Origin of the sequence: Kitasatospora sp. NPDC057692 (assembly GCF_042799475.1) — a bacterium.
GTDB lineage: Bacteria > Actinomycetota > Actinomycetes > Streptomycetales > Streptomycetaceae > Kitasatospora.
Window position 1 is genome coordinate 1 of record NZ_JBHVIV010000018.1, and the last position, 57671, is coordinate 57671.

Here is a 57671-nt window from a genome sequence, read left to right on the forward strand (position 1 = left end):
CCCCGGGAGGTCGAACACCTCCCGGGGACTTCTCCCGTGCGCACCACCCTGGCCTCAGGCCGCCGCCGCGAGGGCGTCGAGCGGGTGCTCGCGCAGCGTCCGGCGGGTGGCGCCCAGGTTGGCCGCGAAGGTCAGCACGATGACGACGGCCACCACGATGAGGTAGATGCCCGGGCCGATGTCCGGGACGGCCTTGTCCGCCGTGGCGATGCTGAACGGGATGATCGAGGCCAGCGCCGCGATCGTGCCCGCGATCAGCCCGGTGACCACGATGATCGCGCTCTCGAAGCCCACCGTGCGCACGACCTGCCCGGGGGTGGAGCCGACCAGCCGCTGCTGGCCGAACTCGCGCCGCCGGTAGACCGTCGCGGTGACCGCGAGGTTGATCAGCACGATCGCCGCGAAGACCGCGATCGTGGAGACGATCACGAAGTTGAGGGTCTCCACGTTCTTGTCGTCCTGGGAGCGCACCAGCCGGCCGGCGTCGACCGCGTCGTTCTGCAGGACCTGCATGTAGAGCGAGCCGGCCGCCATCCCGACGAACAGGATGATCGGCATCAGCACGCCCGCCATCCGGTTGGCACGCTCCCGGATGTTGGCCTGGGCCAGGTAGCCCGGAGTGCCGCCGAAGCCGCGGGCCAGGCTCCCGACCAGCGTGCTGGCCACCCGCAGCAGCCACGGGGAGAGCAGGGCCAGACCGATCGAGATGTGGATGCACGCCTCGCCGGCGATGGACATGGTGATGTAGCCGCGGTCCTTGAGCACGGTCGAGACCAGCACACCGGCGTCGATGCCGAGCAGCAGGAAGACGATGCCGAAGGCGATCCGCTTCTTGGTCATCTTCGCGGAGCCCGACACGCTGCTGACCAGCGCCTCACGGGTGCTGATCGTGGCGGCCCGGCGGCCGGTGACGTACGCGGCGATCGCGGCCGCCAGGAAGGTGATGCCGAGCCCGTTGCCCAGCGCCATCACGCCGAAGTGGTAGTCGATGCCGCGGGTCACCTGCTTGGTGGACACCAGCATGTTGACCACGGCCTTGCCGGCGAAGTAGCCGACCGGGAGCGCGGCCACGGCGGCCAGCAGGGTGACGACCGCGGTCTCGACCATGATCATCCGGGTGATCTGGGACGGGACCGCGCCCGCGGACTTGAGCAGGGCGATCTCGTTGCTCCGCTGGCGCACCGTGAGGTTGAGGGTGGCCGCGATCCCGAAGGCCACGATCAGCACACCCCAACCGTTGACCACGTAGCACATCGTGGTGAGGGTCTTCTTGTCCTGCGCCGAGACACCGTCGGCGACGCCGGTGTCGAACAGCGAGGAGAAGGCCATCAGGATGGCCGCGCCGAGGAACACGTTGAGGAAGGTCGCGGCGAAGCTGCCCTTGCGCAGTCGCAGCGAGCTCAGGGCGATGCGGAACATGGATCAGGACTCCGATCGGGCGTGACGGCGGGCGACTTCCTCACCCAGGCGGGCCATCTCCTCGGCGACGGCCGCCGGGGTCGGCCGGGCCATCTCGTCGACGATCCGGCCGTCGACCAGGAACAGCACCAGGTCGGCGTGCGAGGCGGCGATCGGGTCGTGGGTGACCATGATCACCGTCTGGCCGAACTCGCGGACCGCCTGGTCGAAGAGGTCGAGCACCTCGCCGGCCCGGTGGGTGTCGAGCGCGCCGGTCGGCTCGTCCGCGAAGATGATCTGCGGGTTGGTGACCAGGGCCCGGGCGATCGCCACGCGCTGCTGCTCACCACCGGACAGCTGGGCGGGGTGGTGGTCCAGCCGGTGGGTCAGGTCCACCCGGTCCACCACGGCGGCCATCCGCTGCCGGTCCACCCGCTTGCCCTCCAGCCGGAGCGGCAGCGTGATGTTCTGACGGACCGTCAGCGAGGGCAGCAGGTTGAACTGCTGGAAGACGAAGCCGATCCGGCCGCGGCGGAACCTGGTCAGGTCCGTCTCGTTGCCGAAGGCCATCGGCTGACCGGCGATGCTCACCTCGCCGCTGCTCGGCCGGTCCAGCCCCGAGGCGCAGTGCAGCAGGGTGCTCTTGCCGGACCCCGAGGGCCCCATGATCGCGGTGAACGTACCCGCGGCGATGGACAGGTTCACATTGTTGAGCGCGCTGACCGGGACGCCGGTCCTGTCGTAGACCTTGCTGACCGCAGTCAGTCGGAGTACGTCCCCCACGACCGGACGGCCCAGGGCGCCTACTCGGTTCATCATTCCTCATCTCGTCGGGCGCAATTCCTGACGCTTATGAGCATCGCGCGCGCACCGCCGGGAGTCAGGGGTGGAAACTCCCCGCCGATGGTAGGGCTAACACCCCACTCCTCTCCGGGACCCGCCCCAACTGCGCCGATACCGGCGGACGGTGGTCAACCACCCCTGGTGCGGGCTCACCCGATAGGGGTTGAAGGGCCCAGGTGAGGGTGCCAGATTCGAGGCATTATGACGACCAACGCACCGACCCAGAACAGGGCCCGCGACCTGGGTGCCTGGATCCGACGCTTCCAGCCCGCCGAGGACGCCGCCGTCCGGCTCGTGTGCCTGCCGCACGCCGGCGGGGCCGCGACCTACTACTTCCCCGTCGCCAGGGCGCTGGCTCCCGGGATCGACGTCCTGTCCGTGCAGTACCCCGGCCGCCAGGACCGCCGCAGCGAGCCGGTGATCGAGGACGTGCGCGCCCTCGCCGATCTGATCACCGCCGAACTGCGCCCGTGGTGCGACCGGCCGCTGGCCCTGTTCGGCCACAGCATGGGCGCCCTGGTCGGCTACGAGGTGGCCCGGCGGCTGCAGGCCGAGGGCATCGCGCCGCTCGGGCTGTTCGCCTCCGGCCGGCGCGCCCCGTCCACCGTACGGGACGAGGCCGTGCACCGGCGCGACGACCAGGGCATCATCAGCGCCCTCCGGGAGCTGAGCGGCACCGGCGACGAGGTGCTCGACGACGAGGACCTGCTCGGCATGGTCCTGACGGCGGTGCGCGGGGACTACAAGGCGGTGGAGACCTACCGCGCCGACGGCGGCCCGGTGCTCGACTGCCCCATCCAGGTGCTCACCGGCGACAGCGACGAGATGACCAGCCCCGAGGAGAACCTCGCCTGGGAGCGGCACACCACGGCCGAGTGCCGGGTCGAGGAGTTCCCCGGCGGACACTTCTACCTCTCCGAGCAGGCGCCGGCCGTGCTGGCGTCGGTCCGGGACCGGATGAGCGCCTGGGCGGCCGCACCGCGGCACCCCTGAGACCGCGCCGGGGGGAGCCAGGGGTCGGCGGCCCCGGTCCGTAGGGGCGCCGGATCATCGCAGGCGGGACCGTGCGCCGGTGCCCGGCGACGCCTTCGCCGGGCACCGCGCGACCGGGTTCTCAGGGGCCCGGCCCGGGGTCGGCTAGGGGTAGGGGGACGCCTTTCGGCGCTCCTAGTGTGAGGCACGTGCACCAGGTTCGCCGATACTTGATTGAAGGGTGAGGGCGACATGGAAAAGCCCGAAGACAAGCTGCTCCACGCCCTCCGGGTCTCGCTCAAGGAGACCGAGCGTCTGCGCGAGCAGAACCGCAAGCTGGCCGACGGCCCGCGGGAACCGATCGCGATCATCGGCATGGCCTGCCGCTTCCCCGGCGACGTGGCCACGCCCGAGCAGCTGTGGCGGCTGGTGGCCGACGGGGCCGACGCGGTCGGCCCGTTCCCGACCGACCGCGGCTGGGACCTGGACCGGTTCTTCGACCCGACGGGCGAGCGGCCCGGCACGAGCTATGTCACCGAGGGCGGCTTCCTGCACGACTCCCCCGACTTCGACGCCGGGTTCTTCGGCATCTCGCCGCGCGACGCGCTGCTGATCGACCCTCAGCAGCGGCTGCTGCTGGAAACCACCTGGGAGGCGTTCGAACGGGCCGGCATCCCGCCGCAGTCGGTCAAGGGCAGCCAGGTCGGCGTGTTCAACGGCGTGATGTACCACGACTATCCGGGCAGCTACGGCTCCTCCGGGGTGGTCTCGGGCCGGGTGTCCTACCACTTCGGCCTGGAGGGCCCGGCGGTGACCGTCGACACGGCCTGCTCGTCCTCCCTGGTCACCCTGCACATGGCCGCGCAGTCGCTGCGGCAGGGCGAGTGCTCGCTCGCCCTGGCCGGCGGCGTCAGCATCATGTCCACGCCCCGGATGTTCGCGGAGTTCAGCACCGGGCGCGGCATGGCCTCCGACGGCCGCTGCCACTCCTTCGCGCAGTCGGCGGACGGCATGGGGTGGTCCGAGGGCGCGGGCGTGCTGCTGCTGGAGCGGCTCTCCGACGCCCGGCGCAACGGCCACCCGGTGTGGGCGGTGGTGCGCGGCACCGCGGTGAACCAGGACGGCGCCTCCAACGGCATGACCGCCCCGAACGGCCCCGCCCAGCAGCGGGTGATCCGGGCGGCCCTGGCCAACGCCCGGCTCTCGGCGGACCAGGTGGACGCGCTGGAGGCGCACGGCACCGCCACCACCCTCGGCGACCCGATCGAGGCGCAGGCGCTGCTGGCGACCTACGGGCAGGACCGCCCGGAGGACCGCCCGCTGTGGCTCGGCTCGGTGAAGTCCAACCTCAGCCACACCCAGGCCGCGGCCGGGGTGGCCGGCGTCATCAAGATGGTGATGGCGCTGCGGCACGGCGTGCTGCCGCAGACCCTGCACGTGGACGAGCCGACCCGGCACGTGGACTGGACCGCCGGGAACGTCCGGCTGCTGACGGAGCGCCTGCCGTGGCCGGAGACCGGCCGGCCGCGGCGGGCCGCGGTCTCGGCGTTCGGGCTCAGCGGCACCAACGCGCACGTGATCCTGGAGCAGTGCGAGGACGCCGCGACCGGCGGCGACGAGGCACCGGCTCCTTCGGGTGTCGCGGCGTGGCCGGTGTCGGGGCGTGGCGCGGAGGCGTTGCGGGCGCAGGCGGGGCTGCTGCTGGAGCGGGTCGAGGCGGCCTCGGATGCCGAACTGGCCCTGGTCGGGCGGTCGTTGGCGATGGCGCGTACGCACTTCGAGCAGCGTGCGGTCGTGATCGGTACGGGCCGGGAGGAGCTGCTGGCGGGCCTGAGCGCGCTGGCACGGGGCACCGACGCCCCCGGCGTCGTCCACGGGACGCATACGGCCGGCCGGACGGCGTTCCTGTTCACCGGCCAGGGCTCGCAGCGCACGGGCATGGGCGAGGAGCTGTACCGCGCCTTCCCGGTGTTCGCCACCGCCCTGGACGAGGTCTGCGCCCTGCTGGACAAGGGACTTGAGCGCCCGCTCAAGGACGTCATGTGGTCCGGGACCGGCGAGAACCTGCTCGATCGGACCGGCTACGCGCAGTGCGCCCTGTTCGCCGTCGAGATCGCCCTGCTGCGCCTGTTCGCCTCCTGGGGCGTCACCCCCGACTCCGTGGCCGGGCACTCGATCGGCGAACTCGCCGCCGCCCACGCGGCCGGCGTCTGGTCCCTGGAGGACGCCTGCACCCTCGTCGCGGCCCGGGCCCGGCTGATGCAGGCCCTGCCCACCGGCGGCGCGATGACCGCCATCGTCGCCACCGAGGACGAGGTCCGCGCCGCCCTCCTGCCCGGCGTCGACATCGCCGCCGTCAACGGCCCCCGCGCCGTGGTGATCTCAGGCGAGTCGGAGGCCGTGGCCAAGGTCGCCGCAGGCTTCGAGCGCACCAAGGCCCTGACCGTCTCGCACGCCTTCCACTCCGCCCTCATGGAGCCGATGCTCCAGGAGTTCCGCGCCGTCGCCGCCACCCTCACCTACCACGAGCCCAACCTCCCCCTCGTCTCCACCCTCACCGGAAAGACCGCCGCCGAAGGCGAGTTGAGCGACCCCGAGTACTGGGTCCGCCAGGTCCGCGAAAGCGTCCGCTTCGCCGACGCCCTCACCACCCTCACCACCACCGGCGGCGCCACCCGCCTCGTCGAACTCGGCCCCGACGCCGTCCTCACCGCCATGGCCGGACAGTGCCTGGAGGAGCCCGAGGCCGTCCGGACCGTGGCGTCGCTGCGCCGGGGCCGGCCGGAGGAGCAGTCGGTCGTCTCGGTGCTGGCCGCGCTGCACGCCGACGGCACGCCCGTGGACTGGACCGGCTTCTACCCGGGCACCGGCAGCACCGACCTGCCCACCTACGCCTTCCAGCGCCAGCGCTTCTGGCTGGAGTCCAACTCCTCGGACGGCGACCCGTCCTCGCTCGGTCTGGAGGCCGTCGGCCACCCCCTGCTCGGCGCGGCCACCGTGCTCGCCGACTCCGAGGGGCTCGTGCTCTCCGGCCGTCTCTCCACCGCCACCCACCCGTGGCTGGCCGACCACCGGGTCGGCGGCCGGACGCTGCTGCCCGGCACGGCCTTCGTCGAGCTGGCGCTGCGGGCCGGCGACCGGGTCGGCTGCACCGCGGTGCGGGAACTGACCCTCCAGGCGCCGCTGGTGCTGCCCGAACAGGGCGGCGTCCGGATCCAGGTGAGCATCGGCAACCCGGACGCCGACGGCGCCCGGCCGGTGGCCGTCTTCTCGCAGCCCGACGGGCCGGACGTCGAGGAGCCCTGGACGCAGCACGCGGAGGGGCTGCTGGCCTCGACGGACGGCGGGTCGGCGTTCGACCTCACCGCCTGGCCGCCGCAGCAGGCGCAGGCCGTCGACCTGGACGGGATGTACGAGGACCTGGCCGCCGCGGGCGGTCTGGCCTACGGCCCGGTGTTCCAGGGGCTGCGCGCCGCCTGGCGCCGCGGCGACGAGGTGTTCGCCGAGGCGGCCCTGCCGGAGCAGGTCCGGCACCACGCGCCCGACTTCGGTCTGCACCCGGCGGTGTTCGACTCGGTGCTGCACGCGATCGGCCTGCTCGGGGCGGACGGCCCGGACGCGGCCGAGGGCGGCGCGGCCCTGCCGTACACCTGGTCCGACGTGGAGCTGTTCGCCGCGGGCGCGCCCACGGTCCGGGTGCGGATCACCCGCGCCGCCGGTGCGTCCGCCGACGGCGCCGAGACCGTCGCCCTGCAGATCGCGGACGCGGCCGGGCTGCCCGTCGCCTCGGTCGGATCGCTGACGCTGCGGACCCTCTCCGCGGCGGACGCCGACGGCCCGTCCCGGCGCGGCGGCGACCTGCTGTACCGGGCCGACTGGACCCGGCGCGGCATCCCGGCGCGGCCGGAGAGCGCCGCGGCGGAGGTGGCGCCGCTGGACGGGGCCGGGACGGCGGACCGGGTGCCCCCGATCCTCGTGCTGCCGGTCGACGGCGGCCCGGACGCGGACGCGGCCCGGACGGCGGTGCACCGGGTGCTGGCCTCCGTGCAGTCCTGGCTCGCGCAGGACCGGTTCGACTCCTCCCAGCTGGTGCTGGTGACCCGCGGCGCGGTGGCGCTGCCCGGCGAGGACCCGGCCGACCTGGCCGGCGCCGCGGTGCACGGCATGATCCGCTCCGCCCAGGCGGAGTACCCGGGCCGGCTGTTCCTGGTGGACGCCGAGGACGGGCGGGACGTGTCCGGGCTGCTGCCGGGGATCGTGGCGGCGGGCCTGGCCGAGAGCGCCGTGCGCGGCACGGACCTGTGGGTCCCGCGGCTGGTGCGGGCGGTGCCCGCCGCCGAGGGCGAGCGGCAGACCTGGGCCGTCGCGGCGGCGCACCACGGAAGCGTGCTGATCTCCGGCGGCACCGGCGCGCTCGGCAGCCTGCTGGCCCGGCACCTGGTCGAGCGGCACGGCATCCGCCGGCTGCTGCTGGTCAGCCGCAGCGGCGCCGACGCCCAGGGCGCGGCCCAGCTCGTCGCCGAGCTGGCCGAGCTGGGCGCGGAGGCGGAGGTCGCCGCCTGCGACCTCGCCGACCGCGAGGCCGTGCGGGCCCTGCTCGCCGAGCGGGACATCGCGGCCGTGGTGCACACGGCCGGCGTGCTGCGCGACGGGACCTTCGCCTCGCAGACCCCGGAGCGCTTCGACGCCGTGCTGGCCGCCAAGGCCGACGCGGCCTGGCACCTGCACGAGCTGACCGCGTCCCACGAACCGGCCGCGTTCGTGCTGTTCTCCTCGGCGGCCGGTGTGCTCGGCGCCCCCGGGCAGGCCAACTACGCGGCCGCCAACAGCTTCCTCGACGCCCTGGCCGCGCACCGCCGCGCCCAGGGGCTGCCCGGCCAGTCGCTCGCCTGGGGCCAGTGGGCCCTGGCCGAGAGCATGGGCGGCACCGGCAAGGGCGCCGCCGACGCGCTCTCCGCCGAGGAGGGGCTGGACCTGTTCGACACCGCCGCGGGCCTGGACGAGGCCGTGCTGGTCCCGATCCGGCTGGACCTCGCCGCCCTGCGCGCGGACCCCGACGCCTTCCCCGACCTGCTGCGCGGCCTGGTGCCCGCCGTCCGGCGACCGGCCGCGGACCGGCAGGCCGGCGCCGAGCCGCTGCGCGCCCGCCTCGCCGGGCTGCCCCGCGCCGAGCAGCTCACCGCCCTCACCGAGCTGGTGCGGGTGCACGTCGCGGCGGTGCTCGGCTACGCCGGTCCCGAACTGGTCGACGCCGACCGGGTGTTCAAGGACCTCGGCTTCGACTCGCTGACCTCGGTCGAGGTGCGCAACCGGCTGGCCGCCGCCTCCGGCGTCCGGCTCCGGGTGACCGTGGTCTTCGACCACCCGACCGCCCGCGAGCTGGCCGGGCACCTGCACGGCGAGATCTTCGGCGCGCTCACCGACGAGCCGGAGCAGCCGCTGCCGGGCGGCGCGGAGAGCGATCCGATCGCGATCGTCGGCATGGCCTGCCGCTACCCGGGCGGGGTCGAGTCGCCCGAGGACCTGTGGCGCCTGGTGACCGCCGGCGAGGACGCGGTCTCCGCCTTCCCGGCCGACCGCGCCTGGGACATGGACTACTGGAACGAGCTGGTGGCCGCGACCGGCAAGCAGCCGGAGGGCGGCTTCCTGCGCGACGCCACCGACTTCGACGCGCCCTTCTTCGGGATCAGCCCGAACGAGGCGCTGATGATGGACCCCCAGCAGCGCAAGTTCCTGGAGGTGTGCTGGGAGGCGCTGGAGAGCGCGGGACTGGACCCGGTCGCCCTCAAGGGCAGCCCGACCGGCGTCTTCGCCGGGGCGATGCAGAGCGACTACGACGCCGGCCCCGCCGGGCTGCTGCCCGACAACCTCTTCCACCGGGGCACCGGGACGCTCGGCAGCGTGGTCTCCGGCCGGGTCTCGTACCTGCTCGGCCTGGAGGGGCCCGCGGTCTCGATCGACACCGCCTGCTCCTCCTCCCTGGTGGCCCTGCACATGGCCGCCCAGGCGCTGCGCAACGGCGACTGCTCGCTCGCGCTGGCCGGCGGCGTCACCCTGCTGGCCTCCCCCGAGGCCTTCGCGCTGTCCGACATCCAGGGCGGCTCCTCGCCCGACGGCCGGTGCAAGGCCTACTCGGACGAGGCCGACGGCGTCGGCTGGTCCGAGGGCGTGGGCGTGCTGGTCCTCGAACGCCTCTCCGAGGCCCGGCGCCGCGGCCACGAGGTGCTCGCCGTGGTCCGCTCCACCGCCGTCAACCAGGACGGCACCTCCAACGGCCTGACCGCACCGAACGGCGTGGCCCAGGAGCGGATGATCCGCCGGGCGCTGGCCGTGGCCGGCCTGCGGCCCGCCGACGTGGACGCGGTCGAGGGCCACGGCACCGGCACCACCCTCGGCGACCCCATCGAGCTCGGCGCCCTGCTGGCCACCTACGGCCAGGACCGGCCGGCCGACCGGCCGCTGTGGCTCGGCTCGGTCAAGTCCAACATCGGGCACAGCCAGGCCGCCGCCGGCGTGGCCGGGGTGATCAAGATGGTGCTGGCGCTGCGCCACGGGCTGCTCCCCCGCTCGCGGTACGCCCAGGTGCCCACCAACAGCGTGGACTGGTCCGCGGGGCAGGTCCGACTGCTGGCCGAGAACGTCCCGTGGGAGCGGAACGGCCACCCGCGCCGGGCCGGCGTCTCGGCCTTCGGGTACAGCGGGACCAACGCGCACGTCATCGTCGAGCAGGCCCCGGCGGACGAGCCGGGCGGGCCGGGCGCGGAGGCGCCGGCGGCCCCGGCCGGTGCCCCGCCGGTGCTGCTGCTCTCGGCGCGCACCGACGAGGCCCTGCCGGCCCAGGCCGGGCGGCTGCACGCCCATCTGCTCGCCCACCCGGGGCTGGACCTGGCCGACGTCGGCCACCGCCTGGCCACCTCCCGCTCCGCCATGCCGTACCGGGCCGCCGTGGTCGGCGCGGACCGGGAGGAGGCGCTGGCCGGCCTGGCCGCGCTGGCCGAGGGCCGCGAGGTGCCCGGCGTGGTCCGGGGCGCGGCGCGCACGGGCCGCCGGACGGCCTTCCTCTTCCCCGGCCAGGGCATCCAGCGCGCCGGCATGGGCCGCGGGCTGTACACCGCGCTGCCCGCGTTCGCGCGGGCCTTCGACGAGGTCGCCGAGGCCTTCGGCCCCTACCTGGAGCGCGACCTGCGCGAGGTGGTGTTCGCCGAGCCCGGCTCGGCCGACGCCGCCCTGATCGACCGGACCGGCTACACCCTGGCCGCGGTCTTCGCGCTGGAGACGGCGCTCTTCCGGCTGCTCGAATCCTGGGGCCAGAAGCCCGACTTCGTCCTCGGGCACTCGGTGGGCGAGCTGGCGGCGGCGCACGCCGCCGGGGTGCTGGGGCTGGCGGACGCCGTCCGGCTGACCGCGCACCGCGGCCGGCTGATGGAGGGCCTGACCGGCGGCGCCGCGGTCGCGATCGAGGCCGCGCCCGAGGAGGTCGAGGCGCTGCTCGGCGACCGGGTCGGCATCGCCGTGGTCAACGGGCCGCGGTCGGTCGTGGTCTCCGGGGACGAGGCGCCGGTGCTGGAGCTGGCCGCGCACTGGAGCGGACTCGGCCGCCGCACCCGCCGGCTGACGATCAACCAGGCGGTGCACTCGCCGCAGATGGACCCGATCCTGGACGAGCTGCGCGAGATCGCGGCCGGCCTGTCCTACGGCGCCGCGCGCGTCCCGGTGGCCTCCACCGTCACCGGCCGGATCGCCGACGCGGGCGACCTCGGCACCCCGGAGTACTGGGTGGCGAACTGCCGGCGGACGGTCCGCTTCCTCGACGCCGTCCGCAGCCTGGAGGAGGCCGGGGTCACCCGGTTCGTCGAGCTCGGCTCCGACGGCACGCTCAGCGCCCTCGCCCAGGCCTGCCTGGCCGAGGGCGACAGCGGCGCGGTGATGGTCCCGCTGCTCGCCAAGGACCGGCCCGAGGAGCTCTCCGTGCACCGGGCCGCGGCCCGGCTGTACACCGAGGGGCTCGGGCTGGACGGCGCGCTGCTGTTCACCGGTCGCACCGCGCGGCGGGTGCCGCTGCCCACCTACGCGTTCCAGCGCCGCCGCTACTGGCCCGACGTGGACCCGAAGGCCCTGCGGGGCGGCGGCGACCTGGCCGCCACCGGCCTGGAGCCGGTCGCCCACCCGGTGGTCGGCGCCGCCGTCGGCTTCGCGGACTCCGACGGGGTCGCCCTGATGGGCCGGCTCTCGCTCGGCACCCACCCGTGGCTGGCCGACCACCGGGTCGGCGGGGCCGTGATGCTCCCCGGTGCGGCCCTCGTGGAGCTCGCGGTCCGGGCCGGGGACGAGGTCGGCTGCCGCCGGCTGGAGGACCTGACCCTGGAGCAGCCGCTGATCCTGGCGGAACGCGGCCGGGCCCAGGTCCAGCTCCAGGTCGTGGTCGGCGCCCCGGACGGCGCGGGCCGCCGACCGGTGGCCGTGCACTCCCGGGCCACCGCCCAGGACCCGTGGACCCGGCACGCCGCCGGCACCCTCGCCGCCGACGCCGGGGCCCGCCCGGCCCCGCTGGCCGAGTGGCCGCCGGCCGGCGCCGAGGCCCTGGACCTCGACGAGCTCTACCCCGGCCTGGCCGAGGCCGGTCTCGGCTACGGCCCGCTGTTCCGGGGGCTGCGCGCGGCCTGGTCGCTGGGCCAGGACGTGTACGCCGAGGTCTCCCTGGACGACTCCCCCGGCGCGCAGGTGCTCGGCTTCGGCCTGCACCCGGCCGTCCTGGACGCCGCCCTGCACGCGATCGCGCTGTCCGAGGGCGAGGTGACCCGCGGGCTGCCGTTCGCCTGGTCCGGCGTCGAGCTGTACGCGACCGGCGCGACCAAGGTGCGGGTGCGGGTGAGCCCGCTCGGCGGCGGCGCGGTGTCGATCACGCTGGCCGACCAGGCGGGTGCGCCGGTGGCCGCGGTCGAGTCGCTGCTGCTGCGCGGCGGGACCGACCTGGGCCGTCCGGCCGCGGCCGGACGCCACGAGTCGCTGTTCGGCGTCGACTGGCTGCCCGCCGCCCTCGCGGCCGACGGCGAGGCGCGGCCGGTGCGGACCGTCGACCAGCCGGTCCCCGGGACGGACGCGGACGCGGTCCACCGGGCGACCCGGGCGGTCCTCGACCTCCTGCACCGGGAGCTCGCCGACCAGGACGACACCGGCGCCGGCGCCGACAGCGGCCTCGCTCCCGAGCAGGGCCCGCTCGTCCTCGTGACCCGCGGCGCCGTGGCACTGCCCGGTGAGGACGTCACCGACCTGGCCGGCGCCGCCGTCTGGGGCCTGGTCCGCTCGGCCCAGTCCGAGCACCCCGGCCGCTTCGTCCTGGCCGACCTGGACGACGACCCCGCCTCGCACGCGCTGCTGGCGGCCCTGGTCGCCTCCGGCGAACCGCAGGCCGTCATCCGCGCGGGAGCGGCGTCCGTCCCCCGGCTGGTCCGGCCGCGCGCCCTGGCGGCGGACGGCGGGACCGCCGGGGCCGGCAGCGCCTTCGGCGGCGAGGGCACCACCCTGCTCACCGGCGCGACCGGAAGCATCGGCGCCCTGGTGGCCCGCCACCTCGTCACCACCCACGGTGTGCGCCGCCTGCTGCTGGTCAGCCGCGGCGGCGCCCTTCCGCGGGAGGCCGCCGACCTGGCCGCGCTCGGCGCCCACGTCGAGGCCGCGGCCTGCGACCTCGCCGACGCCGACGCCGTGACCGCGCTGCTCGCGGGCATCCCGGCCGAGCACCCGCTGACCGCCGTCGTGCACCTCGCCGGTGCGCTCGACGACGGCGCCGTCACGGCCCTGACCGGGGACCGGCTGGCCGCCGTGCTGCGCCCGAAGGTGGACGCCGCGCTCAACCTGCACCGGGCGACCCGGGACGCCGACCTGACCGCGTTCGTGCTCTTCTCCTCGGCCTCCGGGCTGTTCGGCAACCCGGGCCAGGCCAACTACGCCGCCGCCAACTCCTTCCTGGACGCCCTGGCCGCGCACCGCCGCGCCCACGGGCTGCCCGGCCAGTCGCTGGCCTGGGGCCTGTGGGCGGCGACGCTCTCGGGCGCGCAGCAGGCCCGGATGGCGCGGGCCGGCATGGGCGCGCTCTCCGCCGAGGAGGGCATGGACCTGCTCGACGTCGCCGCCGTGCGGCCGGAGCCCTTCCTGGTGCCGGCCAAGCTGCTGCTCTCGGCGGGGACGTCCCCGAACACGGAGACGCCGTACCTGCTGCGGGCGCTGGCCGCGCCGTCCCGGCGCTCGGCGGCCGCCGCCGCGGCCCCGGCGGACCCGGCCGATCTGCGCCGCCGCCTCGCGGCCATGCCCGCCGCGCGGCGGGCCGAGGCGGTCCGCGAACTGGTCCTGGAGAACGTCGCGCAGCTGCTCGGGTACTCCGGCGCCGGGTCCGTCGACCCCGACCGGCCGTTCCTGGAGCTGGGCTTCGACTCGCTCACCGCCGTGGACCTGCGCAACCGGCTCGCCACCAGCACCGGACTGCGCCTGCCCGCGACCGTCGTCTTCGACCTCCAGGACTCCGAGGCGCTGGCCGCGCACCTGCTGTCCGAACTCGCCGGTACCGACGCGCCCGGCGGCACCGGGCCGGACGGGGCGGCGGGCGGGACCGCGCAGGCCCCCACCGGCTCCGCCGACCCCGCCTCCGACGGACTGCGCCGGCTGTTCGTCGAGGCCGTCCAGGCCGGCAAGACCCGCGAGGGCCTGGCCGTGCTCGGTTCGGCGGCCAACCTGCGCGCCTCCTTCGGCTCGCTGGCCGACCTCGGCGCGGCACCCGCCGCCGTCCGGCTCAGCGAGGGCGCGGGCCTGCCCCGACTGCTCTGCCTCTCCACTCCGGTGGCCATGGGCGGCGCCTACCAGTACGCCCGGATCGCGGCCCGGCTGCGCGAGGCGGCCCAGGTCTCCGTGCTGCCGATGCCGGGCTTCCTGCCGGACGAGGCGCTCCCTGCGACGGCGGACGCCGTGGTCGAGGTCCTCGCCGCAGGCGTCCTGGAGGCCGCCGACGACACCCCCTACGCGCTGCTCGGCTACTCCTCCGCCGGCGTCTTCGCCTACGCGGTCGCGGCCCGGCTGGAGGCTCTCGGCCGGGGACCGGCGACCGTGCTCCTGCTGGACACCTACCCGGTGGGCGGCGCGGCCTCCGGCGACGGCACCGGCTCCGCCGAGGCGGCCAGGTCCCGGGCCGAGACCGTGGTCGACATGGCCGCCGGGATGCTCCGGCAGGAATCGGACCAGGAGTCCCTCGACCGCACCAAGCTGACCGCGATGGCGCGCTACATGGAACTGCTGCCCACCGTCCCGGTCGCCGGACTGGCCGCCTCCACCGTGCTGCTGCGCCCCGAGCGCCGCTTCACGATCGGGTCCGACGACCCGGCCGCCGCCACCGGGCCCGACACGGATGACGCCTGGCGCACCGACTGGAGCCTGGCCGACCAGGTGCGGACGGTGCCGGGCGACCACTTCAGCATCGTCGCGGACGACGCGCCGTCCACCGCCGAGGCGGTGTGCGCATGGCTCGCCGCAGAACTGGGGCAGGGGCGGTCCGAATAGGGGTGGGTCGGGCCAGCTACGCGTCGTTAGCGTTCGAAACGGAGACGGACAAGTGACGGACAACGCCGAGGGATTGGTGACCGGTACGCCCATGGCCAGCGAGGAGAAGCTGCTCAGTTACCTCAAGCGGGCCACCACCGACCTGAGGGAGGCGCGCCGGCAGCTGCGGGACAACGAACAGCGCGCCACCGAACCGATCGCCGTCGTCGGCATGGCCTGCCGGTACCCGGGCGGGGTCACCTCGCCGGAGGGGCTGTGGCGGCTGGTCGCCGAGGGCGTGGACGCGGTCGGCACCTTCCCCGGTGACCGCGGCTGGGACCCGGAGCGCTGCTACGACCCGACGGGGGAACGGCCCGGGACGAGCTACGTCAACCAGGGTGGATTCCTCGACGGCGCGGGCGAGTTCGACGCCGATTTCTTCGGTATCTCGCCACGCGAGGCGCTGACCACGGACCCCCAGCAGCGGCTGCTGCTGGAGGTGTCGTGGGAGGCGCTGGAGCGGGCCGGGATCCGTCCGGCCACCCTGCGCGGCTCCGCGACCGGGGTCTACGCCGGGGTGATGTACCACGACTACCCGGGCAGCACCTGCATCGGCAGCCTGATCTCCGGGCGGGTCTCCTACACCCTGGGCCTGGAGGGCCCGGCGGTGTCGGTGGACACGGCCTGTTCGTCCTCGCTGGTCGGCCTGCACCTCGCGGCGCAGGCGCTGCGCCGGGGCGAGTGCACGCTCGCCCTGGCCGGCGGCGTCGCCGTCATGGGGACGCCGGGAACGTTCATCGACTTCAGCGAGCAGCGCGGCCTGGCGCCCGACGGGCGCTGCAAGGCGTTCGCCGACGCGGCGGACGGCACGGCGTGGGCCGAGGGCGCCGGGATGCTCGTGCTGGAGCGGCTGTCGGACGCGGTGCGCAACGGGCACCGCGTCCTGGCCCTGGTGCGCGGCAGTGCGGTGAACCAGGACGGCGCGTCGAGCGGGTTCAGCGCGCCGAACGGTCCGGCGCAGCAGCGGGTGATCCGGGCTGCGCTGGCGGACGCGGGCCTGGAGACGGGCGACGTGGACGCGGTCGAGGCGCACGGGACCGGGACGACGCTGGGCGACCCGATCGAGGCGCAGGCGCTGCTGGCGACCTACGGGCGCGAGCGGGCCGAGGAGCGGCCGCTGTGGCTGGGGTCGGTGAAGTCCAACTTCGGGCACGCGCAGGCGGCGGCGGGTGTGGCCGGTGTCATCAAGATGGTGATGGCGCTGCGGCACGGGGTCCTTCCCCGGACGCTGCACGTGGACGCGCCGTCCTCGCACGTCGACTGGTCCAGGGGCGGCGTGCGGCTGCTGACCGACGAGGTGGTGTGGCCGGCCGGGGAACGCCCCCGCCGGGCCGGGGTGTCCGCGTTCGGGCTCAGCGGCACCAACGCGCACGTGATCGTCGAGGAGCCCGGCGAGTACGCCGCCTCCGGTGACGAGCCGCAGGAGCCGATCGGCGTGCCGGCGTGGCCGGTGTCGGCGCGCACGGCTGTGGCGTTGCGAGCGCAGGCAGCTCGGCTTCTTGAGCGCGTTGACAGCGCTTCGGATGCCGAACTGGCCCTGGTCGGGCGGTCGTTGGCGACGGCGCGTACGCACTTCGAGCAGCGTGCGGTCGTGATCGGTACGGGCCGGGAGGAGCTGCTGGCGGGCCTGAGCGCGCTGGCACGGGGCACCGACGCCCCCGGCGTCGTCCGCGGGACGCATACGGCCGGCCGGACGGCGTTCCTGTTCACCGGCCAGGGCTCGCAGCGCACGGGCATGGGCGAGGAGCTGTACCGCGCCTTCCCGGTGTTCGCCACCGCCCTGGACGAGGTCTGCGCCCTGCTGGACAAGGGACTTGAGCGCCCGCTCAAGGACGTCATGTGGTCCCCCTCGGAGGAGAACCTGCTCGATCGGACCGGCTACGCGCAGTGCGCCCTGTTCGCCGTCGAGATCGCCCTTCTGCGCCTGTTCGCGTCCTGGGGCGTCACCCCCGACTCCGTGGCCGGGCACTCCATCGGCGAACTCGCCGCCGCCCACGCGGCCGGCGTCTGGTCCCTGGAGGACGCCTGCACCCTCGTCGCGGCCCGGGCCCGACTGATGCAGGCCCTGCCCACCGGCGGCGCGATGACCGCCATCGTCGCCACCGAGGACGAGGTCCGCGCCGCCCTCCTGCCCGGCGTCGACATCGCCGCCGTCAACGGCCCCCGCGCCGTGGTGATCTCAGGCGAGTCGGAGGCCGTGGCCAAGGTCGCCGCACGCTTCGAGCGCACCAAGGCCCTGACCGTCTCCCACGCCTTCCACTCCGCCCTCATGGAGCCGATGCTCCAGGAGTTCCGCACCGTCGCCGCCACCCTCACCTACCACCAGCCCGACCTCCCCCTCGTCTCCACCCTCACCGGAAAGACCGCCGCCGAAGGCGAGTTGAGCGACCCCGAGTACTGGGTCCGCCAGGTCCGCGAAAGCGTCCGCTTCGCCGACGCCCTCACCACCCTCACCACCACCGGCGGCGCCACCCGCCTCGTCGAACTCGGCCCCGACGCCGTCCTCACCGCCATGGCCGCCCACAGCACCGACAACGGCCACACCCTCATCCCCACCCTGCGCAAGGGCCGCCCCGAACAACACACGGCCGTCACCGCCCTCGCCACCCTCCACACCCACGGCACCACCGTCGACTGGACCGCCTACTACCCCGGCACCGCCACCACCGACCTCCCCACCTACCCCTTCCAGCAGCAGCACTACTGGCTGGAGGCCAACTCCTCCGACAGCGACCCGTCCTCCCTCGGACTGGAGGCCGTCGACCACCCCCTGCTCGGCGCGGCCACCGTGCTCGCCGACTCCGAGGGGCTCGTGCTCTCCGGCCGCCTCTCCACGGCCGCGCAGCCCTGGATCGCCGATCACGTGGTCCTGGACACGGTGCTCTTCCCCGGAACCGGGTTCGTCGAACTGGCCCTGCGGGCCGGCCTGGAGACCGGCTGCCCGACCGTCCGCGAACTGACCCTCCAGGCCCCGCTCGCGGTGCCCGAGCAGGGTGCCACCGTCCAGGTGAGCGTCCAGGAGCCGGATGCGGACGGCCTGCGCCGGTTCACCGTCCACTCCCGTGGCCGCGGTGAGGACCGGGCGGGCGACAGCACCTGGACCCGGCACGCGACCGGGATCCTGGCCCCGGAGGCACCCGTCGAGCCCCTCGCCGACCTGGTGCAGTGGCCACCGGCCGGTGCCGTGCCGATCGAGTCGGCCGGCGGGTACGAGCGGCTGGCCGACGAGGGCTACCGGTACGGCCCGGCCTTCCGCGGCCTGCGGGCCGCCTGGCGCCGCGGCGAGGAGCTGTACGCCGAGGTCGCCCTCCCCGAGACCGAGGCCGCCCGCGCCGACGCCGCCCGCTACGGCCTGCACCCGGCGCTGCTCGACGCGGCCCTGCACGTCCAGTTGCTCGCCGACCTGCCCGACGACCCCTCCGCCGACCTGCCCCACGAGGGCGGGGCGGCGCCGGTGGTGCCCTTCGCGTGGACCGGTGTCACGCTCGGCACGCCCGGCGCGGCCTCGCTGCGGGTGCGGATCAGCCCGGCCGGTCCGGACACCGTGACCGTGACGGTCGCGGACGGCTCCGGTCTGCCGGTGGCCTCGGTCCAGGGACTGGTGGCCCGTCCGCTCGCCGTCGGGCCGTCCGCACACGGGATCGGCGACCTGCTGTACCGGCTCCGGTGGGAGGCCGCGCCGGCCCCGTCCGCCGAACCGGCCCCGGAGACCGCGGTCCTGCGCGTGTCCGCCCTGGCCGGGACCGACCTGCCCGGCCTGGTGCGCTCGGTCCTGGACGACGTGCTCGCCTCGGTGCGGGCGCACCTCGCCGACACCGCCGCGCCCACCGCCAGGCTGGCCGTGGTCACCTCCGGCGCGCTCGCGGTCGGCCCGGACGAGCACGGCGACCCGTGCGCGGCGCCCGTCTGGGGCCTGGTCCGGGCCGCCGAGGCCGAGAACCCGGGGCGCTTCGTCCTGATCGACACCGACCCCGGCACCGACCCCGGCACCGGCCCCGGAACCGACGCCGACCCGGCCGCCGAGGCCGAGCTGCTGGACCGGGCCCTGCGCAGCGGCGAGCCCGAACTCGCGATCCGCGCGGGCGCCCTGGTCGTCCCCCGGCTGCGCCGCGCCCCCGACCAGGAGGCCGGACCCGCCGACTGGGACCCGGACGGCACCGTCCTGATCACCGGCGGCACCGGCGGACTGGGCGCGCTGCTCGGCCGCCACCTGGTGGCCGAGCACGGGGTCCGCCGGCTGGTGCTGACCAGCCGCCGCGGCCCGGACGGCCCCGGCGCCGCCGAGCTGGCCGCCGAACTGACCGGACTGGGCGCGGACGTGGAGGTCCTCGCCTGCGACATCGCCGACCGGGCCGCCGTCGCCGCGCTCCTCGCGGGCATCCCGGCCGCGCACCCGCTGACCGCCGTCGTGCACGCCGCCGGTGTGGTCGACAACGGCCTGCTGGAGACCCTGACCCCCGAGCGCTTCGACACGGTGCTGCGGCCCAAGGCCGACGGTGCCTGGCACCTGCACGAGCTGACCGCCCACCTGGACCTCGCGGCCTTCGTGCTGTTCTCCTCGGCGGCGGGCCTGGTGCTCGGCGCGGGCCAGGCCAACTACGCCGCCGCCAACGCCTTCCTGGACGCCCTGGCCGCGCACCGCCGTGCCCACGGGCTGCCCGCGCTGTCCCTGGCGTGGGGCGCCTGGGCGGCGGACGGCGGCATGGCCGGCGAACTGGACGAGGCCGACCTGCGCCGACTGCGCCGACTGGGCCTGCCCCCGATCACCGCCGCCGAGGGCCTGGCGCTCTTCGACGCCGCGCTCGGCGGGACCGACCCGGTGCTCGCCCCGCTCCGCCTGGACGCGGCGGCGCTGCGGGCCCGCACCGACGCACCGTCCGCGGTGCTGCGCGCACTCGCCGGCCCGGGCCGCCGCGGCCGCCCGGCCGAGCCGGGGGCGGACAGCCTGCTGCCGCGCGTCCTGGCCGGGCTGCCCGAGGCGGAGCGCGAGGACTACCTGCTGGGCGTGGTCACCGGCCGGGTAGCCGCGGTCCTCGGGCACGCGTCCGACGCCGCGATCCGGCCCGACCGGGCCCTGTCCGAGCTCGGCTTCGACTCGCTCACCGCGGTCGAACTGCGCAACCAGCTCGGCACGCTCGCCGGCTGCGCCCTGCCGGCCACCCTGGTCTTCGACCATCCGACGCCCGCCGCTCTGGCCCGCCACCTGCGGGACCTGATCGATCCGGCGCCGGCCGACCCGGCCGCGCACGTGCACGCCGAACTCGACCGGCTGGAGGAGCTGCTGTCCGCGGCCGACCCGGCCGGACCGGACCGGACGGCGGTCGCCGGCCGGCTCGAAACCCTGCTGCGCCGCTGGCAGGGGCACGGCACAAGCACCGGCGGTCCCGAAGGCGGGACGCCGGCACGAAACCTGGCACAGGCCAGTGACGACGAGCTCTTCGACGTGCTCGACCAGGAGTTGGGGATCCAGTGAACGGGCCGGGTGCGAAGGGGCGGGGGATGGAAGACCGGAGCACGGTGAATCAGGACACGGGCACGGCGGACAAGCTGCGCGACTACCTCAAGCGCGCGACCGCCGATCTGCAGCAGACCAGGCGGCGGCTGCGCGAGGTCGAGGAGGCCGCGGTCGAGCCGATCGCGATCGTCGGCATGGCATGCCGCTACCCGGGCGGCGTCGACGGGCCGGAGGCGCTCTGGGAGCTGGTCTCCGAGGGCCGGGACGCGATCGGCGGGTTCCCCGCCGACCGGGGCTGGGACACCGAGTCGATCTACGACCCCGAGCCCGGGAAGCCGGGCAAGACCTATGTGCGGCAGGGCGGCTTCCTGCCCGGGGCCGGCGGCTTCGACGCCGGGTTCTTCGGCATCAGCCCCAACGAGGCCCGGCGCGCCGACCCGCAGCAGCGGATCCTGCTGGAGGTCTGCTGGGAGGCGGTCGAGCGGGCCGGCCTCGACCCGACGACGCTGCACGGCAGCAACACCGGCGTCTACGCGGGCCTGATGTACCACGACTACATCCAGGGCAGCCCCGGCGGCAGCCTGGTCTCCGGCCAGGTGGCGTACAGCCTCGGCCTGCAGGGCCCGGCCATCTCGCTGGACACCGCGTGCTCCTCCTCGCTGGTCGCGACCCACCTGGCCTGCCAGGCGCTGCGCCGCGACGAGGTGGACCTCGCGCTGGCCGGCGGAATCACCGTGATGGGCACCCCGGAGATGTTCGTCGACTTCAGCCGCCAGCGCGGCCTGGCGCCCGACGGGCGCTGCAAGGCCTTCTCCGCGGACGCCGACGGCACCTCCTGGTCCGAGGGCGCCGGCGTGCTGGTGCTCGAACGGCTCTCGGACGCGCGCCGCCACGGCCACCGGGTGCACGCGGTGATCCGCGGCTCGGCGATGAACCAGGACGGGGCCAGCAACGGCATCACCGCGCCCAACGGCCCCGCGCAGGTCCGGGTGCTGCGCGCGGCGCTGGCCGCGGCGGGCCTGACCCCCGCCGAGGTGGACGCGGTCGACGCCCACGGCACCGGCACCACGCTGGGCGACCCGATCGAGGCGCAGTCCCTGATCGAGGTCTACGGGCGGCGCACCGAGCCGCTGCGCCTCGGCTCGGTCAAGTCCAACCTCGGGCACCCGCAGGCCGCGGCCGGCGTCGCCGGGATCATCAAGATGGTGCTGGCGATGGAGCACGGCGTCCTCCCCCGGACCCTGCACCTGACCGAGCCGACCCCGCACGTGGACTGGTCGTCCGGCGCGGTGCGGCTGCTCGCCGAGAACGAGGACTGGCCCGAGCTCGGCCGGCCGCGCCGGGCCGCGGTCTCCTCCTTCGGGATCAGCGGGACCAATGCCCACGTCGTCCTGGAGCAGGCCGCCGAGCCGGAGCCCGGGGCCGACGAGGAGCCCGCCGCCGACCCCCGGGTCGTCCCCTTCGCGCTGGGCGCCAGGTCGCCGGAGGCGCTGGCGGCGGTGGCCGGGCGGCTGGCCGGCCACCTGCGGGCCCGTCCCGGGCTCGCGCTCGCCGACCTCGGCCGCTCGCTGGCCACCGGCCGGTCCGCGTTCGAGCACCGGGCCGTGCTGGTCGGCCGGGACCGGCCGCAGCTGCTGGCGGCGCTCGACGCGCTGGCCGACGGCCGTCCGCTGGCCGGGACCGTCACCGGGGTCGCCGGCCCCACCGGCCGGACGGCGTTCGTGTTCTCCGGCCGGGACTCCTTCGGGCCCGGCGCGGCGGCCGGACTGCTGGAGGGATCCGCGGTCTTCGCCGAGCAGGTGGCCGCCTGCGACCGGGAGCTCGCGCCGCTGCTCGGCTGGTCGGTCTCCGACGTGCTGCGCGGCGCCGAGGGCGCGCCCTCGGCGGACCGGCCGGAGGTGGCGCACCCGGTCCGCTGGACGGTGCAGGTGGCGCTGGCCACGCTCTGGCGGGCCCACGGCGTCGAGCCGGACGCGGTCGTCGGGCACGGCCCGGGCGAGGTCGCCGCGGCGACGGTCGCCGGGCTGCTGTCGCCGGCCGACGGCGCACGGGCCGCCGCCTCGCTGGGCCGCCCCGACGGACCGGGCCTGCCCGACCGCCCCGAGCCGGCCGGGGACGCCGACCCGGCCGCGCGCCGCCCGGCGGTGTACTCCACCGCGCTCGGCGGCCGGCTGGACCTGGACGCCACCGGGACCGGGCCGTGGCTCGCCGCGCTCGGCCAGGAGGCGGACCCGGCGCCGGTGCTCAAGGAGCTCGCCGAGCGCGGTCACCGCGCCTTCCTCGCCCTCGGTCCGGACCCCGAGCCCACCACCCTGGTGCGGGAGGCGCTCGCCGCCCTCGACCACGAGGCCGTGGTCGTCGCGGCACCCGGACCGGAGGGCGACCCGGTCGCCGCGCTGGAGCGGTTCGCGCTCGCGGCGGCCGAGCTGCACGTCGGCGGCTTCACCGCGGACTGGGCCGCGTTCTTCCCGCACGGCCGCACCGTCGACCTGCCCACCTACCCGTTCCAGCACACGTCCTACTGGACGGCGCCGGAGCCGTTCGGCGCGCCGGCCGCCCCGGCCCCGGAGGCCGCGGCGGGCTCGCTGCGCTACCGGGTGCGGTGGTCCCCGGTCGACGGGCTGCCGGAGCCCGCGCTGTCCGGCGTCTGGCTGGTCGCGGCCGAGGACCGCGCCCCGGCGGCGGACCGGGTCGCCGAGGCGCTCACCGCGCACGGCGCCGAGGTCGTCCGGCTGGCCGTGGACGCCGCCGCGGCGGACCGGGCCGAGCTGGGCGCGCGGATCACCGAACTCCTCGGCGAGGAGCGGCCCGCGGGCGTGCTCTCGCTGACGGCCCTGGGCGAACCGGAGGCCGCGGAGGTCCCCGCGCCGGGCGTCACCGCGACGATCCCGCTGCTCCAGGCCGTCCTCGACGCCGGGATCACCGCGCCGTTCTGGTGCGTGACCCGGTCCGGCGCGGCCGTCGAGGAGGGCGAGGACACCGACCCCTCGGCCGCCGCGCTGTGGGGCGCGGGCACCGTGCTCGCCCTCGACCTGCCGGCCGTCTGGGGCGGGCTGGTCGACCTTCCGGCGGATCCCGGACCGGAGGCGGCCGGTCTGCTGTGCGCCGTCCTCACCGGCCGGGCCGAGGAGGACCAGGTGGCCGTCCGCGGCGCCCGGGCCTACGCCCGGCGCCTGGTCCCCGCCCCGGTGGAGGCGGACGGGCCGGGGCCGGACGGGCCGGGCGCGGACGGCGGCTGGCGGCCGGGCGGCACGGTGCTGGTCACCGGCGGCACCGGTGCCATCGGCGCGGCCGTCGCCCGCCGGCTGGCCCGCTCCGGGGCCGACCACCTCGTACTGGCCGGCCGCCGGGGCCCCGGCGCCCCGGGCGCCGCCGAGCTGGCGGCCGAACTGACCGCGCTGGGCGCCACCGTGACCGTGGCGGCCTGCGACGTCACCGACGGCGCCGCGGTGGCCGAGCTGGTCGCCGGGCTCCCGGAGCTGACCGCCGTGGTGCACGCCGCCGGGCAGCTGCCCGCGGAGACCGCGCCCACCGACCTGACGCCGCAGGAGTTCGCCCGGGCCACCCGGGCCAAGATCGCCGGCGCCCACCACCTGGACCGGGCGCTCGGCGACCGCCCGCTGGAGGCCTTCGTGCTCTTCGGCTCCGGCGCGGCCGTCTGGGGCACCGCGGGCCGCGTCCCGTACGCGGCCGGGAACGCCTACCTCGACGGCCTGGCCCACCGGCGCCGGGCCCGCGGGGTGACGGCCACCTCGATCGCGTGGGGCACCTGGGCCGGCGGCGGCATGGTCGACGCCGAGGCGGACGACCACCTGCGGCACATCGGCCTGGCCTCCCTGGAGCCCGGGGCGGCGCTCGACGAACTGTGGCGGGCGCTGGGCCGGGACGAGAGCCACCTGGTGGTCGCCGACATCGACTGGGCCAGGTTCGCCCCGGTCTACACCGCGGCCCGGCCCCGGCCGCTGCTGCGCGAACTCCCGGACGCCGTCCGCGCCCTGACGGACGGGGACCCGGCCGACGGGCCGGCCGCGGCGGGCCCGGTCCTGGCCGACCGGCTGACCGGCCGGTCCGGGGCCGAGCGCGCCCGGATCGTACTGGGCGTGGTGCGCGAACAGGCGGCCGCCGTGCTCGGCCACGACGGGGCCGGCTCCGTCGAACCCGGCCGCACCTTCAAGGACCTGGGCTTCGACTCGGTGTCCGCGGTCGAGTTCCGCAACCGGCTCAGCGCCGCGGCGGGCGTGCGGCTGCCGGCCACCGTCGTCTTCGACCACGCCAACCCCAGGGCGCTGGCCGAGTTCGTCGAGGCCGAGCTGGCCGACCTGGCCCCCGGGGGTGCGGCGGCGGTGTCCGCCGAACTCGACCGGTTGGAGGCCCTGGTCGCCGGGCTCGCCCCGGAGGAGGCGGAGCGGGCCGGACTCGGCCCCCGGCTCCACGCACTGGCCGCCCGGCTGGGCGGCGCGGGCGGTCTGCCGGGCGGTTCGCCCGGCGGCTCCCAGGACGCCGGAGGCGCCGGCCCCGAGCTGGCCCTCGTGCTCGAATCCGCAAGCGCGGAAGACCTGTTCAACCTGCTGGACAAAGAGCTCGGATCGAGCGGAAACGGCGAGGGTTTCTGATGGCTGAGGAAGCAAAGCTGCTCGACTACCTCAAGCGGGCGACCGCCGAGTTGCACGAGACCCGCAGCCGGCTGCGCGAGGTCGAGGCGGCGGACCGGGAGCCGGTCGCGATCGTCGCGATGAGCTGCCGGTACCCCGGGGACGTGCGCTCCCCGGAGGACCTCTGGCAGCTGGTGTCGACCGGGACCGACGCGGTCGGCCCGTTCCCGGCCGACCGCGGCTGGGACGGCTCGCTGTACGACGCCGACCCGGACCACCCCGGCACCAGCTACGTCAACGAGGGCGGGTTCTTCCACGGCGCGCCCGAGTTCGACGCGGGCCTGTTCGGGATCTCCCCGCGCGAGGCGCTGACCATGGACCCGCAGCAGCGCCTGATGCTCGAACTGGCCTGGGAGGCCTTCGAGCGGGCCGGCCTGGCCCCCAGCGGGCTGTCCGGGCAGCGGGTCGGGGTGTTCCTCGGCAGCGGCAGCCAGGACTACTACGAGGACCTGGCGCCCGGCGCGGTGGCCGCGGTCATCGACGACTACCTGAGCACCGGCAACGCCGCCTCGGTGATCTCCGGCCGGGTGGCCTACGCGTTCGGCCTGGAGGGCCCCGCGCTCACCGTCGACACCGCGTGCTCCTCCTCGCTGGTCGCCCTGCACCTGGCCGTCCAGGCGCTGCGCCGCCGCGAGTGCACGATGGCGCTGGCCGGCGGGGTGATGGTGATGTCCGCCCCCGGCCCGTTCATCGCCTTCAGCAAGCAGCGCGGGCTGGCCCCGGACGGCCGCTGCAAGGCCTTCGCCGAGGGCGCCGACGGCACCGGCTGGGCCGAGGGCGCCGGTACCCTGCTGCTGGAGCGGCTCAGCGACGCCCGGCGCAACGGCCACCAGGTGCTCGCCGTGATCCGCGGCAGCGCGGTCAACTCGGACGGCGCGTCCAACGGCCTGACCGCCCCCAACGGCCCGTCCCAGCAGCGGGTGATCCGCCAGGCGCTGGCCGACTCGGGCCTGACGGCCGCCGAGGTCGACGCGGTCGAGGGCCACGGCACCGGCACCGTGCTCGGCGACCCGATCGAGATCCAGGCGCTGCTCGCCACCTACGGCAGGGAGCGCACCGACGGGCGCCCGCTGTGGCTCGGCTCGATCAAGTCCAACATCGGGCACGCCCAGGCCGCGGCCGGCGTCGGCGGCGTGATCAAGATGGTCGAGGCGATGCGCCACGGCGTGCTGCCGCAGACCCTGCACGCCGCGAAGCCCTCCGAGCGGGTCGACTGGTCCGCCGGGAACGTGCGGCTGCTGTCGGCCCGGCGGGCATGGCCGCAGACCGGTGCGCCGCGCCGGTCCGCGGTCTCCTCCTTCGGTGTGAGCGGGACCAACGCGCACATCGTCCTGGAGCTGCCCGAGCCCGCCCCGGTCGCCGCGCAGGACGCGGTGGAGCAGCCCGGCTGGCCGGTCGCGGCGCCCGTCCCGTGGCCGCTCGGCGGGCACGGCGAGGACGCCCTGCGGGCCCAGGCCGGACGGCTGCTGGCCCACCTGGACGCGCACCCCGGGGCCGACCCGGTCGACCTCGGCTTCTCCCTGGCCACCGGCCGGGCCCCGCTGGACCGCCGGGCCGTCGTGCTCGCCGGACCCGGGCCCGAGGGCCGGGCCGAGGCCCGCGCCGCGCTGGCCGCCCTGGCCGACGGCAGCGCCGTGGTGCACGGCGCCGCCGACCCGGGGCTGACCGCCTTCCTGTTCTCCGGTCAGGGCGCCCAGCACGCGGGCATGGGCAAGGGCCTGTACGAGACCTTCCCGGTGTTCGCGGCGGCCTTCGACGAGGTGTGCGCCGGGTTCGAGCTCGACCAGCCGCTGCGCACCGTGGCGTTCGGCAAGCCCCGGCTGCTGAACCAGACCCGGTACACCCAGCCCGCGCTGTTCGCGGTCGAGGTCGCCCTCTACCGCCTGGTCGAGTCCTGGGGCCTGACCCCGGACCTGCTGCTGGGCCACTCCGTCGGCGAGCTCGCCGCCGCGCACGTGGCCGGGGTGCTGTCGCTCGCCGACGCCTGCACCCTGGTCGCCGCCCGCGGCCGGCTGATGCAGGACCTCCCGGGCGGCGGCGCGATGGTCGCCGTCCAGGCCACCGAGGAGGAGGTCCGCGAACTGCTGACCGACGGCGTGAGCGTGGCCGCCGTCAACGGTCCGCGCTCGGTGGTGCTCTCCGGTGACGAGGAACCGACCCTGAAGATCGCCGCGCACTTCGGCGAGCAGGGCCGCAAGACCGTCCGCCTCAAGGTCTCGCACGCGTTCCACTCCGCCCGGATGGACCCGATGCTCGCCGAGTTCCGCGAGGTCGCCGCCGGGCTGACGTACCACGCGCCGGCCCTCACGCTGGTCTCCGGGCTCACCGGCCGGGTGGCCGGGGCCGAGGAGCTCGCCGACCCGGACTACTGGGTGCGGCAGGTGCGCGACACCGTGCGCTTCCACGACGGGGTGCGGCGGCTGGCGGCCGAGGGCGCGACCCGGTTCGCCGAGATCGGGCCGGACAGCGTGCTGCTCGCGCCCGCCCAGGAGACCCTGGCCGACGCGGCCGGCCCGGCCGCGCTGGTGCCCGTGCTGCGCAAGGACCGCGACGAGCCCGCCACCCTGCTGGCGGCCGTCGCCCGACTCCACGTCAGCGGCGCCGAGGTGGACTGGGCGGCGCTGTTCGCGGGCAGCGGCGCCCGGCGCACCGGGCTGCCGACGTACGCCTTCCAGCGCCGGCGCTACTGGCTGGACGCCCGCGGCGGCGCGGGCGGCTCGGCCACGGTGGCCGCGGCGGGCCTGGCCGCGGCCGGCTACGGCGGCGGGGAGCACCCGCTGCTGGGCGCCGCCGTCGTGCTCGCGGACACCGACGGCGCGGTGATGACCGGCCTGCTGTCGGTCGAGGCCCAGCCCTGGCTCGCCGACCACGTGCTCGGCGGCGTCGCGACCGTCCCCGGCACCGCGTTCGTCGAACTGGCCGTACGGGCCGGCGACCTGGTCGGCTGCGGCCGGGTCGAGGAGCTCACCCTCAGCAGCCCGCTGGTGGTCCCGGCCGGGACCGGCGTCCAGCTGCAGGTCGCGGTCGACGCGCCGGACGCCGCCGGGCACCGGGCGCTGACCGTGTACTCGCGGCCCGAGGAGTCCGACGGCTCCGGCCCGGGTCCGGACTGGACCGTGCACGCCACCGGCCTGCTCGCCCCGGCGGTCGGCGCCCTGCGGGCCGCGGCGACCGCCTGGCCGCCGAGCGCGGCGCAGCCGGTCGCGCTGGACGGGCTCTACGAGGCCTTCGCGGGCTCCGGGATCGACTACGGGCCCGCGTTCCGCGCGCTGAGCGCGGTGTGGCGGCAGGGCGAGGAGATCTTCGCCGAGGTCCGGCTGCCCGAGAGCGAGGCGCAGCGGGCCGGTGCGTTCGGCCTGCACCCGGCGGCCCTCGACGCGGCCACCCACGCGCTGCGCGCGGTCGGCGGGGCCGCGGACGCCGAGGACGGCGCGGACCAGGGCCGGATGCCGTTCTCCTGGTCCGGCGTCCAGCTGGCCGCCACCGGAGCCACGGTGCTGCGGGTCCGCTTCGTCCCGGCCGGTGCCGACGCGTTCGCCGTCGAGGTGACCGACCCTGCCGGCGGCCTGGTGGCCTCGATCGACTCGGTCGCCTTCCGCCCGCTGGTGCTGCCCTCGGCCACCGCCGCCGCGCCGCTGTACCGCCTGGAGTGGCGGCCGCTGCCGGCCGCGGCGGACCGGCCGGGCCCGGCGGACCGGCACGAGCTCTTCTCCAGCGCGGCCGGCGCCGACGCCGGGGCCGTGCACGCCGCCACCGCCGAGGCGCTGCGCGCCGTGCAGGAGCGGCTGTCCGACGACTCCGCCGACGCCCCGGTCCTGGTGGTGGTCACCCGCGGCGCGCTGTCCGTGGACGGCGAGGACGTCACCGACCCGGCCGGCGCCGCGGTCTGGGGCCTGGTCAGGTCGGCCCAGGCCGAGCACCCCGGCCGGTTCGTCCTGCTCGACGCCGACGCGGACGCGGACCTCGACGCCCTGCTGCCCGCGGTGCTGGCCTCGGGCGAGCCCCAGGTGGCGCTGCGCGCCGGTGCGGCCCGGGTGGCCCGGCTGGCCCGGGTGCCGCGGCCGGCCGACCCGGCGGTCGCGTCCTTCGACCCGGAGGGCACCGTCCTGGTGACCGGCGCCTCCGGTGCGCTCGGCGCCGTGCTGGCCCGCCACCTGGTGGCGGAGCACGGCGTGCGCCGGCTGCTGCTGCTGAGCCGCGGCGGCCCGGACGCGCTGGCCGGCCTGACCGCCGAGCTGACCGCGGCGGGCGCCGAGGTCGACGCGGTGGCCTGTGACGTGGCGGACCGCGAGGAGCTGGCCGCGGCGCTGGCGACCGTGCCCGCCGCGCACCCGCTGACCGCGGTGGTGCACGCCGCCGGCGTCCTCGACGACGGCGTGGTCACGGCCCTGACGCCGGAGCGGACCTCGGCGGTGCTGCGCCCCAAGGTGGACGGCACGATCAACCTGCACGCCCTGACCGAAGGGGCGGACCTGGCCGCGTTCGTCCTGTTCTCCTCGGTCTCCGGTGTGCTCGGCGCGCCCGGCCAGGCGAACTACGCCGCCGCCAACAGCTTCCTGGACTCCTTCGCCGCCCACCGCCGCGCCCTGGGCCGCCCGGCGCTCTCACTGGCCTGGGGCCAGTGGGAGCAGCCCGGCGGCATGGCCGGCACCGGCCGGACGGTCGGCACCGCGGCGCTGGCCGCGCTGTCCACCGCGGAGGGCCTGGCCCTGTTCGACGCGGCGCTCGGCTCCGGCCTGGCCGCGCTGGTCCCGGTCAAGCCGAACTTCGCGGTGCTCCGCGACCGGGCCGCCGCGCTGCCCCGGCCGCTGCTGGACCTGGCCGGCCCCGGCCGGCTGCGGACCGCGGCCGGGACCGGCGACGGTGACACCCCGTTCGGCCGGACCCTGGCCGCGCTGCCCGAGGCCGACCGGGCGGCGGCCGCCCTGGACCTGGTCCGGGCGCAGGCGGCGGCGGTGCTCGGCTACGGCTCGGCGGCGGACGTCGAGCCCGCCGGGCAGTTCCAGCAGCTCGGCTTCGACTCGCTGACCGCGGTGGAGCTGCGCAACAACCTCAACGCGGCCACCGGGCTGCGGCTCCCGGCGACGCTGGTCTTCGACTACCCGACCCCGGCCGCCCTCGCCGAGCACCTGCTGAGCGAGACGTCCGGGACCGTCGCGGCGGTGGCGGCGCAGCAGAACCACCACGACGAGCCGATCGCGATCGTCGGCATGGCCTGCCGCCTGCCCGGCGGGGTCGGCTCCCCGGCTGACCTGTGGCGGCTGGTGTCCGAGGGCACCGACGCCATCGGCCCCTTCCCCGCCGACCGCGGCTGGGACCTGGGCGCGCTGCACGACCCGGCGGGGCTGCGCCCCGGCACCACCTCGGTCGACCAGGGCGGATTCCTCTACGACGCGGGCGACTTCGACCCGGCCTTCTTCGGCGTCCCGCCCAAGGAGGCGGCGCTGGTCGACCCGCAGCAGCGGCTGCTGCTGGAGGCGTCCTGGGAGGCGCTGGAGCGGGCCGGCATCGACCCGTCGCAGCTCAAGGGCAGCGCGACCGGCGTCTACGCGGGCGTCCAGTTCCACGACTACGTCGGAAGCAACAGCACCGGCTCGATCGTGACCGGCCGGATCGCCTACACGCTCGGCCTGGAGGGCCCGGCGGTCAGCGTCGACACGGCGTGCTCCTCCTCGCTGGTCGCACTGCACTGGGCCGGCCAGGCGCTGCGCAGCGGCGAGTGCTCGCTGGCGCTGGCCGGCGGCGTCACCGTGATGGCGACGCCGGAGACCTTCGTCGAGTTCAGCCGGCAGGGCGGCCTGGCCGCGGACGGCCGGTGCAAGGCCTTCTCGGCGGACGCCGACGGCACCGCCTGGGCCGAGGGCGTGGGCATGCTCGTCCTGGAGCGGCTCTCCGACGCCCGGCGCAACGGGCACCCGGTGCTCGCCCTGGTGCGCGGCTCGGCGGTGAACCAGGACGGCCTGTCCAACGGCCTGACCGCGCCGAACGGCCCCGCCCAGCAGCGGGTGATCCGCCAGGCGCTGGCCAACGCGGGCCTGACCGCGGCGGACGTCGACGCCGTCGAGGCGCACGGCACCGGCACCCGGCTCGGCGACCCGATCGAGGCCCAGGCCCTGCTGGCGACCTACGGGCAGGAGCTGCCCGCCGACCGACCGCTGCGGGTCGGCTCGGTGAAGTCGAACATCGGCCACGCCCAGGCCGCGGCGGGCGCCGCCGCGGTGATCAAGATGGTGCTCGCGCTGGGCCACGAGGAGCTGCCGCGCACGCTGCACGTGTCGGAGCCCTCGCCCGAGGTCGACTGGTCGGCCGGACACGTCAGCCTGCTGTCCGAGCCGGTCTCCTGGCCCCGCAACGGCCGGGTCCGCCGGGCCGGCGTCTCCTCCTTCGGCATCAGCGGCACCAACGCCCATGTGATCATCGAGGAGCCGCCCGCCGTCGCCCCCGCACCGGAGCCCGAGCAGGCGGCGGCTCCCGCGGTCGTCGCCTGGCCGGTCTCCGCGCGGACCCCCGGGGCGCTGCGCGGCCAGGCCGAGCGGCTGCTGTCCTTCCTGGACGAGAGCACGGACCAGGACCTCGCGTCGGTCGGCTACTCGCTGGCGTGCACCCGCTCCGCGTTCGCGCACCGGGCGGTGCTGGTCGGGACCAAGCGGGGCGACTTCCTGCGCGGCCTGATGGCCCTGGCCGACGGCGAGGAGACCCCGGGCCTGACCACCGGCCCGGCCGCGGCGACCGGCCGGAGCGCGGTGCTCTTCTCCGGGCAGGGCTCCCAGCGGATCGGCATGGGGTCGGGCCTGTACGCGGCCTCCCCGGTGTTCGCGGCCGCCTTCGACGAGGTCTGCGACGCGCTGGACCCGCACCTGGACCGCCCGCTGCGCGAGGTCCTCCAGGGCGACCAGGGGACGCTGAACCGGACCGAGTACGCGCAGGCGGCGCTGTTCGCCGTCGAGGTCGCGCTCTACCGGCTGGCCGAGTCCTTCGGCCTGCGCCCCGACTTCCTCGCCGGGCACTCCGTCGGCGAGCTCGCGGCGGCGCACGTCGCCGGGGTGTGGTCGCTCGCCGACGCGGCCCGGCTGGTGGCCGCGCGCGGCCGCCTGATGCAGGCGCTGCCGGCCGGCGGGGCGATGATGGCGATCGCCGCGCCCGAGGCCGAGGTGCGGGCCGCGCTGGTCCCGGGCGTGGACGTCGCGGCGGTCAACGGCCCGACGTCGGTCGTCGTCTCGGGCGCCGAGGACGCGGTGTTCGCGGTGGGCGCCGGCTTCAGCCGCTCCAAGCTGCTGGCCGTCTCGCACGCCTTCCACTCGGCCCTGATGGAGCCGATGCTGGCGGAGTTCCGCGAGGTCGCGCAGGGCATCTCCTACGCGCCGCCGCGGATCCCGGTGGTCTCCAACCTCACCGGCGGACCGGCCGGCGAGGACCAGCTGACGGACCCGGAGTACTGGGTGCGCCACGTCCGGGAGGCGGTCCGCTTCGCGGACGGCGTCAGCACCCTGCGGGAGCAGGGCGTGACCCGGTTCATCGAGCTCGGCCCGGACGCCACGCTGACCGCGCTCGCCGCCGAGACCCTCGGCGCCGAGGCGGTCGAGGAGGCGGTCCTCACCCCGCTGCTGCGCAAGGACCAGGACGACCTGCGGGCGCTGTGGTCCGGCCTCGCGGCGCTGCACGTCCACGGCCTGTCCCCGGACTGGGCCGCGGTCTACCGGGGCGTCGGGCTCGCGCCCGGCATCGTCGAGCTGCCGACCTACCCCTTCCAGCGCAAGCGCTACTGGTACCAGGGCGCCGGCGGCGGCGTCGGCGGCGAGCAGGGCGGCACCCACCCGCTGGTCGGGGCGGCGACCGAACTGGCCGGCGACGGCGGCCTGCTGCTCACCGGGCGGCTGTCGCTGGGCACGCACGCCTGGCTGGCCGACCACGAGGTGTCCGGGGCCGTGGTCTTCCCCGGCACCGGCTTCGTCGAGCTGGCCCTGCACGCGGGCGAGCAGGTCGGCCTGGACCGCCTCGACGAGCTCGTCATCGAGGCCCCGCTGATCCTGCCGGGGCCGGACGGCATCCGGATCCAGTGCGCCGTGGGCGCGCCGGACCGGGACGGCGGGCGCACCGTCACCGTCCACTCGCGCACCGAGGGCGGCCCGGCCGGCCGGTCCTGGATCCGGCACGCTACCGGGCTGCTGGCCCGCGGCGGCGGGAAGCCGTCCTTCGAGCTGACGGCGTGGCCGCCGAGCGGCGCCGAGCCGGTGTCGCTGGACGGGCGGTACGAGCAGCTGGCCGAGGCGGGACTCGCCTACGGTCCGGCCTTCCGCGGCCTGCGGGCCGCCTGGAAGCGCGGCGGCGAGGTCTTCGCCGAGATCGGCTTCGACCCGTCGGCGCCGGTCGACCCGGAGGGGTTCGGCCTGCACCCGGCGGTGCTCGACGCGGCGCTGCACGCGATCGGCCTGAGCCGGGCCGGGAGCGGCGAGCCCGTGCTGCCGTTCTCCTGGGAGCAGGTGGAGCTGCACGCGGTCGGCGCGTCCGGCCTGCGGGTCCACGTGCGGCCGACCGGCACCGGCACCGCCGCCCTGGACGTGGCGGACGCGACCGGGCAGCCGGTCGCCTCGATCGGCTCGCTGGTGCTGCGGCCGGCGGCCGCGCTGACCCGGCCGGCCGCGGCGGCCGCCGGCGCCGACGCGATGTACCGCCTCGCCTGGCAGCAGGCGGACGCGGCGGCGGCCGGCGGCACCGCCGGCTGGGGCCTGGTCGGCACCGACCCCTGGGGTCTGGCGGCCGCGCTCGGCATCGACGTCCGGCCCGACCTGGAGGCGGCGGCCGGCCTCGGCACCCTGGTCGTCCCCGTGGGCGGGGACGCGACCGGCGGGTCGGCGGAGGCCGTCCGGACCGGCGTGCACGGCATGCTCGGGTTCCTCCAGCAGTGGCTGGCCGACGAGCGCTTCGCCGAGTCCCGGCTGCTGGTGGTCACCCGCAACGCGCAGGACTGCGGGGACGAGGCGCCCCGGGACCTGGTCGGCGCGGCGGTGGCGGGCCTGGTGCGCTCCGCCCAGGCGGAGAACCCGGACCGGATCGTCCTGGTCGACCTCGACGCGGTGCCGACCGCGGCCGACCGGCTCGCCGCCGCTGCGGGCGGGGAACCGCAGTCCGCGATCCGGGCCGGCGCCCTGCTGGCCCCGCGGATCGCGGCCGTCCCCCCCGCCGAGGCGGCCCCGGCCGACGGACCGGCCTGGGACCCCGACGGCACCGTGCTGATCACCGGCGGAACCGGCGCCCTCGGCCGCGCGGTGGCCGGACACCTCGCCGCCCGGCACGGCGTCCGCCACCTGCTGCTGGTCGGCCGCCGCGGCGCGGACGCGCCCGGCGCGGCCGAGCTCCAGGCGCACCTCGCGGGCCTGGGCGCCACGGCCTCGCTGGTCGCCTGCGACGTCGCCGACCGCACCGCGCTGGCCGAGCTGCTCGCGGCGATCCCGGCCGACCGGCCGCTGCGCGGCGTGGTGCACGCGGCCGGCGTGATCGACGACGCCGTGATCGCCTCGCTCACCCCGGAGCGGGTGGACACGGTGCTGCGTCCGAAGGTGGAGGCCGCGGCGAACCTGCACGCGCTCACCGCGGACCTGGACCTGACCTCCTTCGTGCTGTTCTCCTCGGCGTCCGGCGTGCTCGGCGCGCCGGGCCAGGGCAGCTACGCGGCGGCCAACGCGTTCCTCGACGCGCTGGCGGCGGACCGGCGCGCGGCCGGCCTGCCGGGCAGCTCGCTGGCCTGGGGCGTGTGGGAGCAGACCGACGGCGCGGGCATGGCCGCCGGTCTGAGCGAGTCGGACCTGCGCCGGATCGCCGAGTCCGGGGTCGGTGCGCTGACGGTGGACCAGGGGCTGGCCCTGTTCGACCTGGCCGGCGAGCTGGCCGACGCGGTCCTGCTGCCGGTCAACCTGGACCGCGCCGTCCTCGACCGCGCGGGCGACGAACTGCCCGTGCTGCTGCGCGGCCTGGTCCGCGGCGGCACCGCGAAGCGGGTCGCGGGCGAGGCGGAGCCGGAGGCCGGGTCGGGCTCGCTGCGCGAGCGCCTCGCCGCGATGCCGGCGCCCAAGCGCGGACCCGCCCTGCTGGATCTGGTCCGCACCCAGGCGGCGACGATCCTCGGTTACGCCGACCCGCAGGAGGTCCCGGCGGACCGGGCCTTCAGCGAGCTCGGCTTCGACTCCCTGTCGGCGATGGGCCTGCGCAACAAGCTGACGATCGTCACCGGTCTGAAGCTGCCGACCAGTCTGATCTTCGACTACCCCAACGCCCAGGTCCTGGCCGATCACCTGGCCACCGAACTGGTGCCGCAGGAGGAGGAGGGCGGCGAGGAGGCGCTCACCGACGAGAAGGTCGCGGAGATCCTCGGCTCCATCCCGCTGTTCCGGCTCCGCGACGCGGGCCTGCTGGACAGCCTCCTGGAGCTGGCCGGCGTCCGGGCCCCGCGGGCCGCGGAGGCGGCCTCCGCCGACGGCGAGCCGTCGACGGGCGGCGCGTCCGCCTCGATCGACGAGATGGACAGCGAGGCGCTGATCAACCTGGTCATGGGCGGTGCCGGCGACCTGGACTGACGGCGGACAGCGGCCCCTTCCGCCCCGGGACACCGGGGCGGAAGGGGCCGCTTCGTGCGACGGCCCGCCCTGTGCGACGGCCCGCCTTGTGTGACGGCCCGCCTTGTGTGACGGGCCGGGTCAGCCGAGGCCGTTGAGGCGCTTGTACTCCAGGGCGTACCCGGGCCGGGCAACCGCCTTGTCCCCACCGCGGTTCCGTCCGCCCGGGACGGACTCCGGGACCGGGCGGATCAGGTCGCCAGGAAGCGCTCCCGGTGGACCTGCTCCGGCGGCACGCCGGCCGCCGAGGCCGCCCGCAGCACCGCGTCGACCAGCGGGGGCGGGCCGCAGACGTACAGGTCCGGTGCGGGGCCCGGGTGTTCGGCCAGCGCGGCGGCGAGGAGGTCGGACGGGAGGCCCGCCGGGACGGACCGGTCCGTTCCGGGCTTCCACGCGCAGACCTCGTGGCGGAAGCCCGGAAGCTCGGCGGCAACCTCCTCCAGCTCGCGCAGGCCGAAGACGTCCTGCGGCTCGTTGACGCCGAGGAACAGCCGGGCCGGCTGGGCCTCCTGCCACTCGGCCATCCGACGGACCATCGCGAGCAGCGGCGCCAGGCCGGTGCCGCCGGCCACGAACCAGCGCGGCCGCAGTCCGGTCTCGTGCAGGCCGAAGGCGCCCTGCGGTCCGTGCGCGGTGAGCCGGTCGCCCGGGCGGGCCCGGTCGGCGAGGTAGGAGGAGAAGGCCCCGCCCTCCCGCAGTCTGACGTAGAACTCCAGCCGGCCCTCCCAGTTGCCGGTGTTGGCCAGCGAGTAGGCGCGCTTCGGCCCGCCGTCGGGCAGCTGGAGCTCCATGAACTGCCCGGCGTCGAACTGGCAGTCGAGGTCGTCGGCGCGCAGTTCCAGGCGCACGGTGTCCCGGGCGACCGGCTCCACGGCGACGACGGCGGCCTCGCGGACCGGGATGCCGCCGTACAGGATCCGGGACCGCTCGTACGGCAGGGCGGCCGACAGCGGCCCGCACGGGTAGGTGCGGCAGAGCAGCACCTCGCCGCGGTCGCGCCCGTCCGGCGGCAGCGCCTGCGCGCTGTGCGGGCCGAGGTCGTAGCGGCCGTCGGTGACGGAGGCGTGGCAGGAGCCGCAGGTGCCCTGGCGGCAGGAGGCCGGGAGGGCGGCGCCGGCCTCCGCCGCGGCCTCCAGCACGCTCCGGCCGGGGCCGCAGGGGAACTCCAGGCGCGCGCCGTCACTGGTGGTGAGGACGACCTCGTTCACGACGCGGCCCGCTCCAGCGCCGCGGCCACGTCGGCGGCCGGGTCGCCGATCACCCGCAGGCCGAACCGCTCGACCAGGCCGTCGACCAGGGCGGGGGTGAGGAAGCCGGGCAGCGAGGGACCGAGGTGGATGTCACGGATCCCCAGCGCCAGCAGGGTGAGCAGCACCGCGACGGCCTTCTGCTCGGTCCAGGACAGCGCGAGGGTGAGCGGCAGGTCGTTGACGCCGCACTCGAAGGCGTCGGCGAGCGCGGTGGCGATCTTGATGGCGGAGTAGGTGTCGTTGCACTGGCCGAGGTCCAGCAGCCGCGGGATGCCGCCGATCTCGCCGAAGTCGTGCCGGTTGAAGCGGTACTTGGCGCAGCCGAGGGTGAGCACCACGCTGTCCCGGGGAGCGCCGAGGGCGAAGTCGGTGTAGTAGTCGCGGCCCGGGGTGGGGCCGTCGCAGCCGCCGACCAGGAAGAAGTGCCGGATGGCGCCCTGCCGCACCGCGTCGACCACCTGGTCGGCGACCGCGAGGACGGCGTCGCGGCCGAAGCCGACGGTGATGAACTCCTCCTCGGCCGGGGTCTCCGGGAAGCCGGGCAGTGCCTTGGCGGCCTGGACGACCGGCGCGAACCGGTGGTCCGTGAGGTGCCGGACGCCGGGCCAGCCGACCGGTCCGGCGGTGAAGATCCGGCGGCGGTAGCTGACATGGGGTTCGACGATGCAGTTGGAGGTCATCAGGATCGGGCCGGGGAAGGCCGCGAACTCGCGCTGCTGGTCCTGCCAGGCGCCGCCGTAGTTGCCGGCCAGGTGCGGGTACGCCTTGAGCAGCGGGTAGGCGTGGGCGGGCAGCATCTCGCCGTGGGTGTAGACGTTGACGCCCTGGTCCTTGGTCTGCTCCAGCAGGGCCGCGAGGTCCCGCAGGTCGTGGCCGCTGACCAGGATCGCCTTGCCGGCGACCGGCGTGGTGCGCACGGCGGTGGGCTGCTGGGCGCCGAAGGTGCCGGTGTTGGCGGCGTCGAGCAGCTCGATCGCGGCGAGGTTCAGCCGGCCGAGTCCGACGGCGCGCTCCAGCAGGTCGGCGGCGTCGGCGGGCCGGCCGGCCAGGTGGGCCAGGGCGTCCTCCACGCCGCCGAACACCTCGGCGCTGGTGCGGCCGAGCACGTCGGCGTGGTGGGCGTAGGCGCAGATGCCCTTGAGGGCGTAGAGGTGGAGCGAGCGCAGCCCGACCACGTCCGGCCCGACCAGCGGGAGCCCGAGGTCGACCCGGGCGTCGGCGGCCTGGGCCGCCAGCCCGGCGGCGTCCGGGGCGGGCGTCCAGGCGGCCGGCCCGGTGAGGGTCTCCGGTTCCCGTCCGGCGGCGCGGGCGGCCCGCTCGTACCCGTCCTTCACCCGGTCGCGGACGGCGACGGCCTCGCGGATCATGGCGTCGAAGCGGGTCGGGTTGAAGTTGACGTTGGTCAGGGTGGTGAAGACGGCGTGGAGGACGAACGAGGCGGCCTCGTCGTCCGGGGCGCCCAGCGCCCGGGCCTTCGAGGCGTACTGGGCGATGCCCTCGACCGCGTGGATCAGCAGGTCCTGGAGGTCTGACGTGACGGCGTCCTTGCCGCAGTTGCCGATCGCTCCGGCGCAGCCGGGGGTGGCGCCGGTGCGGTCGGTCTGTTCGCACTGGTAGCAGAACATGGGCGGGTCCTCCAGGACTCGTGGGTGTCGTACGGTCCCGACCGCGGGAGGGCCGGGCCGGGGGTCCCTCGGCGCGGATCAGGGACGGGGAGGGCCGGGACGCGCCGGCCGTCGGTCCCGGCACGGCCGGGGGCTGGCGCGGGGACGCCGTGCGGCGCGGTCCGCGGCCCGCCGGCGGGGCCGGCGGACGGCGGTGGTCGTGGCGGGACGTCGGGCACGGCCCGCACGGTGGTTGTTCCCATGCGCCCAGGATGGCCGCCCGCGGCCGGGGCCCGTCCAGGGCCGGACGGCCCGGTGTCGGGGCCGTCCGGCCCTCACTGCGGCGGGCCGGGACCAAGGGGCCGGACCGGACCGGGCGGATGGGGTCCAAGGACCCCAGACACCGGCCGGCCGGCCAACCTACGGTTACGTAACCTACGAAGCCGTAGGTTCTGCCGCCCGTCCCGGAAGCTGGAGCCCGTGAGCGCCACCCCCGCCCGCCCGCCGTTGTCCGATGCCCGCCTGCTGCACGACCTGGAGGAGGTCGTCGCACGCGAACTCGACCGCCACCTGCGCGTCTTCAAGGAGTGGATGCCGCACGAGTACGTGCCCTGGAGCCGGGGCCGGGACTTCGCCGGGCCGCTCGGCGGCGAGGCCTGGTCGGTCGAGCAGTCCCCGCTCACCGAGGTGGGCCGGGTGTCGCTGGTGGTGAACCTGCTCACCGAGGACAACCTGCCGAGCTACCACCACGAGATCGCCACCCTGTTCGGCCGCGACGGCGCCTGGGGCACCTGGGTGCACCAGTGGACCGCCGAGGAGGCCCGGCACTCCATCGTGCTGCGCGACTACCTGGTCGCCTCGCGCGCGGTGGACCCGGCGGAGCTGGAGCGGGCCCGGATGACGCACATGAGCAGCGGCTTCGTCTCCGACAACCGGCACTCCCCGCTCCACACGGTGGCCTACGTCGCCTTCCAGGAGCTGGCCACCCGGATATCGCACCGCAACACCGGCCGGGAGTCCGGGGATCCCGTCTGCGACCGGATGCTGGCCCAGGTCGCCAACGACGAGAACCTCCACATGGTCTTCTACCGCAACCTGCTGAAGGCCGCGCTCGAACTCGCCCCCGACCAGGCCATGGAGGCGGTCAAGGAGGTCGTGACCGGCTTCCGGATGCCCGGGCACGGCATGCCCGGCTTCGAGCGCGCCGCCGCCCGGATCGCCCTCGGCGGCGTCTACAACCTGCGGGTCCACCACGACGACGTGCTCCAGCCGGTCCTGCGCCACCTGCGGATCATGGACCTCGGCGGGCTCGGCCCCGACGGGCTCAGGGCGCAGCAGGAGCTGGGCGCCCACCTCGCCGAACTGGCCGCCCAGGCGGGTCGGTTCGACGAGCGGCGGGCCGCGATCCTGGCCCGCCGCGCCGCCAGGGCCGACGGCTGACCGCCGCCCCGATGCGCACGGGGTTTCGGAGTTCTCGATTCCGAAACCCCGATAATAAACACAGTAATACAATTACAATTACCCTTTCCGAAAAAGTCCTTGACGAACAGTCGCGGCGAATACCAGACTTGAGCCTGCCGTCAATGCATCAGGAACTCATGACCCGCCCTTTCTCCGGGCCTCTTGACGTCTCTTGACGCACGAAGTGAACGGAGGCGGAATTGCCGACGACACCGACCTATCCCGGCGTCTACATCGAAGAACTCCCCAGTGGCGTCCGGACCATCACCGCGGTGACCACCTCGGTGACCGCCTTCGTCGGGGCCACCCGGCGCGGCCCGATCGACCAGCCCGTCACCGTCACCAGCTTCGCGGACTTCGAACGCCGCTTCGGCGGGCTCGCGAGCCAGAGCCCGGTCAGCTACGCCGTCCAGCAGTTCTTCCTCAACGGCGGCTCGATCGGGGTCGTGGTCCGGGTCGCGGCGGCCGGCACCGGCGCCGCCGCGGGCGTCACGCTCGCCTCCACCCAGACCTCCACCGCGGCCCCGGCGCTGGAGGTCACGGCCGTCGAACCCGGGGCCTGGGGCGCGGCGCTGCGGGTCGCCGTGGACTACCGGACGCCGACTCCGGCCGCGACCTTCAACCTCCAGGTGTTCGACACCTCGGGCACCATCCAGGAGTCCTTCGCGGACCTCTCGGTCCGGGCCGCCGACCCCCGGTTCGCCGAGACGGTGGTGAACGGCGGCTCGGCGGTCGTCCGGGTGAAGGTCCTGGCGGAGAGCCGGCCGGACCCGGTCGGCACCGTCTCCAAGCCGTTCGCGGCCACGCTGCCGGACCTCACCCACGAGATCCAGGTCAAGATCGGCGACGTCACACGGACCGTCAGGATCCACGACCCGGCCGCCGACGGCGCCGCGCCGACCACCGTCGCCGAACTCGCCCTGCTGCTGGAGCGCAAGCTGCGCGCGCTGCCCGACGCCCCGGGCCGGCGGGCCTTCGCGGGCACCCGGGTGGCCGTCTTCGGCCGGCAGCTCCAGGTCGTCGCCGGCTCCACCGACCCGGCCGACGTGGTGCGCTTCCTCGGCGAGGCCGCCAACAACCTCGGCCTGGAGGGCTCGGTCAACCCGCCGGTGCTCGCGCTCGCCGGCGGCCAGGACGGCGCCGCCCCCGGCCTGACCGACCTGATCGGCAGCGAGGCGGCCAAGACCGGCATCCAGGCGCTGCGCGACGTGCAGGACGTCAACCTGCTGGTGCTGCCGGAACTGGCCGGCTACGCGAGCGTCGACGACGCGGTCACGGTCGTCTCGGCCGCCCAGGCGCTCTGCGCGGAGAAGCGGATGTTCCTGATCGTCGACTCGCCGCAGGCGTGGACGACGCTGGACGCCGCCCGGGCCGGCCTGTCGGCCTTCGACTCGGTGCGCAGCGACCACGCGGCGCTCTACTTCCCGCACCTGGAGCTGGTCGACCCGCTCACCGGCCGGCTGCGCAGCTTCCCGCCCTCGGGCACCATCGCCGGTGTGATGGCCCGCACCGACGGCCGGCGGGGTGTGTGGAAGGCGCCCGCGGGCACCGAGGCCGGCCTGCCCGGGGTGCGGGCGCTGACCGTCCCGCTGACGGACCGCGAGAACGGCCTGCTGAACCCGCTCGCGGTGAACTGCCTGCGGACCTTCCCGGTGGTGGGCCCGGTCGCCTGGGGCGCCCGGACGATGGCCGGCGCCGACACGCTCGCCTCGCAGTGGAAGTACGTCCCGGTCCGGCGCCTCGCGCTGATGCTGGAGGAGAGCCTCTACCGCGGCACCAAGTGGGTCGTGTTCGAGCCCAACGACGAGCGGCTGTGGGCGCAGATCCGGCTGAACGTGGGCGCGTTCCTGCACTCGCTGTTCCAGCAGGGCGCCTTCCAGGGCACCTCCGCCCGCTCGGCCTATTTCGTCAAGTGCGACCGGGACACCACCACCCAGGACGACATCAATCGCGGAGTGGTGAACGTCGTGGTCGGATTCGCGCCGCTGAAGCCCGCGGAATTCGTGATCGTCAAGATCGAGCAGCTCGCCGGACAGTTCGAGGTTTAGGATTTCCATGGTCGAGTTCACCGTCAATCCACACCGGTTCGATCCGTACAAGAACTTCAAATTCCTGGTCGTCTGGGACGGCCGGGTCGTCGCCGGAATCAGCAAGGTCAGCCCGCTCAAGCGCACCACCGAGGTGGTGAAGCACCGCAGCGGGGGCGACGCGAGCGCGCCGCGGAAGTCGCCGGGCCGCACCGACTTCGAGGCGGTCACCCTGGAGCGCGGCGTCACCCACGACCCGGAGTTCGATCGCTGGGCCAACAAGGTCTGGATGGTCGGCGCGGGCCGCGGGGCGGAGGTCTCGCTGCGGGACTTCCGCAAGGACCTGGTGATCCAGGTGCTCAACGAGGCCGGTCAGGTCGCCGTCGCCCACAAGCTGTACCGCGCCTGGCCGAGCGAGTACCAGGTGCTCGGCGAACTGGACGCCAACGCCAACGCGGTGGCGATCCAGAGCCTCAAGCTGGAGGTCGAGGGCTGGGAGCGGGACGAGGAGACGCCCGAGCCGGAAGAGCCGTCCTTCCAGCAGCCGGCCTGAGCGGCGGCGGACCGTGGAACGCACCGGACAGGCCGCCCTGTTGGCCACCTGGGAGGCCGGGCTGGCGACCGGCCGCACCGGGCGGGCCCTGCTGCTGCACACCGTCGCCCGCCCCGGCGCCGCGGCGGCGGAGCTGCTGGCCGTGCCGCTCGGCGAGCGGGACGCCGCCCTGTTCGACCTGCGCACCGCACTGTTCGGCGAACGGCTCACGATGCGGATCGGCTGCCCGGACTGCCCGGAGGAGATGGAGTTCGCCTTCGACTCCGGTCAGTTGGTCGGCGCCGCGCCACCGGCCGCCGGGCCGCTGCGGGTGGAGCTGGACGGCTGGCGGGTCGCCTTCCGGCCGGCCACCCCCGGCGACCTGGCCGCCGCCGAACAGGCCCCGGCGGACCGGGCCAGGGCCGTCCTGCTGGAGCGGTGCGTCCTGGCCGCCGAACACGACGGGGAGCCGGTGGCCGCCCGGCAGCTCCCCGCGCCGGTGCAGCGGCGGATGGCCGAGGCCGCCGCAGCGGCCGATCCCTGCGCGGACGTCCGGCTGAACCTCAGCTGCCCGGCGTGCGGGCGGCCGACCCTCGCCGAGTTGGACATCGCCTCCTACCTCTGGGAGGAGCTGGACGACTGGGCCAGGGCCACCCTGCTCGACGTCCACCTCCTCGCCACCGCCTACGGCTGGAGCGAGGCGGAGATCCTGGCGCTCAGCCCACGGCGGCGCCGCTACTACCTGGAGCTGTGTGCCGATGCCTGACCACTTCGACCGCCTGGTCGCGAAGGGCGGCCCGGGCGGGGACCTCGCGGCCGGAGTACGGGTGCGCCCGCGCCTGCCGGGGCCGTTCGAACGGATCACGGCGCTCGGACCGGCGCCGACGGCCGTCGGGGAGGCCTCGGCCGTACCGGGCGGGCGGCCCCTCGCCGCACCGCTCCCCCGGACGGCGCCGGATCCGACGGCGCGGGCCGGAGCGCCCCGGGCGACGGCCGGTGACGACCGGCCGTCCGCCGTGCCCGCCCTTCCGCTGCCGCGCCCGCCGCTGCTGGTCGCACCGGCGATCGCCCCCGCCGCCGTGTCCGCCGCCGGGCCGGTGCCGCGGGTGGAGGCCGCCCGCCCGGCGGCCCCGCCGCCCCGTACCGCACGGCCCGCCACCGCCGTGCCCCTTCTGGCGCCGCCCCGCGCGACCGCGCCCGAGCCCCCGCTCGGAACACCGCCCGCACCGGCCCGGCCCGCCGCCGCCCCGGCATCCGGACGGCGGGCCTCCGCCGCGGCCGCCCCGGGACAGGCCCCCGGGACCGGGGCCCGCCGCCGGCAGCGGCCGGTCGAACGAGTGGTGCGGATCCAGATCGGCCGGGTCGAGGTCAGGGCCGCCGAACGCGCCCCGGTCGGACCGCGCGGCCCGGCCGCGACCCGCCCGGCCCCGTCCGTCGACCTGACCGGCTACCTCACCCGGGACCCCTCATGACCGGGCGGGCGGACCCATGAGCAACCACCTGGCGATCGCGACCGTGAGCGAGGCGCTGCGGCTGCTCCTCACCCGCGCGCTCTCGCCCGACATCCCGTTCGCGGTCGACGTCGGCACCCGCCGGCCGCCGACCGACCCGCCGACCGACCCGACCATCACCGTCTTCCTCTACCGGGTCACGCCCAACGCCTCGCTGCGCAACCTCGACGCGCCCACCCGCACGGCGGACGGCACCCTGCTGACCCGGCCGACCGCCGCCCTCGACCTGCACTACCTGATCAGCTGCTACGGCGAGGAGTCCCAGCTGGTCGGCCAGCGACTGCTCGGCTGCGCCGTCCGGGCGCTCACCGAACAGCCGGTGCTGTCCCGGCAGTTGATCGAGGAGGCGGCCGACCGGCCGTACCTGGCGGGCAGCGACCTGGCCGCCTCGCCGCAGCGGGTGCGCTTCACGCCCACACCGATGGACGTCGACGAGCTGTCCAAGCTGTGGACCACGCTGTTCCAGGTCCCCTACGCGCTGTCCGTCGTCTACCAGGCCACCGCCGTCCTCGTCGAGGGCAGCGCCGACCCGGTCGCCGGCAAGCCCGTGCTGCGCCGCACCGTGCGGGCCCTGCCCTCCCGCGGGCCGGTCGTCGAGCGGGTGCTCTCCCGGCCCGCCGGGTCCCCGGGCGACCCCGAGGAGGGGCCGGTGGCCAAGGACCGGGAGCTGGTGGTGGACGGCTCCGGCCTGCGCGCGGACCTGGTGGTGGCCCGGCTGGGCGAGCGCCGGGTGCCGGTCGACCCGGGCGGCGTCCGGGACGACCGCCTGGTGGTCGCCGTACCGGAGGACCTGCCGCCCGGCGTCCACCGGCTGCAGGTGCTGCACGGACTGGCGCTGGACGGCCGGCCCGCCGCCGACCACCTCGCCCTGGAGTCCAACGCCCTGACCTTCGCCCGGCAGCCGCGGATCGCCGCACCGATCCGCACGGCGGACCGCGCCGACGGACCGGACGGGGTCTCGGCCCGGCTGGACGTCCGGCTGGACCTGCCGCTCGGGGACGACCAGGACGTCCTGCTGCTGCTGGACGAGCGGCACCCGCCCGCCGGGCGGCCCGCCGCGAGCCACCGGTTCCGCGCACCGGCACCGGCGCGGCCGCGCAGCGACCCGTTCGAGGTCCGGGTGCCGGTCACCGGCGTCCGCCCGGCGGCGTACCTGGCCCGGGTCCAGGTGGACGGCGTGCCGAGCCCGTTGACGGTGTCCGACGACGGGTCCCTCACCGGTCCCGTCGTGGACCTGACGCACTGACCGCAGGACGGGGGGAGAGCGATGAGCACACGACGGGGGCGGAGCAGCGGCGGCCCGACGGACGAGCCACACCGGCAGGCGCTGTCGGCCGCGGTCGCCGCCGCGCTCGCCCGGGTCGACGCCCACGCGGCCGGCCGCACCGCCCGGCCGCGGTCCGGCGAGCCCGCGCCGCCCTCCGGCGCACCCGGCACGGCTCTGGAGGCGCTCAGCGCCTCCTTCGGGCTCACCCCGTTCGAGCGCGAGGTCCTCGTGCTGGCCGCCGCCCCCGCGATCGACCCCACCGCCGCCGCCCGGTGCGCCGCGGCGGCCGGCGACCCCGCCCGCGGGTACCCGACCTTCTCGCTCGCCCTCGCCGCCCTGGACCGACCGCACTGGAGCGCGCTCACCCCGGTGGCCCCGCTGCGCCGGTTCCGGCTGGTCGAGCTGGACGACGAGACGGCGCTCACCACCTCCCGGCTGCGGATCGACGAGCGGGTGCTGCACTTCCTGGTCGGCGTGCCGTACCTGGACGTACGGCTGCACGGCCTGCTCACCCGGGTCGGGCCGCCCGGCCCGCTGCCCGCCCCGCACGAGCGCTGCGCCGCCGACCTGGCGCGGGACTGGACCGCCGCCGGGCTCACCGGTCCGCCGCACGCCGAACTGACCGGCGCCGACCGGCGCACCCGCTGGGAGATCGCCGCGACGGCGGCCCACCGCGCCGGGCTCGTCCTCTACGCCGCGCACCGCGAGGACCTGCCCGCCGAACCCTCCGAACGCGAGCAACTCGCCCGGCTCTGGCAGCGGGAGGCGATCCTGATCCCGGCCGCCCTGCTGGTGGAGGGCGGGGAGCCGGAGCGGGAGCGCCCGCGGACGGCGCACGGCACGGAGTCCTTCCTCACCGGCCTGGCGGTCCCGCTGGTCGTCTCCGGCGACGACCCGCCGCCCGCCGGATCCCCGGACCGCGCCCGGCTGACCGTGCCCCCGCTCGGCCCCGAGGAGCAGTTGGCGGTCTGGACCGCCGCACTGGACGGCGCACCGGGCATCACCGAGGGCGAACTGCGAGCGCTGGCAGCCCAGTTCTCCCTGCCGGGCCATGTGATCCGGTCGGCCGCGGCGACCGCCCGGCGGGCGGCCGAGGACGGCCGGGAGCTCAGCCCGCTGGCCTGGCACGCCGGGCTGCTGGAGGCCCGGATGTCCCTGGACGAGCTGGGCCGGCGGGTCGAGCCGCGGGCCGGCTGGGAGGACCTGGTGCTGGAGGAACGCCAGCGCGCGACGCTGCGCGAGATCGTCGCCCACGTCCGCCGGCGCGGCACGGTCTACCAGGAGTGGGGCTTCGAGTCGGTGCTGCGCCGCGGCCTCGGCGTCACCGCGCTGTTCGCCGGCGGATCGGGCACCGGGAAGACGCTGGCGGCCGAGGTCGTCGCCGGGCAGCTCGGCGTGGACCTGTTCGTCATCGACCTCTCCCAGGTGGTCAGCAAGTACATCGGCGAGACCGAGAAGAACCTCCGACGGGTCTTCGACGCGGCCGAACGGGGCGGCGCGCTGCTGCTGTTCGACGAGGCCGACGCCCTGTTCGGCAAGCGCAGCGAGGTGCGGGACAGCCACGACCGCTACGCCAACCTGGAGGTCAGCTACCTGCTGATGCGGATGGAGGCCTACCGGGGCCTGGCCGTGCTCACCACCAACATGAAGAAGGCGCTGGACCCGGCGTTCATGCGGCGGATCAGGTTCGTGGTCGACTTCCCGTTCCCCGGGGTGCCGGAGCGCGCCGAGATCTGGCGGCGGGTCATCCCCGAGCGGACCCCCCGCCAGGGCCTCGACCCGGAGCGGCTCGCCCAGCTCACCGTGACCGGCGGCTCCATCCGCAACATCGCACTGTCGGCCGCCTTCCAGGCCGCCGACGAGGACTGCCCCCTGCAGATGCGGCACCTGCTGGCCGCCGCGCGCACCGAGTACCTGAAGCTGGAGCGCTCGCTGACACCCTCGGAGGTCGGCGGATGGATCTGACCGAGGCGCACAACGAACCCCGGACCGAACCCCGGACCGAACCCGGGGCCGAACGGGGGTTCGCCGGGCGGATCGAGGTCGAGATCGGCGAGCTGGTCCTGGACGGCTTCGCGGACATCGACCGGGAGCGGGTGGCGGCGGCGTTCCGCGTCGAACTGACCCGCCTGGTCGAGGCCCGCGGCATCCCGCTCGCCCACGGCGGCGACCGCGCACTGGACCGGCTCCACGGCCTCCCCCCGCTTCCCGCCGGCACCTCCCCCCGGCGGCTCGGCGAGGCACTCGCCCGCGCCCTCCACACCGGACTGTCCGGCAGCGGCCGATCCCCCGGACGGAGGCGGCCATGACCCGACCACCCACCACCACGACCGCCACCGCGTCGAAGGGCTCCGAGCCGGCCGCGGCCCGGCGGAGAACACGGACGCCGAAGGCCCGGACGCCCGAGCCGAAGGAGATCGTCTCCGGTGCCGGGCAGCCGCTGGACCCGGGCCTGCGCCGGGAGTTGGAGGCGCGGCTCGGGCACGACCTCGGCCGGGTCCGGGTGCACACCGACCGGGACTCGGCCGCGCTGACCGAGCTGATCGGCGCGGACGCCGTCGCCGTCGGCCCGGACCTCTTCTTCGGCGCGGGCAAGTACCGGCCCGCCGCCGAGGACGGCCGACGGCTGCTCACCCACGAGCTGCTGCACACCGTCCAGGCCCCGCACCCGCTCGGCGCGCTGCGGGCCGGCCGCGACCTGGGCGCGGTCAGCCTGCCGCAGGACGCGATCGAACGGGAGGCGGAGCACGGCGCGCGCGGCGAGAGGCCGACGGCGGCGACGCCGGGCGCCACGCCGGGCTGGCTCCGCTACGCGACGGTCGACGCCGACCGGTTCCGCACCGAGCGGCTCGACCCGGCCACCCTGGTGGACCGGCTGGCGGCCGGCGTGCTGCGCTCGCTGCGCGGCGACCCGACCGACTCCTCCGGCCGGGTCCGGCTTCAACTCGCCCGCTTCGGCCAGGAGTTGCAGGAGTCCGTGCTGGCGCGACTGGCGGACCGGCTGCCCTCCTCGGACTACACCCGGGTGCTGGAGCTGGTCGAGGCCGCCGAGCACCGGCCGGCCGACGTGGACGGCGCGCGGACGCCCGAGCCGGTCACCGAAACCGCCGAACCGCCTGCCGAACACACCCCCGGCCAGACCGGCCAGACCGGCCAACCGGCTCAGGAGGCCGACCGGCCCGACGGCCCGCAGGAACGGCCCGGGCAGGGCGAGGAGCACGACGACACCGCGGGCGGGGAGGAGCACCCTCAGCAGCAGGACCAGCAGCCGGACGCCCGACCGGCACCCCCCGCGGAGGACGCGGCCGTCCCGGAGACGCCCTCGACGGCCCCCGCCCCGGCCTCGGTGGAGACGGCGCCGGGGACCGCACCGGAGGCACCCGCCCCGGCAGCGGAAGCCGCCCCCGTCACCGGCACACCCGAAGCCGCACAGCCGGAGGCCGCCGTCCAGCCCTCGGCCGGTACGACGCCGCGGGAACCCGCCGCCTCGGCACCGCCGCAGCCCGCGCCGGTTCGGCCCGAGCGCCTGGACGCGGTCGCGCAGGCCCCGGACAGCCCGCTCACCCGGCACGGGCTGCTGGAGGGCGACCACCCGCAGGGCGAACCCGAGGACCGGGAAAGGCCGTTGGGCATGGAGTCCGGCGCGGAGTCCGAGGTCCACGAGGCTCCGGGAGCGGATCAGGAGAAGCCGCCGCAGCCGGCCGCCGCCGAGCAGGAGCTGGCGGCCGCGGACTTCCTGCCCACTACGGACCCCGATGTGTCCGCCGTCCCGACCCTCGATCAGCTCTCACTGTCGACGGGCGGCGTGTCCGCCGCGAACGCCGGGGCACCGGCGTTCCCCGAGCCGCCCGCGACCAAGGCCGAGAAGGTCCAGGAGGAGCGGGAGAGCCGGCCGGAGAGCGACGAGGAGCCGCCCGTACCGGCCCGGCCCGCGGCCGCCGTCCCCCCGCCCCCCGCCACGGAGGCCGGGGAGGCCGCGGAGCCCGGGGAGACCGAGGACCGCACCGGCCCCGACCTCCAACCGGAGCACCCGGTCGACCAGGAGATCGGCCCCGACCCGACCCAGGACCCCGCCCGGGCCCCGGCGCGGCCCGCCGAACCCGCCGCCCCGGAGCCGCGGCCGGAGACGGAGGAGCAGCCGGAATCCCCGGCGGAGGAGACCGGGGAAACCGCAGCACCCGAGCCGGATGCCGCGCCCACCACCGCGCCTGCCACGGCACCCGCCACGGCCCCCGCCGGGACCGGTCCGGTCGGCGGCGAGGCCCCGGGCGGGCCCACCGACGCTCCCGGGTCCACGCCCGGTCCGGCCGCCGAGCAGGCCGACGCACCGGCCGAACCCGCCGCCCGGCCCGCCCCGGATGCGTCCCTGGAGTCCGGCGGCGGTGCCTGCGCGGGTCCGCAGCAGCCCAGCACCGAGGCGGAGCCGGACGCCGCCGGAAGCGGTGGCGGCGGCTGTGCGGCAGGAGGCGGCGGCGCCCCGGCCGCGCAGGAGCAGAAGCCCGCTCCGCCCGACGTCTCCGGCCAGGACCCGCAGAGCGCGCTCGCCGCCGCCGCGAGCCTGCCGCCCGATCGGATGGCCACCACCCTGGACGGCGTGGACGACTCGGTCGACCGTACGGTCGCCGAGCAGCACGCCAGGCTGCAGGCCGCCCCGCCGACCGTCCTCCGCCCGTCCGGCGCCCCGCAGACCCGGTCCGGCCCGCCCGAGGCCGCACCGCCGGCCGAGGCGGTGACGGAGCGGCTGGAGCGGGTCGGTCCTGAGGACGCGGGCGGCGTGCAGCGGCAGGCCGAGCAGAGGAGGGCCGAGGGCCGGAACCCGGCCGACCGGGTCGCCGGTCCCCATGTCGCCGACGACCCGGGCAACCAGGTCTCGGCGCAGGACGTACAGCGGGTCCAGGTCGCCGTCGACGGCGTGCCCTCGACCGACCCGTCGCTGAACACCACCGTCGGCCCCGCGCCCGGGGTCGAACTGACCGGGGAGAGCGACCCGGCGCGCACCGACCGGCAGGCCGCGAGGCTCAAGGAGCGTTCGGGCAGGATCCTGGACGTCGGCCGGGAGGACACCGCCAAGCCGATGGGCGAGGACCGGATCCACCCCGACGTGCCGCGGGAAACCCTCACCGCCTCCGTCCCGGGCGGCGGGGGCAGGGGCGGCGGCGCCCGGGCCGGTGGCACGGTCGAGGCCGAACCGGGCATCGGCATCGTCACCCAGCAGGAGCGCGGCCCGCAGATCCGGGCCGCCGTCGGCCGGGGCCAGGTCCGGCTGGGCTCCGAACAGGCCGGGCAGCGGCAGGGCGAGGCCGACGCGCGGCGGCGGAACCAGACGGAGATCGACCGGGCCGTCGCCGACAACGCCCAGGCCCAGGCCGGCGAGCGGGGCGACGCCGCGGAGAAGGTCAGGGCCGAGCGCGAGCAGTGGCGCACCGAGCAGGACGGGAGGATCCGGACCGCGGACCAGGAGGCCGGCACGGAGCACCGGGACAAGGCCGGCCGGATCGACGACAGGCGCACCGGGACCGGCAAGGACGTCCGGGACCGTCAGCAGCAGGACAACCGGAGGATCCAGGACAAGCGGCAGGAGGCCGAGGAGAAGGCCCGGAAGGAGAAGGACCGCAAGAAGGAGGAGTCCGAGGGCTGGTGGGGCTGGGTCAAGTCCAAGGTCAAGGCGGCCTTCGACGCGCTGGTCGAGGCGGTCACCAAGGTCTTCGACTACTTCCGCGGCCTGATCAACGACATCATCGACGGCTTCCGCACGTTCGCGAACTGGGCCATCGACCAGGCGCGGAAGTTCGCCGTCGACCTGATCGACAAGCTCGCGGACGCGCTGATCAAGATCTGCGACGTCCTGCTGGCGGCCTTCCCCGAACTGCGGGACAGGTTCCGCCGGAGGATCGAGGAGTGGCGCGACCGGGCGATCGCCAAGGTCAACGCGTGGGCGGACGGGCTCAAGAACGCCGTCAACAAGCTGCTCGACGCGCTCGCGGCCGGGCTGAACGCGCTGCTGGACGCACTGGAGGCCGGGCTGAAGGCCGCGATCGAGGCGGTCCGCACGGCGGTCGTGGACGCGATCGACTTCGTGCGGAAGGCAATCGCGGTCTTCGGCGAGTTCGCGGCCCTGATCGGCGACATCGCCCCCGATCCGGGCGGCTGGCTGAAGAAGCTCGGCACCGCCGCGATCGACGGCATCCAGCACCATCTGTGGGGGGCGATCAAGAGCGCGGTGCGGACGTGGTTCAACGAGAAGGTGGAGTCGGTCGTCGGCCTGACCTCCACGATCGTCAACGTCCTGGTCAAGGGCTGCATCTCGATGGCCCAGATCGGCCGGATGGCCTGGCAGGCGATCGTCGCCGCGCTGCCCGGGATGATCATCTCGATCGTCGTCGAGAAGCTGGTGTCACTGATCGTGCCGGCCGCGGGCGCGATCATGGCCATCATCCAGGGCCTGGTCGCGGCGTGGAACACCATCAGCAGGATCGTCGCCGCGATCGGAAAGTTCGTCGCCTTCCTCAAGGCGGTCAAGTCCGGATCGGCCGCGTGCCTGTTCGCCGACGCCGTCGCGGCGGGCGTGGTCGCGCTGCTGGACTTCATCTCCAACTTCCTCCTCGGCAAGCTCAAGGGAGCCGGCAAGGCGGTCGGCACCAGGCTCAAGGGGATCGCCCAGCGGATCCTCAAGGGCCTGGCCAGGGCCGGGAAGGGCGCCCGCAAGGCGGCCGGGAACGCCGTCAACACGGCCCGGGCGAGCCTGCGCCGGGCCACCCGGTCGCTGCGCCGCCGCCCCTCCCCCGGCCGTCCCCGCCCCGCACGCACCGGGCCCGCCCGGCACACCGTCCACCCCGCGGAGCGCCCCGCCGCCCACCGCCCGGCCGCCGCCGGACGCCCCCGCCGCGAGGTCACCCGCCCGAAGCCCACCGCCGCCCGCCGCGCCGGCTCCCCCGTCGGCCGCGCCCTCAACGCCTCCCGCCAGACCGTCAGGGCCGCCCTCAACCGCGTCCGGGTCGCTGCCCGCACCCTCGGCCGCAGGCTCCTCACCAGCAGGTTGGGCCGTGCCCTCACCAACGGCGCCCAGCGGATCCGCGACGCCTACCGCAGGCAGCGCGACCGCCTCCGCGCCTGGCACCGCAAGCGCCAACAGCAACGCGCCGCACGCCGCGCCCACGAGAACTCACCCCAGGCGAAGCAGCGGCGCCTGGAGCTGATCGTCGCCCGCATCCGCCCGCGGGTCCAACGGATGCTGGCGCGCGGTGTTCCACGCCCGGCGCTCCGTGCGGCGCTGGCCGGCCTGCGCCTGTGGTACCGGCTCACGGACCTGGCGGTCCGCGGCGCGGAGCACTTCGGGATCGTCGCGCTGATCAATCCGGAGGATCTGGTCCTCAAGGGACAGGACGTGACGATCTCGCGCCGCGAGGTCCTGGAGTTCCTCCACCGGCTCGCCATCGAGATCGAGAACGATCCGGGGATCGTGAAGGCGAGCGGGAAGGTCGACGTCATGCAGAAGGAGCCGGGCAGCGTCCCCCGGCACACCGTGCGGGAACCGGTCCCGGCGCCCGCGATCACCCGGAAGACGCGGGCGCTCAATCCGCTGCAGCACAAGGAGCAGGACGTCCTGGACTTCCCTGACGAGCAGGGGGAGATCGCGTCGCTCCGACGCACGCAGACCGGCGACAAGGCTGCCAACAAGGTCGTCGTCGGCGAGGGGTTCCTGTCCGAGGAGCAGTTGAGCCACATCTATCTGACGAAGACGACGAAGGGGGTGAAGAAGCCCGGCATAGCCGACGAGCTGACGAAGAACGGCCAATGGGACGCCTACGTCACCTTCATGGACAACTTCTTCCGTGGAAGGCCGCAGCCGTCCGGGATCCCGAGGAAGGACCGGACCGACATGCTCAAGACCGCCTGGCTGCTGGCCGGGCAGGAGGTCGAGCGTGATCCCCAGGCCATGGTGACGAACGCCCTCCTGGTGCAACGCCTCGTCAATGAGAAGGAGGGAAGGAACCGGCCCCGCGTGTTGAAGGGTGTCTTCGAATCCCTCCCCGCCGCCTTCTCCGGCTCCGAGAAGGGCGGGGAGTGGCTGACCGACGATCTGGCCGCGACCCGGTCCATCGAGAGCGAGCGCGACCGGATCAAGCGGGAGCGTGCCGCCGACCTTGAGAAGCTGAAGCAGATGCGGGCGAATCCCGGGGTCGGCAAGGCCGAGGTGGACGAATTCAACAGGGAGTCGAGGAACAGGTACAACCGGGAGATGCGCCCCCTGAAGAACGCCGACAAGCTCGCGGACCGCCATGTCAGGTCCGTCGCCGCATGGGTCAAGGACTTCGGCATCGAGGAGCGGATTCCCGCCATCGTCAAGGAGTTCGGGCTGGAGAGCGTCGATCCGACGGACGAGAGGGTGAAGCAGGCCCTCTTCGCCAAGATCGGCGCCGCGGTGAAGGAGATGTACCTCGCCGAGAACCGGAAATAGCGCTCACCGCGTTCCGCTCGCTGCACGAAGGATGACAGGCGTGACCGATTACGAATACCAGTCCGATCGATACGTCCTGCGGCCCGGGGTGGGCGCCGAGCAGGCCGACGACGTTGCCCGCGGCCTCGGTTGGGAGCTCGTTCGGGAGATCGCCCGCGACAAGCAGGAGGGCGTGGACGGGCAGCTGATCTGGCTGGGCCCGGACGACGTCTCGCTGCACTACGTCGTGGACGCCTTGTCGGGCATCGGATACACCGTCCTCGCCGGACCGGGCCGGACCGCGGTGGAACCGTTCGTGGGTCCGGTGCTCGATCACCTGCGGCCGTGGACCCTTCCGGAACTGTTCGAGCGGCTCGACGAGGCCGACGAACCCCGCGAACGGGTCAGGAACATCCTCCGGATCGGGCTCGCCGCGGCCGCGGCGTTCGACGAGGAGGTGTTCCGCAGGATCAGTGGGACGTACGCCGACAGCGAGCCCCGGGTCCGACTCGCCGGCCTCTGGGCCGCGACGTACACCGGCTATCCGCAGTTCCTCCCCCGGATCAGGGAGATCGCGTCCCACGACCCGGACGAGTCGCTCCGGTCGCGCGCCGCGAGCATCGCGACGGCCTTCGCCTCGGAGGGTGATGCGTCATGACGGGCTACCCGGACGCCCCCAGGCCCGTGCGGTCCGGGCTGGTCATCGTCGATCCGCGGCGCGGCACGCCGCAGCGGATCGTCGTGCTGCAGTTCAACCCGGACAGCCTGGAGCGGTCGCTGGCGCCGCAGGCGTCCGGGGCGGACGGGAGCGGGGACCGGACGGAGGCGCTGCGGCTCAAGGGGCCGGCCGTGGAGACCTGGAAGTTCACCGCGGAGCTGGACGCGACCGACCAGCTGGACGTGCCGGCCCCGAACGGCGTCCATCCGCAGCTGGCCACGCTGGAGCTGCTGGTGCAGCCGGCCGGTGCGCAGCTGCGGGCCAACCAGGCGCTCGCCGCCCTCGGCACCCTGGAGATCGCCCCGGTCGAGGCCCCGCTCACCCTGTTCACCTGGGGCGGCAAGCGGATCCTGCCGGTGCGGCTGACCGAACTCACCATCACCGAGGAGGCGTTCGACATCGACCTGAACCCGATCCGGGCCACCGTCGCCGTCGGCCTGCGCGTGCTGACCGTCAGCGATCTGCCGACCGGCCACCGCGGGGCCGAGCTCTACCTCGCGCACCTGGCGCAGAAGGAGCGGCTGGTCGGCGCCGCGGCCGACGGCCGGCTGAGCGCGCTCGGCCTGGGAGGAGGATTCCAGTGACCGCAGGCGACCCGCTGAACGCGCTGCCCGCGCCCTCGCCGTACCCGGCGACAAGCCGGTACCACGGTGTCCCGGTCTCGGTGCACACGGAGCCGGACGGGCGGCAGGTGCCGTACCTGGGGCGGCGGCTGCTGCCGGGGCCGGACGGCCTGACCCCGTTCGCCGAGCACACCGTCGGCGCCGGCGACCGCCTGGATCTGCTCGCCCACCGCTACCTCGGCAGCGCCGACCAGTGGTGGCGGATCGCCGACGCCAATCCGGTGGTCGATCCGCGGGAGCTGACCGCGACGCCGGGGCGGCGGATCACCGTCGCGCTGCCCGGCGCGGTGCCGGGGGTGGGCCGTGCCTGACGCCTCGGCCGTCACCGGGGACGGCCCGGTCGGGTCGATCCGGCTCAGCCTGCTGATGGGCCCGCAGATCCCGGTGCCGGTGCCGCAGCCGGTGACCGACGCCCTGCTGTCGGCGCAGGTCACGGTGGCGTCCGGGCAGCGCAGCGGGTTCCAGCTCGCCTTCGACCTGTCGAAGCACGGTCCGATCAACACCGCGCTGCTGCCGGGCGGCTTCTTCGACCCGAAGATCAGGGTCGTGCTGGTGGCGACCGTCACGGGCACCCCGACCGTGCTGATGGACGGTGTGATCATCCGCCAGGAGGTCGGCATCAGCAACCAGCCCGGCCAGTCCACGCTCACCGTCACCGGCGAGGACCTCACGGTGCTGATGGACCTGGAGGAGCGGGCCGGGGTGCCCTTCCCCGCGATGTCCCCGGCGGCCCGGGTCGCCGCGATCATCGGCCTGTACGGCCAGTACGGCATCGTGCCGCTGGTCGTCCCCGAGCTGGTGCCGCAGACGCCGATGCCCACCCGGCGGATCGACTTCCAGAAGGGCACCGACCTCGGGTACGTCACCGAGCTGGCGAAGGCCAACGGCTACGTGTTCTACCTCGACCCCGGGCCGCTCCCCGGGACGAGCCGCGCCTACTGGGGGCCGGAGAACCGGATCGGCGTCCCGCAGCACGCGCTGAGCGTCAACATGGACGCGCTGTCCAACGTCGACCAGCTGACCTTCGCCTTCGACGGCACCGCCCGCGAGGAGCCGGAGGCCCGCATCCAGCTCCCGGCGACCAAGGTGTCCTCGATCCTGCCGGTGCCGGAGGTCGCCGTGCTGCGCCCGCCGCTGGCGCTGCGGCCCGCGCCGGCGCTGAAGAAGAAGGTCGTCGCCGACACCGCCAAGAAGGACACCACCCAGGCCGTGGCCGAGATCATCGCCCAGGCGATGCAGTCGGCGGACGCCGTCTCGGGCTCCGGCCAGCTCGACGTCGTCCGGTACGGCCACGTGCTGCGGCCGCGCGAGCTGGTCGGCGTCCGCGGCGCCGGGCTCACCTACGACGGCCTGTACTTCGTCAAGAGCGTCACCCACAACCTCAAGCGCGGCTCGTACACCCAGAACTTCACGCTGACCCGGGAGGGCCTGATCGCCCTCCAGCCGACCGTCGTCCCGTGACCGGGAGGAGTCTCCAGCATGGCCGAACCCACCCGCTACCTCGGCAAGTTCCGGGCGACGGTGGTGAACAACACCGATCCGCTCGGGATCGGCCGCATCCAGGCCCAGGTGCCCGACGTGCTGGGCGAGGCCGTGTCGGGCTGGGCGATGCCGTGCTTCCCGGTGGCCGGTCCGGGCATGGGCCACTACGCGGTCCCGCCGGTGGGGGCGGGCGTGTGGCTGGAGTTCGAGCAGGGCGACCAGAGCTACCCGGTCTGGACGGGCTGCTGGTACGGCTCCGCCACGGAGGTCCCGGTGGAGGCCACGACCGGCCCGCCGGGCGCGCCGAACACCGTGCTGGAGACCTCCGGTCGGCGGGTGATCGTGCTGTCCGACGATCCGACCACGGGGATCACCCTCCGCACACCGAGCGGGGCATCGATCGTCATCAACGACTCGGGCATCCGCATCAGCAACGGCCAGGGCGCCTCGATCTCGCTGGTCGGCGCCACCGTTTCCATCAACCAGGACGCCCTGAGCGTGACTTGACGGGAGGGGCCTCGTGCCCGGAAATCTGCTGCACGTCCATGCGACGGTGACCTGCCCGCACGGCGCCCAGGCGACGGCCCGGCCCGCCCAGGCGCGGGTCCTGGTCGCCGGCCAGGCCGTCACCAGCACGGCCGACCCGTACACCGTGACCGGCTGCCCGTTCACCGTGGCCGGCAAGCCGCAGCCCTGCGTCACGGTCCGCTGGGTGGTGCCCTCGGCCCGGATCCGGGTGAACGGCTCCCCCGCGCTGCCGCAGTCAGCCGTCGGGCTGTGCCAGAGCGCCGAGCAGGTCCCGCAGGGGCCGCCGATCGTGACCGTCGTCCAGCAGCGGGCGGTGGGGGTATGAGCACCGCCCGGGGAATCGGGAGCGGCGCCGGGCCGGCCCGGACGGACCTCGCGTTCCCGTTCCGGATCGACAGCCGCGGGCGCACCGCCGAGGCGCCGTACGACGACCATGTGCGCGACCTGATCGAGCAGTTGCTGTTCACCAGCCCCGGTGAGCGGGTGATGCACCCGGACTTCGGCTGCGGACTGCTCGACCTGGTCTTCGCGCCGAACAGCCCGGAGCTGGCGGCCACCCTGCAGCTGTCCGTCCAGGCGGCGCTGCAGCGGTGGCTCGGCGATGTGATCGCCGTCGCCTCGCTCGACGTGGAGAGCGAGGACAACGTGGTGCGGGTCGAGTTGGCGTACGTCGTCCTGCGGACCGGCACCCGGCGGCAGGACGTGTTCGAGGGCG

The 57671-nt window shown here is 75.7% G+C and carries 25 protein-coding genes (1 of these 25 running past the window's edge); 21 read left to right on the top strand and 4 right to left on the bottom strand.

The window, feature by feature from the left end; genetic code table 11:
• Positions 1-54: 54 nt before the first annotated feature.
• Both ACFVFS_RS13160 and ACFVFS_RS13165 read right to left on the bottom strand, forming a co-directional pair.
• The gene (locus tag ACFVFS_RS13160) at positions 55-1419 is read right to left on the bottom strand and encodes an FtsX-like permease family protein (protein WP_380623342.1); all 1365 of its coding nucleotides are present in this window, start codon (positions 1417-1419) and stop codon (positions 55-57) included.
• 3 nt (positions 1420-1422) lie between these two features.
• Positions 1423-2214, bottom strand: coding sequence for an ABC transporter ATP-binding protein (locus ACFVFS_RS13165; RefSeq protein WP_380623344.1), 792 nt, complete (start codon positions 2212-2214; stop codon positions 1423-1425).
• 228 nt (positions 2215-2442) lie between these two features.
• On the opposite strand from ACFVFS_RS13165, the gene ACFVFS_RS13170 reads away from it, so the two are divergent.
• The 5 genes from ACFVFS_RS13170 (at position 2443) to ACFVFS_RS13190 (ending at position 35477) form a co-directional block, all read left to right on the top strand.
• Positions 2443-3234 (top strand): thioesterase II family protein, encoded by a 792-nt coding sequence (locus tag ACFVFS_RS13170; protein WP_380623345.1) that lies wholly within the window; start codon positions 2443-2445, stop codon positions 3232-3234.
• Between the two features lie 231 nt (positions 3235-3465).
• Positions 3466-14760: an SDR family NAD(P)-dependent oxidoreductase gene (locus ACFVFS_RS13175; protein ID WP_380623347.1), complete on the top strand. Its 11295-nt coding sequence runs from the start codon at positions 3466-3468 to the stop codon at positions 14758-14760.
• Positions 14761-14812: 52 nt separating this feature from the next.
• Positions 14813-20272, top strand: coding sequence for a type I polyketide synthase (locus ACFVFS_RS13180; RefSeq protein ID WP_380623349.1), 5460 nt, complete (start codon positions 14813-14815; stop codon positions 20270-20272).
• A 44-nt stretch (positions 20273-20316) separates the two neighbouring features.
• Positions 20317-24867: an SDR family NAD(P)-dependent oxidoreductase gene (locus ACFVFS_RS13185; protein WP_380623351.1), complete on the top strand. Its 4551-nt coding sequence runs from the start codon at positions 20317-20319 to the stop codon at positions 24865-24867.
• On the top strand, positions 24867-35477 hold the full coding sequence (locus ACFVFS_RS13190) for an SDR family NAD(P)-dependent oxidoreductase (protein ID WP_380623353.1): 10611 nt from the start codon (positions 24867-24869) through the stop codon (positions 35475-35477). The genes ACFVFS_RS13185 and ACFVFS_RS13190 overlap by 1 nt, the downstream gene beginning before the upstream one ends.
• 230 nt (positions 35478-35707) lie before the next feature.
• Here the strand turns inward: ACFVFS_RS13190 and ACFVFS_RS13195 are convergent, their stop codons facing one another.
• Together ACFVFS_RS13195 and hcp are read right to left on the bottom strand one after the other, a co-directional pair.
• Complete coding sequence (locus tag ACFVFS_RS13195) at positions 35708-36724, bottom strand: 2Fe-2S iron-sulfur cluster-binding protein (RefSeq protein WP_380623355.1); 1017 nt, start codon at positions 36722-36724, stop codon at positions 35708-35710.
• Entirely contained in the window at positions 36721-38391 is a 1671-nt protein-coding gene (gene hcp, locus ACFVFS_RS13200; protein ID WP_380623357.1) for a hydroxylamine reductase, read from the bottom strand. The genes ACFVFS_RS13195 and hcp overlap by 4 nt, the downstream gene beginning before the upstream one ends.
• 459 nt (positions 38392-38850) lie before the next feature.
• Here hcp and ACFVFS_RS13205 point away from each other — a divergent pair, with 459 nt between their 5' ends.
• The 16 genes from ACFVFS_RS13205 to ACFVFS_RS13280 form a co-directional block, all read left to right on the top strand.
• Positions 38851-39810 (top strand): acyl-ACP desaturase, encoded by a 960-nt coding sequence (locus ACFVFS_RS13205; RefSeq protein WP_380623359.1) that lies wholly within the window; start codon positions 38851-38853, stop codon positions 39808-39810.
• Positions 39811-40031: 221 nt separating this feature from the next.
• Positions 40032-41879: a phage tail sheath family protein gene (locus tag ACFVFS_RS13210; protein ID WP_380623361.1), complete on the top strand. Its 1848-nt coding sequence runs from the start codon at positions 40032-40034 to the stop codon at positions 41877-41879.
• Between the two features lie 7 nt (positions 41880-41886).
• Entirely contained in the window at positions 41887-42411 is a 525-nt protein-coding gene (locus tag ACFVFS_RS13215) for a phage tail protein (RefSeq protein WP_376080066.1), read from the top strand.
• A 13-nt stretch (positions 42412-42424) separates the two neighbouring features.
• Entirely contained in the window at positions 42425-43156 is a 732-nt protein-coding gene (locus ACFVFS_RS13220; protein ID WP_380623363.1) for a hypothetical protein, read from the top strand.
• The gene (locus ACFVFS_RS13225; RefSeq protein ID WP_380623365.1) at positions 43149-43862 is read left to right on the top strand and encodes a hypothetical protein; all 714 of its coding nucleotides are present in this window, start codon (positions 43149-43151) and stop codon (positions 43860-43862) included. The genes ACFVFS_RS13220 and ACFVFS_RS13225 overlap by 8 nt, the downstream gene beginning before the upstream one ends.
• A gap of 16 nt (positions 43863-43878) precedes the next feature.
• Entirely contained in the window at positions 43879-45147 is a 1269-nt protein-coding gene (locus ACFVFS_RS13230; protein ID WP_380623367.1) for a DUF4255 domain-containing protein, read from the top strand.
• A 21-nt stretch (positions 45148-45168) separates the two neighbouring features.
• The gene (locus ACFVFS_RS13235; RefSeq protein ID WP_380623369.1) at positions 45169-47133 is read left to right on the top strand and encodes an ATP-binding protein; all 1965 of its coding nucleotides are present in this window, start codon (positions 45169-45171) and stop codon (positions 47131-47133) included.
• Positions 47124-47477, top strand: coding sequence for a hypothetical protein (locus tag ACFVFS_RS13240; protein ID WP_380623371.1), 354 nt, complete (start codon positions 47124-47126; stop codon positions 47475-47477). The genes ACFVFS_RS13235 and ACFVFS_RS13240 overlap by 10 nt, the downstream gene beginning before the upstream one ends.
• Entirely contained in the window at positions 47474-53626 is a 6153-nt protein-coding gene (locus ACFVFS_RS13245; RefSeq protein WP_380623373.1) for a DUF4157 domain-containing protein, read from the top strand. Before ACFVFS_RS13240 ends, ACFVFS_RS13245 begins: the two co-directional genes overlap by 4 nt.
• Before the next feature lie 40 nt (positions 53627-53666).
• Positions 53667-54263, top strand: a complete 597-nt coding sequence (locus ACFVFS_RS13250; RefSeq protein ID WP_380623375.1) for a HEAT repeat domain-containing protein — start codon at positions 53667-53669, stop codon at positions 54261-54263.
• A complete protein-coding gene (locus ACFVFS_RS13255; protein WP_380623377.1) occupies positions 54260-54907 on the top strand; it encodes a hypothetical protein in 648 nt (215 codons plus the stop codon). The genes ACFVFS_RS13250 and ACFVFS_RS13255 overlap by 4 nt, the downstream gene beginning before the upstream one ends.
• The gene (locus ACFVFS_RS13260) at positions 54904-55257 is read left to right on the top strand and encodes a LysM peptidoglycan-binding domain-containing protein (protein ID WP_380623379.1); all 354 of its coding nucleotides are present in this window, start codon (positions 54904-54906) and stop codon (positions 55255-55257) included. The genes ACFVFS_RS13255 and ACFVFS_RS13260 overlap by 4 nt, the downstream gene beginning before the upstream one ends.
• Positions 55250-56407 carry a hypothetical protein gene (locus ACFVFS_RS13265; protein ID WP_380623381.1) on the top strand — a complete coding sequence of 386 codons (1158 nt, stop codon included), beginning with the start codon at positions 55250-55252 and terminating at the stop codon, positions 56405-56407. The genes ACFVFS_RS13260 and ACFVFS_RS13265 overlap by 8 nt, the downstream gene beginning before the upstream one ends.
• Before the next feature lie 18 nt (positions 56408-56425).
• Positions 56426-56935, top strand: coding sequence for a phage baseplate assembly protein V (locus tag ACFVFS_RS13270; RefSeq protein ID WP_380623383.1), 510 nt, complete (start codon positions 56426-56428; stop codon positions 56933-56935).
• A 13-nt stretch (positions 56936-56948) separates the two neighbouring features.
• Positions 56949-57281, top strand: coding sequence for a hypothetical protein (locus tag ACFVFS_RS13275; RefSeq protein ID WP_380623385.1), 333 nt, complete (start codon positions 56949-56951; stop codon positions 57279-57281).
• On the top strand, positions 57278-57671 hold the 5' portion of the coding sequence (locus tag ACFVFS_RS13280; protein ID WP_380623387.1) for a GPW/gp25 family protein. The gene runs 14 nt beyond the window's last position; the window shows 394 of its 408 coding nt (coding positions 1-394); it begins with the start codon at positions 57278-57280; its stop codon lies beyond the right edge, outside the window. Before ACFVFS_RS13275 ends, ACFVFS_RS13280 begins: the two co-directional genes overlap by 4 nt.

Bases quoted from the DNA above. Each gene is read 5' to 3' on its own strand.
- ACFVFS_RS13160 (WP_380623342.1), bottom strand. From the start codon at position 1,419: ATGTTCCGCATCGCCCTGAGCTCGCTGCGACTGCGCAAGGGCAGCTTC.
- ACFVFS_RS13165 (WP_380623344.1), bottom strand. From the start codon at position 2,214: ATGAACCGAGTAGGCGCCCTGGGCCGTCCGGTCGTGGGGGACGTACTC.
- ACFVFS_RS13170 (WP_380623345.1), top strand. From the start codon at position 2,443: ATGACGACCAACGCACCGACCCAGAACAGGGCCCGCGACCTGGGTGCC.
- ACFVFS_RS13175 (WP_380623347.1), top strand. From the start codon at position 3,466: ATGGAAAAGCCCGAAGACAAGCTGCTCCACGCCCTCCGGGTCTCGCTC.
- ACFVFS_RS13190 (WP_380623353.1), top strand. From the start codon at position 24,867: ATGGCTGAGGAAGCAAAGCTGCTCGACTACCTCAAGCGGGCGACCGCC.
- hcp (WP_380623357.1), bottom strand. From the start codon at position 38,391: ATGTTCTGCTACCAGTGCGAACAGACCGACCGCACCGGCGCCACCCCC.
- ACFVFS_RS13215 (WP_376080066.1), top strand. From the start codon at position 41,887: ATGGTCGAGTTCACCGTCAATCCACACCGGTTCGATCCGTACAAGAAC.
- ACFVFS_RS13225 (WP_380623365.1), top strand. From the start codon at position 43,149: ATGCCTGACCACTTCGACCGCCTGGTCGCGAAGGGCGGCCCGGGCGGG.
- ACFVFS_RS13230 (WP_380623367.1), top strand. From the start codon at position 43,879: ATGAGCAACCACCTGGCGATCGCGACCGTGAGCGAGGCGCTGCGGCTG.
- ACFVFS_RS13235 (WP_380623369.1), top strand. From the start codon at position 45,169: ATGAGCACACGACGGGGGCGGAGCAGCGGCGGCCCGACGGACGAGCCA.
- ACFVFS_RS13240 (WP_380623371.1), top strand. From the start codon at position 47,124: ATGGATCTGACCGAGGCGCACAACGAACCCCGGACCGAACCCCGGACC.
- ACFVFS_RS13245 (WP_380623373.1), top strand. From the start codon at position 47,474: ATGACCCGACCACCCACCACCACGACCGCCACCGCGTCGAAGGGCTCC.
- ACFVFS_RS13255 (WP_380623377.1), top strand. From the start codon at position 54,260: ATGACGGGCTACCCGGACGCCCCCAGGCCCGTGCGGTCCGGGCTGGTC.
- ACFVFS_RS13270 (WP_380623383.1), top strand. From the start codon at position 56,426: ATGGCCGAACCCACCCGCTACCTCGGCAAGTTCCGGGCGACGGTGGTG.